The sequence below is a fragment of the Acinetobacter silvestris genome (assembly GCF_002135235.1).
Lineage (GTDB): Bacteria > Pseudomonadota > Gammaproteobacteria > Pseudomonadales > Moraxellaceae > Acinetobacter > Acinetobacter silvestris.
Genome location: NZ_NEGB01000012.1, coordinates 1 through 49,275 on the forward strand (window position 1 = coordinate 1; position 49,275 = coordinate 49,275).

Sequence of the window (49,275 nt, forward strand, 5' to 3'; positions counted from 1 at the left end):
AAGCTACTTTCATCCGCTCGACTTGCATGTGTTAAGCCTGCCGCCAGCGTTCAATCTGAGCCATGATCAAACTCTTCAGTTTAAAATCAGTAGTAGCTTAAAGGCTACCAATCTTGGCTCATCAATTTTCTGACAAATATTTCTCAAATAAACTTCGAGTAATTTCTACCATCAATCAATGAAAATAATTTCGATTAATCAACCAGTAAAAATCCACACAAGTTGTTCTTCATAAGCTCTTAATGATCTTCTTGCTCTTCGTCAGAGCCAAGATATCAACGCAATCAACTCAACATCAGCACTTCGTGCTTCGTTTATTTCGCTGTATCGCGTCGGGATGAGCACAGTATAGGGGAATTTCCCACACGTGCAAGCTCTTTTAACTGATTGTTTTGTTGAGTGTTGTATTTTTATGCACTATTTTGGTTCATTTATGCACTATTTATCATTAAACCTTTAATTATAAAGCAGAAATATGAATAAATTATTTCTGCTTTAATTTTTCATTATTTCTGCGTGTTTATTGCCACAGTTTGAATACTGAGTATTTTTACAGCTTGTTTAGGTACATTTTCAAACACTCCATAATTTGAAGTAGGTACTTTTACAATTTTGTCGACAATATCCATGCCTTTTGTGACTTTACCAAATACAGCATAACCAGGATTCATCGGTGCTTGATTCAGAAAATCATTATTCGCTACATTAATGAAGAATTGGCTGGTGGCTGAATTGGGATCATTAGTCCGCGCCATGGCTAATGTGCCACGTGTATTTTTCAAGCCATTACTTGCTTCATTTTTAATTGCCGCTTGTGTTGGCTTTTCTTTCATATTGCTATCGAAGCCGCCCCCCTGAATCATAAACCCAGGAATGACACGATGAAAAATGGTGCCATTATAAAAATTGCTTTTCACATAGGATTTGAAGTTCTTAGCCGAGATTGGAGCTTTATCATCATAAAGCTCAATTTCAATATTGCCCATATTGGTTTTAATTTGCATCTTGGTATTTGCAAAGATGCTCGAACTCATCAAAATTAAAGACAATGCCATACATATTTTTTTCAAGATCTTTTCCTCTAAGAATGTGACGATCAAAAGTTATCTCTATTTATATTCGTGATTCTGCATAATTAAAACTGTTATCTTTAATATTACAAAACCTTTATTTGTTGAATAGCATTTAGACTCAAATAATGAAGAAACAGCTTTAACGACTATTCCAACTTAAATCAGATCATGTCTTTATTTGGAAGTAATCGATTTGATTCAATCGATAAGGCTGCAACTTTTATCCTAAAATGAAAAAGCTGAATTTCAATTAAATAAAATTCAGCTCGTATACTCGTCTTATATAAGTACTACTGCTTATCCCAAAATTTTCTAAAGTCCTTGCTCATTTCGATAAGGTATTTTTTAGCTTTTTTAGATACTGGGGTCAGATTAATAAAGCCATGGGTTTGATCCTCATAATCATGATAATGAACTTTCACACCATTTTGACGAAGCTTATATGCGTAAATTTTGCCTTCATCATGCAACACATCATGTCCAGCAGTAATGACATAAGCAGGTGCGAGCTTTCTTAAACTGCCATAAGTCGGTGAAATAATACTATCATCCATCGCCACCTTATAACGATCTGCATAATAGTCAGTTACAAAATCAATATCAGTTCCTGTAAGCACCAGACCATCTTTATAGGCATAGAAGGATGGATGGCGACTTTTAAAGTCGACTGCAGGATAAATTAAAAACTGTGCTTGTGGCGCATACGCTGCATTTACTGTGCGCTGAGCAACCACAGCACTAATGTTTCCACCTGCACTATCTCCAGCCACAGCAATTCTATTTTTTAAAATTTTAAAATGACGACGATTTTGATAGACCCATGCCAATGCATCCTCACAGGACTGAATCACATCACGCGGCCCAGCCTCTGGTGCCAATGGATATTCAATACTTAATACTTGTACTTTGGCATGAATGGCAATTAAACGACAAACCTCATCATGGGTCTCCACACTGCCTACCACAAACCCACCACCATGATAGAATACAATCATTGGCAACTTTTTATTCGGTGCAGGATGATAGTGACGCGCGTAAATACTGCCACTTTGCAAAGGTAGACGGATATCTTCCACGAATGCGATAGAGGTCGGCTTATGGATGATGGATTGCATTTGCACTTCAAACTGTTTGCGCGAATGAATAACATCGTCGCCAATAAAACCGACTTTACCTTGCTTAAGCTGTGCGGCCATCAAACATTTAGTGAAACTATCCAGCTGAGGATATTGATACGGATAGCCTAAAACTTTGACCAATGATTCTTGCGCAAACCGAGGCAATCGATCGAGTGAACGACCTGCTGTGCCCTGTGCTTTTTCTATTAATTCTTGGAGATTCTTATTAAAAGCAACCATTCAACATCCCTTCCCATTTTAATATCTTCATACTTTCTACATGATCAGGCTTTGATTGACTATATTCTTATACAAGTCTAGCAATCAATATACAAATACGAATCTTGAATACGCTAATCTGAGTTTATATCGATGTCATTGACTATTTATTTATAAATCAGGAATTTTTTTGCTATGTCTAAATAGATAAAACTGAGATTACAGCTATGACGATTAAATCATTTTTGCTTTCACTAGGCATCGCCTTTAGCGTAGTGGGATGTGTTGCTTTCCCAAATGATCGACCATATTACAATAGTGGTTATTCATCTGGTGTGTATCGTACTTATGATGATCGCTATGATCGTCATTATGACAACCGTAATGATCGCTATGAACGGGCTCGATGGGAAAGAGAAAGAGCTTATCGCTTAGAACAAACCCATATTGAACAAAAGCGTCATCAACAACAATTGAATAATCAACGATGGCAACTTGAGCAAACCCAACGTGAACAAGCCAAAAAACAACAATGGCAACACGCTATAGAACAAAATCAGGATCATTACTGGGATCAGAATAAACATCGTGATCAAAAATGGAAGCAACGGGATAACCGAAAAGATGCAAATCATGATAAAAAATATGATCAGCATAATCGGAACAATCAGGATGAATAATTTTTATAAATGAATAGCAGCTTTTAACTGATTTAAGAGCATCCTCATCTGTTGTTCAAATTAAATAAGCTCCCTCCATTTACACACTATTCCTTGTAAAGCTTCAATCAGCACTGAACTCAGATTTAGAAAATAAGCATCACAAAATTAAGCTCATAAATCAGAGCATACGCCCCTCTAATTTAGAAAAAACCTGTATTTTTCAGCTAAAAAGTCCTTAAAAGCTGAATTATTTTAAATTATGTCGCTGAAAGCTTGAATTTTTGTCGCTCGCCCACACTTTACTTCATAGTGAATAAACAATCATGGCAGTTCAGGATTAATCCAGTGATTACTGAAGCCAAAGGACTGTACATGTTTAAGAACCCATTTAAACGGAGATCATCAATGGCTAATGAGCAAAATGAACAAGCTCAAGACATTCAACAAGAGCAAGCTGAACAGCAAAATGATCAAACTCAAGCTGAAGTTAGTGTTGAAGATTTACAAACTCAAATTCAAAAACTTGAAGAAAGCTTAAAACTTGAAAAAGCACGTACTGCAAATGCAGTTTACGAAGCACAAAAAAGTGTTGAACGTATTCAACGTGAGTCTGAAAAACACAAAGAGACTGTGCTTGAAAAATTCTCTAAAGAATTGCTTGAATCAGTCGACAATTTAGAACGTGCTATTCAAGCTGCGGGTGATGAAGAAGACGCAGTCGTTGAAGGGATCAAACTCACCTTAAAATCTTTACTCACCACTTTGGAAAAATTTGGTGTAGAAGAAGCAAATACAGCAAATGGCTTTAATGCTGAGCTTCATCAGGCAGTAGGTATCGACCCAACTGCAAAAGCCAATGAAATTGGTACTGTATTGCAAAAAGGTTATACCTTAAACCATCGCTTACTCCGCCCAGCAATGGTCTTGGTCGGTCAATAAAGCAATAAATTCGAGAGTTTATTAAATATTTTCAGCAATTTTACTTGAAAAATTTTGAAAGGCTCTCATATCGGATAACAAGCATAAACAATTGCAAAAAATTAAGAGGAAAAATATCAATGGCTAAAATTATCGGTATTGATTTAGGTACAACAAACTCATGCGTTTCTGTACTTGAAGGCGACAAAGTTAAAGTAATTGAAAACGCAGAAGGTACACGTACTACACCATCAATTGTTGCATACAAAGATGGTGAAATTCTTGTTGGTCAATCTGCAAAACGCCAAGCAGTAACCAATCCAAAAAATACATTGTATGCAATCAAACGTTTAATTGGTCGTAAGTATCAAGACCAAGCGGTTCAAAAAGACATCGGTCTTGTACCATACAAAATCATCAAAGCAGACAATGGCGATGCTTGGGTTGAAGTAAACGATAAAAAATTAGCACCGCAACAAGTTTCAGCTGAAATCTTGAAAAAGATGAAAAAAACAGCTGAAGACTATTTAGGTGAAACCGTTACTGAAGCGGTAATTACTGTTCCTGCTTACTTTAATGATGCACAACGTCAAGCAACTAAAGATGCGGGTAAAATTGCTGGTTTAGAAGTTAAACGTATCATTAACGAACCAACGGCTGCTGCACTTGCGTTCGGTATGGACAAAAAAGAAGGCGACCGTAAAATCGCAGTTTATGACTTAGGTGGTGGTACTTTTGACGTATCAATCATTGAAATCGCTGACTTAGATGGCGACCAACAAATCGAAGTATTGTCGACTAACGGTGATACATTCCTTGGTGGTGAAGACTTCGATAACGCGTTAATCGAGTTCTTGGTTGAAGAGTTCAAAAAAGAACAAAACTTCAACTTGAAACAAGATCCACTTGCATTACAACGTTTGAAAGAAGCGGCTGAAAAAGCAAAAATTGAGCTTTCTTCTTCTAACGCAACTGAAATTAACCTTCCGTACATCACAGCTGATGCAACTGGTCCTAAACACTTAGTGATCAACGTAACACGTGCAAAACTTGAAGGCTTAGTTGCTGACCTTATTGCTCGTACGATTGAACCTTGCCGTATTGCGCTTAAAGATGCTGGTCTTTCAACAAGCGACATCTCTGACGTAATCTTGGTCGGTGGTCAATCACGTATGCCAATGGTTCAGCAGAAAGTTCAAGAATTCTTCGGTAAAGAGCCACGTAAAGACGTGAACCCTGACGAAGCAGTTGCGATGGGTGCTGCGATTCAAGGTGCAGTATTGTCTGGTGACAAAACTGACGTACTTTTACTTGACGTTACACCACTTACACTTGGTATCGAAACCATGGGTGGCGTGTTAACAGCGATCATTGAGAAAAACACCACGATTCCTGCGAAGAAATCTCAAGTGTTCTCAACTGCTGCTGACAACCAACCTGCTGTAGACATTTCTGTGTTCCAAGGTGAACGTAAAATGGCACAGCAAAACAAATTGTTAGGTAACTTCCAATTAGGCGATATCCCACCTGCTCCACGTGGTGTGCCACAAATTGAAGTATCTTTCGATATCAATGCTGATGGTATCTTGAAAGTATCTGCGAAAGACAAGAGCACAGGTAAAGAACAATCAATTCAAATTAAAGCAAACTCTGGTTTGAGCGATGCTGAAATTGAAGCGATGATTAAAGATGCTGAAGCGAATGCTGAAGAAGATCGTAAATTTGAAGAACTTGCGAAAGCACGTAACGAAGCCGATGCTTTAGTTTCTAGCTCGCAAAAAGCAGTGAAAGATTTGGGTGAGCAAGTCACAGCTGACGAAAAAACTGCAATTGAAACTGCAGTTGCTGAGCTTGAAGCTTCTACCAAAGAAAATGATGTTGAAGACATTAAAGCGAAAACTGAAGCTTTACAAAACATCATCATGCCAATTAGCCAACGTGCTTATGAAGCTGCACAAGGCCAAGGCGGCGCGGAAGGTTTTGATCCAAATGCATTCCAAGGTGGTGAGGCGGGTCAACAACAAAAAGCGGATGATGGCGTTGTAGATGCTGAGTTCACTGAAGTTAAAGATGACAAAAAATAATTTGTCGCTTTAATTCAGTTAATAAAAAACCGCGCGAAAGCGCGGTTTTTTTTATGTTTAACAATGCGTGATTCACTATACAGATAAAAGCTCGAGCGATATAAGGATTAAAAAAGTTAAGATAAAATATCCCCATCAAATCTCTACTTGCCAATAATTCAGTTTTGTATAAATTAATCCTATTCACACTAAATTAAAATATCAAAAATGCGTACTTGGATGATTCTCGCTTTAATTGTAGTGACGGCTTATTTTACGATTCAACGCAAAATCCACCCTCAATTAACACATAACTCCACCCTAGATCGGATTCAACATCCCTTCGATACTCGGTTGCGTTATCGCATTGGAAGTATTGATCCTCGCTTTAATCTATCTCCTGAACAAGTACAGCAGTCAACTCAACAAGCCGCTGCGATTTGGCAACAAGGCAACATACAAAAGCAGTTTGTCTATGATCCTCATGCAAAACTCAGCATTAATTTAATTTACGATGAGCGCCAAGCTGAGTCCATTCAACGTCAGCAAGCAATTCGCATCATTGAAAATACTCGACAATATACTGATTCAGAACATCAAAAATTGACTCACTTGGATGCTCAACTTGAGCAAACTAAACATGAATTAGATATTCATCAATCTAATTATCAAACTCAGCTTGCACAATACAATCAGAGGGTTCAAGACTTTAATCAGGCACAACACACTTTGAGCGATACTACTCGCCAGCAATTGAATCTGCAAAAACAGCAACTGCAACAAGAACAATTGGAATTACAACAGCAGATCAATGAGTTCAATCTTAAAGTGAGTCAGCTGAACCAGAAAGCCTATCATGTGAATGCAATGAATCAACAATTTAACCAGTCAGTTGATCAATTCAAGCATCGCTTCCAAGCCCGTCAATTTGATAAAGGACTGTTTAATGGCCAAGAAATTAATATTTATGAGTTTGAGTCGGAGGATGATTTACGCCTCACCATTGCCCATGAACTGGGTCATGCATTAGGCTTATCACATAACCAAGATCCCAAAGCCTTGATGTACCCCGTGATGAAAGAACAAGATTTGAAAAACTTTAAATTAACGAATTCGGACTTAGAACTGTTAAACTCAAGACATTAACAATGTTTAAAATAGACAATAAAAACGCATAATTTTTATATGGATTTGTATCTATTTAAATCATTTATCTACCACATCATGTTATTGTCGAATGATGAATTTTAAAGGAGATTGCCGTGAGTTATTATCATATTATTCTTGAAGTAAATGATCATATCAGCACTATTGAACAAACTCGCGATATTGAAATATTTGATATTACCGAGATTCAACCCTATCTCCATGCAATTCTATTGCCTTTTTATAATGAACAAACGCTTGAGTTTGAAGATGAAAATATCGAATTTAAAGATGTTTTACATCTCTCGATTAAACAAACCTTACTCCCGATTCAACACTTAATTGAAGAAGAACAAAAACAATTACCAAGTGATACTGATATCACGATTAGCGCCTATGAAATTTTTAATGATCGAGATTTAACTCAAGATGTAACTGCGGTGATTTTGGATATTTTAGAAGCGGTAAAATTAGACCCATCTGAAATAGAATAAATGAACATGGTATTTGGCTAAGACAAACATGGTCAAATACCTGACTCATTCCAGCCCAATCTACTTTATACAATGTATTGCTCCACTCTTCAATCACCCGACTGATCACTGAAATAGCACAATATCACCACGATGAGCATGAGATTACAACTTGCACCAATGCGATGATTGTTTCACGTGGAACACTTTTTATTGCGTTGTTAATTTTGTTTCACCGTACACTATAGTTTGAGGATTAAATTCTGTAGTCCCATTTTAATCTGCTTCAATCTTTTCTGATTATTTTAAATTAAATACAAAAACTAAGCTGCAATTGATTGCCGTTGATTCCTAAAATTTAATGATTCCTCTAAACTTCTTTCAGAAAATAGAGACAAATAAAAAGGAGAAAAGATTTCTCCCAAAATCTCTTCTCCTTGGAGTTAATACAGTCATAAGACCGATTATATTGTTTCGATTTTATAATTTTATTTCACTTATTATTTTCATCTCGCACATCTGAAATGTGACACACACTACAGCTTAGAAAATTCAATATAAGCATTCCTGTTGTTTAAATCAATATAAATAGGAAAAATTAATACATGTTTTTATAGAAGTTTTTTTAATTTATATATTATATTTAATGCTAAAGAAAATGCTATTACAAAAAAAGAGCCATCAATCATGATGGCTCTTTTTATATATCAATACGTTATCATTAATCAGTGAAAGTAACTCGCGCAATCGCTTTTTTACCCGCTTGGATAATGTATGTTTTATTTTCATTTACAGAGAAACTAGCATCCACCACTTCCCAATCCACTTTCACAGCACCACGTGCCACCGCATCTTTGGCTTGAGCTGCATTTTTAGTTAAACCAGCAGAACGTAAAATAGATGCAATAAACATCTCCCCACCAAACTCACCACGAGAAATCGTCACCTCTGGCGTACCCTCAGGTAACTCACCTTCAGTAATGATATTGCCAGCACCTTTATGTGCATTGGCTGCAGCATCACTTCCATGGAAGCGCTCAACTAATTCTAACGCTAAAATTTTCTTAATCTCTTGAGGATTACACCCTGCTTCAATTTCTTTAAGCAGACTTGAAATTTCATCCAAAGATTTAAAGCTAAGCAAATCAAAATAACGCTCAATCAAACTATCTGGCATGGATAATACTTTTTGATACATTGCACCTGGTGCATCAAATACGCCAATATAATTGCCTAAAGATTTAGACATTTTATTCACGCCATCTAAACCTTCAAGAATAGGTACGGTAATACAGACTTGCGCTTCTTGATCATAACGACCTTGCAGCGTACGCCCCATCAACAGGTTAAAAGTTTGATCTGTCCCACCTAATTCAACATCGGCTTCCAATGCAATTGAGTCATAGCCTTGTACCAATGGATATAAAAACTCATGAATTGCAATTGGTTGATGGTTGTTATAACGCTTAGTAAAGTCATCACGCTCTAACATACGTGCCACAGTTTGCTGTGATGCCAATTGAATTAAATCAGCTGCAGTTTTTTCTGCAAACCATTCTGAGTTAAAACGTACTTTCGTTTTATTCGGATCAAGAATTTTAAAGACTTGCTCTTGATAGGTTTTGGCATTTTCTAAAATTTGTTCACGTGACAATGGTGGACGTGTGGCACTTTTACCCGTTGGGTCACCAATCATAGCGGTGTAATCACCAATCAAGAAAGTCACCTCATGACCCAAATCTTGAAAGGTTTTTAGTTTATTAATCAGTACAGTATGACCTAAATGTAAATCAGGTGCAGTCGGATCGAAACCGGCCTTAACCTTTAAAGGTCTATTCTCTTTGAGTTTCTTAAGTAGATCCTCTTTAGAGATAATTTCATGAGTGCCTCGTTGAATGAGGGCAAGTTGTTCTTCAGCCGGCAGGAAATTTGACATCACAAAACCCAAATACATCAGTTGTTCAATTTGTGCGATATACTAACACTTTTTCAGCATAATGCAGGCGAAGTATCTTCATGACAACAATCTATATTGGCGTAATGACTGGAACCAGCATGGACGGCGTCGATTTTGTTGCCGCTTCATTTGATCCATTACAAGTTCATGCCACCTTAACTGTTGCATTTGATCCTCATTTACGTGATGAACTCATGGCTTTAACCTTACCTGACGATAATGAAATTGATCGTATGGGCAAAGCCGATGTTGCGTTAGCAACCATGATTGGTCAGGGCATTAATCAACTAATACAAGACCATCATTTAGATAGAACTCAAATTAAAGCGATTGGTTCACATGGCCAAACTATTCGTCACCGTCCTGAACATGGTTTTACATTACAGATTGGTGATCCAAATATTATTACCGAAATCACTCAAATTCCTGTGATTTCAGATTTCCGTCGCCGTGATATGGCTGCCGGTGGTCAGGGCGCTCCACTTGTGCCTGCATTTCATCAAGCACTGTTTCAACATTCAAGCATTCATCGTGTGATTTTAAATTTGGGAGGCATTGCCAATGTCAGCATGCTTCCCGCAGGAAATGCTGATGGCGTTTATGGTTTTGACACAGGCCCCGCCAATATTCTTATGGATGCTTGGTGCCATCGTTATACTGGCCTACCCTATGATGATAATGGCAATTGGGCTGCCTATGGACAACCGATTCGCGCTTTATTAGATCGTCTACAAGCTCATGAGTATTTTTCCAAGGAACCCCCAAAAAGTACAGGTCGCGAAGACTTTAATTTAGAGTGGTTAGATGAACAACTCGCAGATTGGCGCAATAATTTGGAATATAACGAATTAGAAGATACACCAGAAAATGTTCAAGCAACTTTGTTAAAACTCACAACACGTGCCATTAAAAAAGCCATTTATCGTTCGGAATTAGACACGGGCGAAGTTTATGTCTGTGGAGGCGGTGCTTATAATTCACACTTACTTGAGCAATTACGCTGGCGCTTACGCAAACATCACTGGACGATTCAAACTACGCAAGTTCTAGGTTTATCACCAACATGGGTCGAAGCAACTGCTTTCGCATGGTTAGCCATGCGCTTTATGCATCAACTCAGTGGTAATTTACCAGCTGTGACAGGTGCACAAGGCTTTAGAGTCTTAGGCACCATAACCGCCGTTTGATTTTGATTTTTGGTCGAATACTGTTCTACAATATTCGACCTTTTAATCCCTAAAAGTGTCCCATTTTGCTGTTAAAAAATCAGACTAAAAACCACAATATAAAGAAAAATAGTCACCGAAATAACAATGAATTTAACCATACAACGATTAGAATACTATCAACACGATGGCTTAACTTTTGAGGTCATTGATTCTGGGCCATTAGTAGGTCAACCCTTTGTACTATTACATGGCTTTCCTGAAACCAATAAAAGCTGGCAACAAACCAGTAAAATTTTAAATGCACAAGGCTTTCGAACATTTGCCGTAAATCAACGTGGCTATAGCCTAAAAGCTCAGCCTAAAGCACGATCTGCCTATCGAAGCGCTGCATTAGTTGCAGATATAAATATCCTACTAGAAATCATCCAACAACCTGTTTATTTGGTTGGTCATGATTGGGGAGCTGTCATTGCGTGGGATATTGCACAAAAATACCCCGAAAAGATTAAACATTTAATTACTATTTCTGTTCCACATCAAGCCGCTTTTATCCACTCGATGCTCAGTAGCAATCAATTGCTCAAATCTTATTATATCGGTTTATTTCAACTACCGATTATTCCTGAATTATTATTTGAAAAATTTCCAAAAATTGGAGAGGCACTTTTAAAAAATTCAGGTATGACGGCGCGCGCAACAATTACAAGATTTCCGCCAAGATATAGTGCAGGACAAACGTTTAAGGAATGCCTTAAATTGGTATAGAGGCATTCCATTTAGTTCAAACAAGCATTTAACTCAGCCAATACAAGTTCCAACCTTATTTATTTGGGGGAAACGCGATTCAGCCATTGGAATTAAAAGTGTGGAACTCAACAAACAATATGTAAATGCACCCTATAAAGAAGTCATTATGGATGCGATGCACTGGATTCCAGTCCAAAATGCTCAACAACTGAGTCAAGCAATCTTGGAAACCATCCAATCATAAACCAATAAAAAAAGCCCTCTTATTTAAAGAAGGCTTTTAAAATCGATACAGATTAAATCGAAAATGATGAACCACAGCCACAAGTTGTGGTTGCATTTGGATTATCAACAATAAAGCGTGAGCCTTCTAATCCTTCAAGATAATCTACTTTAGAACCCACTAAATACTGATAACTAAGCGAATCTACTAACATGGTGACATCACCATTTTCAAATTTAGCATCATCTTCATTTACGCTTTCAGCAAAATTAAAACCATAAGAAAAACCAGAACAACCACCACCCGTCACATATACACGTAACATCAGGTCTTGATTTCCTTCACTGTCACGAAGCTGACGAACTTTTTTAGCAGCATTATCAGTCATCTCAAGCACTTGAGCATTCATGGCGGATTTTTCCTCAAACAAATTTGGTCGATTTTGAACATAAAAACCATATATTCAGTATAGCATACTCAATATATGGTCAGTTTGAGAACTTTAAAGTTTATTCTGAGTAATTTTCTCGGAATTAATTCATATTATTTATAATTCTCATCTTGAAGTGCACATTCAAAGTTTTGCGGTTCGTTCTTACAACGGAACTGCCACAACAGTTTCATCATACGGCGATCATAAACCCCTTGCTTGGTTAAGCTAATACGAGATTCACGCATAAGTTTCTGATAACCTGGTTTATCTCCTGCTGGAACTTGCATCCAATATTTCGCAGGAATATCAGCCTTCATTTTACCCAAAATTGAATTTGCGCGAGGTAATTGGCTCTTGACCCAATCACGAGATTTTTGGCCAAAGCCTGCTGGAAAACTTTCTGGGCGAATAATCAAATTACCAGTTACTTGTAACAACGGATAATTCACAATTGCACCTTTTGCCCCCAAACCTTTGTGTAATTCTAGTGGTTTAAAAACTGCTGCCGGCGCACCAATAATATCAACTTGGCCATTATTAAATTTACTACCAAAATTAGTCACATCCGCACTGACAGCTTGAGCACCAATTTGCTGCACCATAATTTTTTGCGCTTGGTCATAATCTAAAACCGCTATTTTTTTACCTGCCGCTTTTGCCACAGTATTGATATTTCGATCATTCACCATTAAAAAAGCATCACCCACCGGAATAACCCCTACGACTTCATATTTACCATGTGTCATAAACTTTGCAAAAGTAGGATTGGCTAAGCCTTGCATAATTTTAACCGCGAGACTGACATCTGGTATTGCACCAATGGCATCCAATGAACCCGTAAAGTTATTGAATTGACGACCACGCATACCGGTAATACTCACCGCATCACATTTCCCTGCTTTGAAATCCTCTGCAATCACCCCTTCATTCTGACCAACTTTCAGCTCAATATCGGCGCCCCAGTTTTTAGCAGCAAGCTGGTAATCTCGCATTAACGTAAATACGTCACCATTCTTACCGACTAAATCAAATACACACATCACTTGTTTGGCTTGGGCCGTTGAAGCTGCAACAATTAAGCCTACAGATAATAAAAACGGTTTAGAGAATTCCATGTTAATTTTCCTTCCATATGCAGAAACTTTGATATTCCATTGTTAAACTTAATTTTTTGTGCACACTTTTTATTTTTAAATAAGGTCTCAAAACTTAATTGTATTTAAATTGGAGAGTGCTTCTTTGAACAAGGATACGTGATTGAGTTTGTGATGCAATGGCACAAATGACATAGCATAAAACTCAAAAAGCCCAGAATTAATTCTGGGCTTTTTGAAATTTTAAATTATTCGCCGCCGAGTGAACACTCAAAGTTGGCTTTCTCGACAGAGCAACGCGCCTTTTTCAGTACTGACATCATGCTCGCATCATAAATACCCATTTTAGTGAGTTCTAAACGACCATCACGCATAAGTTTTTGATATTTAAGCTTATCATCTGCCGTTAAATTCATTTTATAATTTGCTGGAATACCCGCTTCTAAGCGATTAATCATTGAGAAGCTTTTTGGTAAATTTTTCACAAAATAATCACGTGATTTCTGACCAAAACCTGCTGGGAATTTTTCTGGACGAATAACTAAATCTGCGGTCACTTGCAACACAGGGAAATTAAACATCGCACCATTTTTACCTAAACCTTTATAAATTTCTAAAGGTTTATAAGCATATGCTGGTGCACCCACCATATCGACCTGACCGTTATTGAATTTAGCCACAAAGTTAGTCACGTCAGATGGAACCGCCTGAGCACCAACACGTTGTACCATGATCTTTTGTGCATCGTCATAACTCAGTACAGCAAACTTTTTACCTGCTGCTTTTTCTATCGAGTTAATCCCTTTATCACGAACAAAAATAAATGCTGAGCCCAATGGAGCAACACCAGCTACTTCATATTTTTTACCACCAAGATTAGTGGTCATTTTTGCAGCATTACGACCATCTAATGCAAAAGTAATCGCTTTTTGTGCAATAGCATTGCTTGGTGCACCACCAAGTGAATCAATTGATCCTACGAATTTATTATATTGACGTGCGCGCATTGCAGTCATAAATACGCCGTCACACTTGCCTGCTTTAAAATCATTATCCGCAACTGATTCATCTTGCTTAGGCAGTAAATTGACATCTGCACCCCAGCCTTTAGATGCTAATGCCCATTCTTGTGCCATTTGGAATGATTCACCTGATTTTCCTAACAAATCAAACACGCAAATATTCACTGCTGCTTGTGCAGTAGAAGATAAACCCACAATTGAAGTTGCGGCAATCGCTAAAGCCATTTTTTTCATCATTACATCCTTATCGTTTTATGATTAATAATAGGTATTTTTCCATGTATGCAATATTAATCAGCTTAATTGAAAAAAAATAGAGCTTTTACTCCACTTTTTTAATAATTATTTTTAACTTTATTTATTTCAAATATTTATGTTTTGAACTATTTATTCAACTTTGCATTTTTATGTAATTTTATCTATAAAATCACACTAACATAGCATATCAATTAACGATTTAAACCATAAGATGTATATCAAAAGATTCTATATGACTGAAACAACCCATTATTCACCGCTGATAGAACATTCAAAATTGGTTCTTTCTATTGCACAACGGGCTTTTTTTAACACAGACATCATAGTTGCATCATAGACACCTTGTTTCGTTAAATCGATACGTCCCTCTCTTAATAATTTTTGATACTTTTCTTTTTCGTCTTTAGATAAATTCATTCGATATTTCGCAGGAATACTATCTTCTAAACGTTTGACCATGGCAAATTGGCGAGGTAATTGCTTGATAAACCAATCTCTCGATTGCATGCCAAAATTATTCGGAAATTTATCAGTATTAAAAATTAAATCCGCGGTGACATTGAGCACTGGAAAATTAAATAGCGCGCCATTTGCACCTAAACCTTTGTCCATTTCCAACGGTTTAAATGCATAAGCCGGTGCACCGACCATCTCGACTTGCCCTTTATTAAACTTGCCCACAAAATCGGAAACATCTGACAGAACGGGAATCGCACCAACACGTTTAACCATGGCAATTTGTGCTTTATCATATTCTAAAACAGCAAATTTTTTCCCTGTACCTTTCTCAATGGTATTTATATTTCGATCTTTAACAAAAATATAGGCTGGCCCAATTTGTCCAATACCGCCCACCTCATACTCCACATTATCAATCGTTGTTTTTAATCGTTTAATATTTCTTTTATCTAAAACATAAACAATGGCTTTGTTGGCAATGGCATTACTCGGAACACCGCCCAAAGCATCAATAGAACCTGCAAATTTATTATATGCGCGCGCGCGCATTGTGGTCATATAAATCGCAGCACATTTTCCACTTTTAAAATCATTATCTGCTTTTTCTTCATTTTGATAAGCGATTAATCGCACATCTGCATTCCACACTTTTGCAGCAAGTGCCCACTCCTCCATCATTTTATAAGATTCACCAGCTTTACCCAGTAAATCAAACACACAGATATCTTGCTTCGCTTGAACTGACCCTGAACAAATACATACTGTTAGTGCAAGTAACTTTTTCATCATCGTAAATCCTTATACTCACGTACAACTTTGTATAATCTAATATAATTTGCTTTACCGAACAAAAATAGAGCTAAAACTCTAAATTCCGATAAAAATCATATTTTTTAATAATGCATTATTTTGTGTTATGCGCGTGTTTATCCTTTAAAATACGCCATCCTGTATTTCATAGTTAGATCATCAATGATTCAGTTAGAACAACTTTCTATACGTCGCGGTGGACGTGTTTTATTTCAAAAAGCATCCATGCAACTCCATCCCGGTTGGAAAATTGGCTTAACTGGCGTAAACGGCGCAGGTAAATCAACCTTATTCAATGCACTCCTAGGTGGCATAGAGTCAGATAGTGGCTCATTAACTCGTCCGGCAGTCTGGACTGTTGCGCATATGGCACAAGAAATCAAAGCATTGGATATGAAAGCGATTGATTTCGTACTTTCAGGTGATGAAGAGTTTTGGGATATTCAACATAAATTAGATCAACCTGATGCATTAAGCGATGATGAACTTGCGCATCTATACGGTCGTTTTGATGAAATTAATGGCTATTCAGCACCTTCAAAAGCATCGCAATTGATGGCAGGTTTGGGTTTCTTTGAACATCAGTCTCAACTCGATGTATCCAGCTTTTCAGGCGGTTGGCGTATGCGTCTGAACCTTGCACGTACGTTGATGAGCCGTTCAGATCTATTACTTCTCGATGAGCCAACCAACCATTTAGACTTAGATGCTATTCTTTGGTTAGAAGATTGGTTAAAAGCGTATGAAGGTACGCTCATTCTAATTTCGCATGACCGTGATTTCTTAGATGCAATTACCGATCATATTCTACACATCGAAAATCAAGAATTGATCATGTATACCGGTAACTATTCGACCTTCGAACGTACCCGTAGTGAACGTTTAGCACAACAACAACAAGCCTATGAAAAACAACTAGAAACACGTGCACATCTACAAAAATATATCGACCGTTTTAAAGCACAAGCCACCAAAGCGAAACAAGCACAGAGTCGTATTAAACAATTGGAACGGATGCAAGAGCTTTCTGCTGCCCATGTAGATACCCCTTTTACCTTTAGTTTCCGTGAACCAAGCAAAATGAGTTCACCGTTACTTGAACTTGAAAATGCAGATATCGGCTATGGTGACAAAATTATTGTGACCAATGTGAATCTACAAATTACCCCAACCAGTCGTATTGGTTTACTCGGCATGAATGGTGCAGGTAAATCGACCGTGATTAAATCATTGGTTGGTGATTTACAATTGCTCCAAGGTGAACGTAAAGATTCTGAACTACTCAATGTCGGTTACTTTGCACAGCACCAAATGGATGCTTTGGATGGCAATGCTAGCCCAATGTTGCAATTGGCGCGTATTGCAGATAAAAAAGTCAGTGAAGCAAGCTTACGTTCATTCTTAGGTAGCTTTGGTTTTTCTGGCGAACGTATGGATACACCAAGTGAAAGCTTTTCAGGTGGTGAACGTGCACGTTTAGCTTTGGCGTTAATTGTATGGCAACGTCCAAACGTATTGATTCTAGACGAACCAACCAACCATTTAGACTTAGATATGCGTCATGCATTGACTATGGCTTTGACTGATTTTGAAGGAGCTGTGGTTCTTGTTTCACATGAACGTCAATTGGTTGCCAGTGTTTGTGATGAACTGATCCTCGTTCATGGTGGTGAAAGTCGCGAATTTGATGGGGACTTGGTTGCTTATGCAGATTGGTTACGCCAAGCACGTATCGATATGATCAAAAATGGTGGGAAGCAACCTGCTGCACCCGTAAAATCAAAAGTTGAAGTGAAACCAAGCATTTCAAAACTTGATAAAGAAGGACAGCGTAAAGAAGCGGCTCGTCAACGTGAATTGAGTCGCCCTATCCGTAAAAATATTGAAAAAAATGAAGCTCAAATTGCCAAAATTCAGCCTCGTGTAGCAGAAATTGAAGTCTTATTGGGAGAGACTGCCCTATATGAAGCCAATCGTAAGGATGATTTACTCAAACTGATGAATGAGCAAACGGAACTCAAAGCAAAGTTGGCACAAGCTGAAGAACAAATCCTTGAACTGATGCTGGAATTAGAAGAATTAGAGAGTTAATTTATTAATTCATTGTTTTAGATAAAAAACTGCCTTTTCGAAGGCAGTTTTTTATTTTCTACAAGCGTATCCTTTGCAAAAATTCATCATTTAAAACCTGACTTCATCCTTCATCCTATTACCCCATACATAAACGAGTGCTTATGCTCGACCATCAAATAAATACAATAAACAACTGAAAAACATAAATTTCAATATATAACTTTTAGTTATGATTTGAATTTAGACACCGTGGAACATATTAAGAAGTATTAAACAATCATCACATTTACAGAATCAAAGCAGTTTCAATAACTCACATTATTCAGGTCAATTTTCAGATCTAACACAAACACTTATCCACAAGTATAGAAAAATTATTTTTTAAATTTAAATAAGCAAAATGTATTTTTCAGAAATCAATATTGTGGATAAATTACATCTGACTCATAATTTTATGCACTTATTTTTGTTAAAGCGAATTTTTGAAAGCTTATTTTTATAAATCAGCCCATTCCAATTTAATCTTTTCGTTGGGTTAAATAAGTTATCCACAAAAATTTATAATAATTTTAGCTTTATTTTTGTACAACACATAGTGAATTCTGACGAATGAAAAATGAAGACAACACATTTTCATCTTACTGTTTAACCATCAAAAGCAGCAAAAATTTGATTGATACTGAGTTCTAAATCAATCTTTTAGGATCATTATTTTTTAATTGGATGAAATATTTTTGTGTTTGAGGAAAAGATTGAAGGGCTATCCACGACTCTTTAAGGCTTTATTCTTCTTACACCGATCCATCTACCAGGCCATATTTTTGATGAAATAAAATTTATAATGATCGACACCACACATACGAGTGACCATAAAAACACAGTGCTCTTTACCTTTTTCAACTTCAATTTAAGTCAATTAAACATACTGAATCAATTTTTAGAATAGATATTACTCATTATCATTGAAACTAAGCTCATAAAAACAACAAACTGAATCAATTTAATATCTTTTATGATTAGATTATTATCACTTTAATGCATTATTATTTAAGATACTGAATAGATATAAGGTTGAAACTTGAATAATAATGCACAAAATCAATTAAATAAAAATAGATTTAATCCATTCTGATTCTATCCATTACTTTGCAGAATCTAAGTTCTGTAATTTTCCACGCTTCTTGGTAAACCCATAACTCTTGAATAACAGTAGCTTCATCTTCTAACTCTAAAGTCACAATGCATTGCGTGAGTTCACGATTAAACTCTAATTCTTCACTCAATACATTCGGCTTTTGTGGTTTCCAAACTCCATTTTTAACTGCATGCGCAATTTTTTCATAGCGCATTAAATTACTTTCAGTCATTCCTTTTTTTTCATTAATCACTTTAAAATTTTGATCTTCATGTTCTGCTAAAACAACACAATTTCCAGTAAAAAAAGCATTTATCCAACTATCACGTGTTTGTTCTAATTGCTTATCCATAACACTATCCTGTTTTATATAAAATAAGTGAATTGACCTAATTTTGGCATAGAAATAAGACATTTTTATAAAAACAATCAAAATAGATGCAAAATGAATAAACAACGCATCATTTTAAACAAAATTTTACCAAATAAAAAAAGCATCCTTCAGGATGCTTTTTTTTATTCGCATTGCTTTAATTAAGCATCAATATCGGCATTGAGCGCATTCTCTTCAATAAAGGCACGACGTGGTTCTACATCATCCCCCATTAAGCATGAGAACATACGATCTGCTTCAATAGCATCATCAATTGTCACCTGAAGCATATTGCGGTTTTCAGGATCCATTGTGGTTTCCCAAAGTTGATCCGCATTCATCTCACCCAAACCTTTATAACGTTGGATCATCATGCCACGACGTGAATCTGCTAAAATTTGTTGCCAAACTTGATGGAAATTAGCTACTTGAATTGTACGATCACCCTTTTGCAAAAATGCGCCATCTTCAAGTAAAGTAAACCAACTTTTCGAGTTTTGCAGCAAACGTTTATATTCATTTGACGCTAACAGACCCGAATCAAGCAAATAATGATGCGGCAAGTTATGCACATAAATCGTCACACGTGGCCAAAAATGCGTAATTATCTCACCGTTAGCATGTTCTTTTGCAAACGATTCAAGCGTAATTTCAGGACGCAGACTTGGTTGGAATTCGGTAATTGCTAAACGTAATTGTTCCGCCCATTGTTGCACATAATTTTCATTATGATTTTGATCCAGTTTAAATGCTTCGAGACCCAATAAACCATCAAGCAGACTCGCAGGATAACGTACTGTTAAACGCTTTAAACTCTTTTGAGATGTTTGATAATCAGAAATTACACGCGCCAATGATTCGCCACGAATAGCAGGTGAATCAGCACTAATATGTAAATTAAGATCATCAATCGCATTCGAAATTAAGAATGTTTCTAATGCATCATTGTCTTTCATATATTGCTCATGCTTACCTTTCTTCAACTTATACAAAGGCGGTTGAGCAATATAAATATAACCACGTTCGACCAATTCAGGCATTTGACGGAAGAAGAAGGTCAACAACAAAGTACGAATATGTGAACCATCTACGTCAGCATCGGTCATGATGATAATTTTGTGATAGCGTAATTTATCTGGATTGTATTCTTCACGACCAATACCACAACCCAATGCAGTAATCAGCGTACCAACTTCTTGCGAAGATATCATCTTGTCAAAACGAGCACGCTCGACGTTTAGGATTTTACCTTTCAGTGGCAGAATCGCTTGCATCTTACGGTTACGTCCCTGCTTAGCAGAACCGCCCGCCGAGTCACCTTCAACTAAATACAGCTCAGAAAGTGCAGGATCTTTTTCTTGGCAATCTGCCAATTTACCAGGTAGCCCCGCAATATCTAATACACTTTTACGTCGTGTTAATTCACGCGCTTTACGTGCAGCATCGCGCGCACGTGCAGCATCAATAATTTTACCAGCAATAGATTTTGCAGCTTGTGGATTTTCCAATAAATATTCAGAGAATGATTTATTCATTGCCTGCTCTACAGCAGTTTTCACTTCACTCGATACCAATTTTTCTTTGGTTTGCGAAGAGAATTTTGGATCAGGAACTTTCACTGAAACAATCGCAGTTAAACCTTCACGAGCATCATCACCCGTCACAGCCACTTTCTCTTTTTTGAGAATGTTTTCACTATCAAGGTATTGATTTAAACCACGTGTTAATGCTGCACGAAAACCCGCTAAATGCGTACCACCATCTTTTTGTGGAATATTGTTGGTAAAACAGCGTACATTTTCCTGATAACTATCATTCCATTGCAATGCCACTTCTACCGTAATACCAGTTTCAACTGACTCTGACGTGAAATGGAAAATATCATTTAGGTGGGTTTTACCTTGGTTGATATATTTCACAAATTCAGACAAGCCACCTTCATAATCAAACACATGTTCCGCAGCAACTCGATCATCACGCAGAACAATACGAACACCCGCATTTAGGAATGAAAGCTCGCGTAAACGACGCGCTAAGACATCCACACTAAAAATTGTTTGCGAGAATGTTAACTCACTCGGGTAGAAACGAACGGTCGTCCCCGACTCTGTAGTCTCACCAATTTCACGTAATTTATAGACAGGATCGCCATGGCAATATTCTTGTTCAAAAACCTTACCCGCACGACGAATATTCAGCAGTAATTTACTCGACAAAGCATTTACAACTGAAACACCAACACCGTGCAAACCACCAGAAACCTTATAACTATTGTCATCGAATTTACCACCAGCATGTAGAATCGTTAAGATTACTTCTGCTGCTGACACACCTTCTTCAGGATGAATATCAGTAGGAATACCACGACCATTATCAGAAACGCTCACTGACTCATCCTCATGGATGGTCACAAGAATCTCATCACAGTGTCCGGCTAATGCTTCATCAATCGCATTATCGACCACTTCGAATACCATATGGTGCAAACCTGAACCATCGTCAGTATCACCAATATACATGCCTGGGCGTTTGCGAACCGCATCTAGACCACGTAATACTTTGATACTAGAGGAGTCATAAGCTTTTTCATTGGTTGGTTCTACTTGAGAAGCTGCTTGATCTTCTGAACTCATGGTTTCTCCCTAGTGAAAAATAGCTCTATCCAAAGATGGGTAAAATCTAAAATCATGTCACAATAACTTGAACTTGACCGTGATCAACATTAAATAATTGGTAAGAAATAGACAAATCATGTAAATGTTTTTTTACTGATTCATGGTCTAAAGTAGTCATAAAAACTTGGCTACCAAGTTGGCTTAATCGCGCAATTAAACGGCGCTGTGCAGTTAAATCTAATTCTGCTGTCACATCATCTAATAATACCACAGTTTCCCTATTACAAGCATGTAACATGGCGATTTGTGATAGCTTTAGCGCCATAATCAATAACTTTTTCTGTCCTCTTGAGAGTACCACATCGGCGTCTCCCATAGCGGTTCTTAAGCGTAAATCTGCACGGTGTGGACCATACTCAGTATAACGTCTGTCTAGATCTTTTTGATGATAATGAATCAGATCGTGAGCTAAGCCATGCTCCACATGAAACCCTGCACTGTATTCCAATTCAACACTTAAATCTGGTAGCAATTGAGCTAAATCATTCTGCAAATAGGTTTTCCATTGCTCTACAATTTCAACTCGCTGCGAATGTAAAATCTCACCATAATCGCTGAGCATTTTGTTCCATGGTTCTAAATCGAGTAGCCTTAAATTTCGTTGTGACTTAAGCAAACTATTACGCTGTTTCAATGCCCGAGAATAATATTGCCATGCATGATAAAACTCAGGTTCCACGTGAAACATCAACCAATCTAAAAGTTGTCTGCGCGGTTTAGCACCATGATCAATAATATCGGTACTCAACGGATCAATGAGCTGCAACGGTAAAATTTTAGCAAGCTGCCCTTGCGTCGCCACCGTATCACCATTGACCTTGATCAATTGCTCACCCGATAAAAGCTTCTGCATGCCTATTTTTTCAGTCGCCGATTGCGCAAATACAATCGCATCTGTCGTTTCATTTTGAATATAGTTTTTAGGCATATGCGTTCGAAACGAACGCCCCGTCGCTAATAAATGAATTGCTTCTAAAATTGATGTTTTCCCTGAACCATTTTGCCCATAAAAAACATTAAACGGTTGCAAGCCATGCAGTGCAACCGTTTTTAAATTCCGAACACGTTGTATATTTAAACGCGTAATATGCATAGTTGATCTAAATAGATAGTCAATTAAACACGCATTGGCATGACAACGTAGGTTTGATCCTGTTGTGTAAGATCTTGAACCAACACAGATTGATTTGCCTCAGTCATAGTTATTGCAACATCATCACCATCTAAAACACTTAATACTTCTAGAAGATATTGTGCATTAAATGACATTTCCATTGGTGTATTTGCATACTGAATAGCTAAATCTTCAATCGCCTCATCTTGCTCCGGATTATTGGCACGAAGTTGTAAAGAATCAGCATTAAAGTTCAAAAACACGCCACGTAATTTTTCATTACTTAAAATAGCCACACGCTGCAATGATTGTTTAAACACATCATGCGCAATCGTCACAACCTTATCACCACCACGTGGAATAACACGACGATAATCAGGGAACTTACCATCAATCAACTTCGTGGTGAAACGAACAGTAATATCACCTTGTTCTTTATCACGACTTGGCGTTTGAATGGTTACATTTAATAATTCACGACCAATCAATAATGTCAATTGATCATCTTCGATGCTCAATAAACGCTGTAATTCAGCAACCGCTTTACGTGGCACAATCGCTTGAATGGCTTGTGTCGCTGATGAAGAAGCCATAGTTTCACACAATGCTAAACGGTGACCATCGGTGGTCACTGCACGTAAGCGATTGTCATCAATTTCTAACAAGGTTCCAGTCAGATAAAAACGCACATCCTGCACCGCCATAGCAAATGCAGTTTTTTCAAATAAGCGTTTTAATTCACGTTCAGTCACCTGAACTTGCGTACCTTGACTATTTTCAGTGGTCAACAATGGATAATCTTCAGCAGGTAAAGTCCCCAAAACAAAGCGACTATTGCCTGACTTTAAGATACAACGTTGATCTTCAGTAATTTGTAGATCAATCAGTGCTGCTGCAGGTAAAGACTTACAGATATCCATCAATTTACGTGCTGGAACAGTGGTCTCGCCTGCTTGAATACACGCACCTTCATTTAATGTGGTACTCGCCACCAATTCAACTTCTAAGTCAGAACCTGTAATGGTTAAAGCTTGATTTGTCGCTTGAATTTTTACGTTTGAAAGAATGTTCAAAGTGTGGCGACGTTCAACTGCTCCAACCACATGGGATAAAACATTGACTAAGCTCTCTTTAGCGATTTTCAAACGCACGGTGGATTCCTCTAAAACTGGATAATTGGGGACAGATAAATTTATTTTTTAGCTGTGTACTATGCGGTAGATTATACCGCATTGCAAGAGCAGAATTTGATCAAAAATTAGCTTTGAAGTAAGCGTAATAAGTTCTTGTAATCTTCATTAAAAATTGGATCTTCACCACGTAAGCTTTGCACTTTTTCACATGCATGCATCACAGTACTGTGATCACGCCCACCAAATGCCATGCCAATTTCAGGGAAACTATCTCCCGTTAATTCACGTGCTAAACCCATCGCCAATTGGCGTGGTCGTGCAAAAATACGGGTCCGTTTGGGACCTACCAACTCTTTCAATGGAATACGGAAATATTCACTCACCACACGCTGAATGTTCTCAGTACTAATAGTTCGTGCGCGAATTGCCAATACATCTTTAAGTGATTCACGAACCACGTCTAAATCAATTGAAGTGCCTTTAAAACGTGAAATTGCGACCACTTTATTCAGTGCACCCTCAAGTTCACGAACATTGGCAACCACTTGTTGTGCAATAAATAAAGCACAATTTCGTGGTAAATCGATCCCACTACTTTCTGCTTTTTTCAGCAAAATTTCGATTCGTGTTTCAATATCTGGTGGTTCAACACCAACTGATAATCCCCAAGAAAAACGCGACACTAAACGCGGATCTAGCTCAGTCAATTCCTTAGGATAACGGTCAGAGGTTAAAATAATTTGCTTAGATTCATCGAGTAATGCATTAAACGTATAAAAGAACTCAACCAAACTTGCTTCTTTACCAGCCAGAAGATGAATATCATCCACCAACAATAAATCTAATGAGCGGCAATTCCTCTTAAATTCTTCAACTTTACCTTTTTGCAAAGAACTCACAAAATCCTGAACAAAACTTTCAGCAGTCATATACATCACACGCGCATTTGGTTTTGCTTGTAATAAAGCATTTCCAACTGCTTGCATTAAATGAGTTTTACCTAAGCCCGTAGGTCCGTATAAAAACAGCGGATTATGTTGAGATTCACCCAATTGGGTTAAAACTTTTCGGCAGGTTTCCGCGGCCATTTGGTTCGAACGACCTTCAACAAATAGAGCAAAGCTAAATAATGGATTTAGTAACCGTTTTTTTGAGTTTTTAGGCGATACCGTTTCATGTTCTTTATCTTTTTTCGGTTTCGCAATAATAATCTGAGATGATGACGAATCCAATGCAGCAGTAGTCGTTGCAGGTTGTTCAGCTGCAGATAAAATTGCACCAGGTCGAGAATCAACTGTAATTTCAACTTTACGAACACGGCCTTCTGATAATTGTTCTGCCAAAATAGAAATTAATTCTAAGTGATGCTCTTGAATATAGCGTGTCCAATATGGATTAGGTGCATAAAGTCGTAATGTATCTCCAACCTCTTCTGCAACCAAAGGACGAATCCACATCGCATAGACATTATCAGAGAGCTCTTGTCGCAAGCGAGTTAAGCAGTCCGTCCAAAGCATGTGAAACCCCTTATTCAATTCCGTTTTAAATTTAAAACCAATAACCACCCTATATGGGGGGTCGCCATTCTAACTAAGTTACCCACATCTGTCATGGCTAATTTCAGCTAAATTAGCTTAAAAAAGAAACTTACTGCTTTTAAATTTAAATTTAAAGCAGATGTGGATAAACTCAACCACAACCTGTGGATAAAATACACCCTAGACTTATCCACAATCCATCAAACCATTTAAACCATGTTTATCCACAATCTAAAATGTTGGTTTTTAAATTTAAAACAGTGATTTCCACAGAAAAATGCAGCCCTAATAATAATAAATATAAATTTTAAATTTGAATTTATTTATAAGGAACTAACCTTTTGTGGATAACTATTCAATCTTGAATTTAAATTCAAACAATGACTAATTTTAAATTTAAACCACAGTTGTAAATTTAATTTAAATCGTGTTTATGGATAACTTTGTTGATATCTGTGTGAGTAACTTATATTAACATTATAAAATAAAGAGTTAACATGTGAACATATGTTTTATCGATTTTTACAAGTTCGTTATTGGATTTTGCATTTTTGTCTAAAATTGGAACTTATATGTAACTAAAGCGAGTTATACATTGACAGAACAAACAATGCGCAATAAAATCGCGAACCTTTATACAAAGATCATTTTTGGAGTTTCGATATGAAACGTACTTTCCAACCTTCTGAATTAAAGCGTAAGCGTGTTCATGGTTTCCGCGCTCGTATGGCTACTAAAGCTGGTCGTCAAGTTTTAGCTCGTCGTCGTGCAAAAGGTCGTCATAGCTTAACTGTATAAGTAAAGTTAATGACCGACTTGGGTGTTATGTCACTTTATAGTTTCAGTCCAGAGGTGAGACTCCGCTGTGCTGCAGACTACAAAGGTGTATTTGATGATGCGCTTTTTAAAGTGCATCAACCCCACTTTTTATTTCTTGCAAAATTTACCGAACAACCGAAAAGTCGTTTGGGTTTAGTCGTTGCTAAGAAAAAAGTGCGCCGTGCGCATGAAAGAAATCGAATAAAACGTATTGCACGTGAAAGCTTTCGCTTACACCAACAACAAATTGAATTATTAGATATTGTAGTGATGCCTAAAATGGGTGCAGATACAGTTTCTAATGCTGAGTTACATCAGCAATTACAATTTGCGTGGCAAAAATTGCAGCGCCTTGTTAAAAAGCACCATAAAACAGCTACTCCTTCCTCTCAAAATTAGAGATAACCAATGGTTCGTTTACTGCATTGGTTGATTCGTTTTTATCAAATTGCGATTAGTCCTTTAATTGGTCCTCGTTGTCGTTATATTCCAACTTGTTCTCAATATTCATTGGAAGCAATTCATGCTTATGGCGCATTAAAAGGTGGTTGGTTGGCAACTAAGCGATTATGTCGTTGTCATCCTTGGGGTGGACATGGTTATGATCCTGTGCCGAAGAAAACAATTCGTTTTATTTCATTTCAGCAAATAGATTCTCAAACGCTTCATGTTGTTGTACCCTTGCGTGAACGTTTTTTGAACCAAAATCACTCTAACCATTTGGGGTAATTGATATGCAACAATGGGCCAGGTTTGCAATTCTCGGGGCCATGTTTGTCACTGCTTATTTATTAATTTTAGCTTGGCAAAAAGACTACGGTCACTCCAGTAATGCTGCGCAGCAACCAGCTGCAGTCGTTTCGCAAAATACCTCACAAGCACATATTGCTTCTGATCCTGCTAAGGCAGGTGTTGCAGCCCAAACGGCGAATACTGTTGCTCAACAAAAACTGATTACTGTTAAGACAGATCTTTACAATATTTCTATTAATCCCAAAGGCGGTGATATAGAGCGTGTTGAATTACTGAATCATGATCAAAGCAAAAATAGTAGTCAATCTTTTGTAATGCTCGAAAATGATGCGACACGTAAATATATCGCGCAGACTGGTTTTAAAGGTGTAAATGGTACGGATAATGATCCGAATGCCCGACCCTTATATGAAGTAGAAAAAACGGTATATAACTTAGCTGATGCTAAATCAGTTAAGAATAAAGATGGTCAAGAAGAGAAAGTCATTTCAGTGCCATTAGTATATAAAACTAATGATAATGTTGAAGTGATTAAAACGTTTACCTTTAAACAAGGTGCGTATCCAATTTCGGTAAACCATCAAGTGATTAACCGTAGTCCACAACTATGGCAAGGTCAGTTGTATGGCAATATTGTTCGTGATAACTCAGAAGATCCAGGTAAATCTGATCAAGGTATTTTCACTTTAGGCACTTATTTAGGTGGTGCTTGGGGTACGCCTGATGAGCATTACAATAAATTGAAATTTACCAATTTTAGTGATGAAAAATTGCATAAAGAAGCTCAAGGTGGTTGGGTTGCAATTGTTCAGCATTATTTTGTCAGTGCTTGGATTCCAGGAGACTTTAATGGTCAACCATTTAAAGCAACGCTTGAATCCAATAAAGATAATAATTTGAATGTGATTGGTTTCACCTCTCCTGCGATTAATGTACCTGCTGGTACGTCAATGGCAATTGATGCAACCTTCTATTCAGGTCCAAAAGTTCAGTCTGAATTAAAAGATTTGGCTGTAGGTTTAAACCAAACTGTTGATTATGGTTGGTTATGGCCGATTGCTAAATTATTGTTCATGGGCTTACAGTTCTTCCATAACATTGTAGGCAACTGGGGTTGGTCAATCATCTTATTGACTATTCTGGTGAAATTGATTCTTTGGCCATTATCGTCTAAGAGCTATCGCTCTATGGCAAAAATGCGTGTGATTGCACCTGAAATGCAACGCATGAAAGAAGAATTCGGTGAAGACCGCATGCGTTTCTCTCAAGAAATGATGGCGCTTTATAAGCGTGAACAAGTTAATCCGCTTTCAGGTTGCTTACCATTGCTGATTCAAATGCCAATTTTCTTAGCATTGTATTGGGTGTTGATGGAATCGGTAGAACTTCGTCATGCACCTTGGATGCTGTGGATTCAAGATTTGTCTGCAATGGATCCGTGGTTTATTTTGCCGTTGATCATGGGTTTAACCATGTTTATTCAGCAATCGTTGAATCCGCAACCTGCTGATCCAATGCAAGCCAAAGTTTTCAAAATTATGCCAATTATGTTTACAGTATTTATGCTGTTCTTCCCTGCTGGCCTAGTTTTATACTGGATTGTGAACAACTCGATCACGATTTTGCAACAAAGCTTTATTAACAAAAGTGTTGAGAAAGCACGTTTGAAGAAAGATGTAACTTCGGCTGATTAGTCTTAACTGAATAGCTGAATAAATCCGCTTAAGATGGTAATCTTAGGCGGATTTTTTATTGTTTTGAAATAGAGAAATTTGAATGACCCGTTTAGCGACTCAAACCACGATTGCTGCAATTGCGACTCCACCTGGTCGTGGAGGTGTGGGCGTGATTCGTCTATCTGGACCTAAGGCTTATGCAATTGCAGAGGCTTTAACACAAAAAACTTTACCCAAAGCGCGCTTTGCCGGTTTTCGTCAATTTTATGATGAACATGGTGAAGTGATGGATGAGGGGGTGGTGATTTGCTTTCCTAATCCGCATTCCTTTACTGGTGAAGATGTGGTGGAGCTGCAAGGGCATGGTGGGCCTGTAATTCAAAATGCATTGTTAGGACGTTTATTAGAACTCGGAGCAATTGCTGCAAAAGCGGGCGAGTTTTCTATGCGTGCCTTTGAAAATGGCAAGATGGATTTGGTCCAAGCAGAAGCCATTGCCGATTTGATTGATGCAACCTCTCAAGCAGCAGCGCGTTCTGCAGTACGCTCATTACAAGGTGCTTTTTCAACGCGGGTTAATACTGTTTTAGAGAAACTCATTCATCTACGTTTACATGTCGAAGCCGCAATTGATTTTCCAGAAGAAGAAATTGACTTTTTAGCGGACGGGAAAATTTTAGCATTACTTGAAGATGTACAATCTTCTGTGACTTCAGTCCAGCAATCTGCACGTCAGGGACAGTTATTGCGTGAAGGTTTACAGGTGGTAATTGCAGGTAAACCCAATGCTGGAAAATCGAGCTTACTGAATGCGTTAGCTGGGGTTGACCGTGCCATTGTGACTGATATTGCGGGTACGACGCGTGATGTTTTACATGAAAAAATAACCTTAAATGGCTTGCCGATTACTTTAACGGATACAGCTGGTTTACGTGAAACAGGTGATATTGTTGAAAAAGAAGGGATCCGCCGTGCTATTCAAGAAATTGAACAAGCCGATTTGTTACTCTTAGTTTATGACTTAAGCCAAGGTGAAGATCCATTACAATTGGCGCAAAACTATTTTTCTGAGCATATTGAACCAAAACGTTTAATGTTGATTGGGAATAAATGTGATTTAACTGAATTACACACTGAGCTGAGTGATTTTCAAGGTTTTCGTCACGTCACTGTTTCAGCAAAGCAAGAAATGGGCGTACAAGCACTCATTGAGGCAATTACAGCGCATGCAGGCTTCCAGCCTGAAGAAGATACCTTTATTGCACGAACCCGCCATTTAGATGCAATGAAGCGTACCCAGCAGTATCTAGCTGAAGCACATGAGCAACTGACTGTTTATCATGCCGGTGAATTAGTCGCGGAATCGCTTCGTTTAGCGCAAAATGCTTTGGCTGAAATTACTGGTGATTTTAGCGCGGACGATTTGTTGGGTGAGATTTTTGGTTCATTCTGTATCGGAAAGTAATCTCAATTTAAGCGTATATTTTAATGAGTTCCAATAAGTTTTACTGATAATTAAAAAGCATTAAGTGGTTATTACTTAATGCTTTTATATATATTCCCTTATCCCTAAATACTCTATGTGGACTTGAGACTACTTATGTTATGCAACAAGAAATAATATTCCAAAAAATTAGAAATAAGTCGGTCAAAATTTTCATTCAAGTTGTTCTTGTTTTAAGTGTTTTTCATAAATAGTCTAAAAATGCTGACAAAATTCATCAATTCAAGCAAATAGCTCTATAATATTCACCATCATTACTTGCGTCAGTCGTTAGGCATAATCACTGAACTTATGGCGCTAGTCACTTTTTTAAGTCAATTCCTTATCCGTGATTCGGCTTATGTTTCAATATTTGGAATCTTATGTGTCCGTGGTGATACATAGGATGAGTTAGGTGCCAGCATGGAAATTAAGGTCAATTATCTCGACAACCTTCGACTTGAAGCCAAGTTCGATGACTTTACGGTAATCGCTGATCAACCGATCCGCTATAAAGGCGATGGTTCAGCGCCAGGGCCATTCGACTATTTTCTAGCTTCATCGGCGTTATGTGCGGCTTACTTTGTCAAGGTATATTGCCAAAGTCGCGATATTCCAACCGATAACATTCGTCTGTCTCAGAATAATATTGTTGATCCAGAGAACCGTTACAAGCAAATTTTTAAGATTCAGGTCGAGTTACCTACTGACATTTCCGACAAAGATCGCCAAGGTATTTTACGTTCGATTGAGCGTTGTACCGTAAAGAAAGTGGTACAAACTGGCCCAGAATTTGTAATTGAACACGTTGAAAGTATCGATGCTGATGCACAAGCGTTGTTGATGCCGAGCTTGGCTTCAGAAAACAATACTTATATTCCTGGTAAAGACCTGCCTTTGGAAGAAACCATTGCCAACATGTCTGGTATTTTGGCTAACTTAGGTATGAAGATTGAAATCGCTTCATGGCGTAATATTGTGCCAAATGTGTGGTCTTTACACATTCGTGATGCGCAAGCGCCGATGTGTTTTACCAACGGCAAAGGTTCAACCAAAGAAAGTGCATTGGCTTCGGCGTTGGGTGAATTCATTGAGCGCTTAAACTGTAACTTCTTCTATAACGACCAATTTTGGGGTGAAGAGATTGCTAATGCTGAATTTGTACATTATCCAGAAGAAAAATGGTTTAAGCCAGGTCCGAATGATGCGCTACCAGAAGAAATTCTCGATGAATACTGCCTAGAGATTTACAATCCTGACGATGAGCTGCTTGGTTCACATTTGTACGATACCAACTCTGGTAATGTACAGCGTGGTATTTGCTCCCTACCCTTTGTACGTCATTCTGATAGTGAGGTGGTGTATTTCCCATCGAATCTAATCGAAAACTTGTATTTAAGTAACGGCATGAGTGCGGGTAATACCTTGGCCGAAGCACAGGTGCAGTGTTTATCCGAAATATTTGAACGTGCCGTGAAGCGTGAAATTATTGAAGGTGAAATGACACTGCCAGATGTACCGCAAGAGGTGTTGGCTAAATACCCGAGTATTCTAGCGGGTATCCAAGCGCTAGAGGAGCAAGGCTTTCCTGTATTGGTGAAGGATGCCTCGTTAGGTGGGAAGTATCCAGTCATGTGCGTGACCTTAATGAATCCACGTACGGGTGGTGTATTTGCATCTTTTGGGGCACATCCAAAATTGGAAGTGGCATTAGAGCGTAGCTTGACGGAGTTACTACAAGGTCGTAGTTTTGAAGGCTTAAATGATTTGCCTCAACCTACCTTTAGTCGTAATGCGGTGACTGAGCCGAATAATTTTGTTGAACATTTTATTGATTCTAGCGGTGTGGTGTCGTGGCACTTTTTCAGTGCTAAAGCCGATCATGAATTTGTCGAGTGGGATTTTACTGCTCAGGGTAAGAACTCAAATGCCGAAGAGGCTGCTGCATTGTTCAGTATTCTTGAGGATATGGGCAAAGAAGTCTATATGGCGGTGTATGAGCATTTAGGCGCAACAGCCTGCCGTATTTTGGTACCTGATTATTCAGAAATTTATCTAGTCGAGGATTTAATCGAGGATAACACCAATAAAGCGCTGCTGTTCCGTGAAGATATTTTGAACTTACATCGCTTGGATGATGAAAGTCTTGAAGCACTGCTTGAACGTTTAGAAGACAGTGATTCAGATGATTATACCGAGATCAAAACTTTGATTGGTATTGAATTTGACGACAATACGGCTTGGGGGCAGCTCACAGTTTTAGAGTTAAAACTGCTGATTTATCTTGCCTTGCAGCAATTTGAAGAAGCTAAAGATTTAGTGGAAGCCTTCTTGCAATATAACACCAATACGGTTGAGCGCGGATTATTCTATCAGTGTCTGAATGTGGTGCTTGAGGTAATGTTGGATGACGAGCTGGAGCTAGATGATTATGTCGCTAATTTCCGTCGCATGTTTGGCAATGAGCGTATGGATACAGCGTTAGGCTCTGTGAATGGTAGCGTACGCTTCTATGGTTTAACTCCGACGAGTATGAAACTCGAAGGTCTTGATCGTCATTTACGTCTCGTCGATAGCTATAAAAAATTGCATGCAGCCCGAGCTAAAGTGGCAGCTTTATCCAGTTAAGGTAACGAGTTTAGGCAGTATTAGATACCAGTGTTACTCGGCTGGTATTTGATCTGGTCATATTGCACACCCTAAAATAATCTCAATCCTGAATAGGCCTAATGTAAAGATTAGGCTTATTTTTTTGCATAGCTGATACGTATATAAAAAACAGCATGAGAATGTTTTATGTAAAACTTTGATTTTAAATTAATAAATTTTTATACAGATATTCCGTATTAGAAAGTGATTATTTTATTCAATTTTATCGATATGAAAAGCTGACAATTGTTCGCTTTTTTTATAAAGAGTTGTAATTGAGTAAGTTCATTTTACTTCATGATCTAAATTGTCTATTGTCAGATTAATTTTATAAAAAAGTGAGCAATACATAATGAAAAAATTACCTTTGATCCTTTCTACACTTTTACTGGCAGTGACCGCAAATGTATGGGCTGGTCATGAGGATGACCAAAAGATTATGACCGCTGCTGCTAAACATCCAGTGACAGTAGCACAGGCTAAAAAATTAGGCGATGAAACAGCGGTAAGTGTTACAGGAACTATTGTTCGCCAAATTAAACATGAACATTACGAGCTAAAAGATGCATCGGGTACGATTGTTGTTGATATTGACGAAAAGTTAGCGACAGCTGAGCAGTTAAAGGCGGGTACGAAAGTTAAGGTTTTAGGTGAGGTTGATACCCATAAGCACAGACCAACCGATATTGATGCGGTGAAAGTCGAATTTATGAAGTAATTTATTCAATCAAACAGGTCAGTATTTTCACTGACCTGTTTGATTTGTACGCTTGAGATGGTTCAAGAGCAGATAAATACACAATAACCCCATACCTATACAAAAACTGAGTACACCCACAATCAATCCAAAATGATCAGATAAGTAACCCACAGCGATAATTGGGATAATCGTGCCTAAATACGCTAAGAATAAATATGTAGAAACAATAGCCGCTCTATTCTCTATTTGAGTCATGTGATGAACCAGTGCAAAAGCCGCCAGTAAGCCTAAACCATGCCCAATTCCTACACAAATAACGCTGATAAAAAACAGCCAACTCCATTGCATACTCATGCATATTGTCAGTAGCACATAACTAGTAATTAGTAATATTAATCCAATATTTAAGCTTTTATGCATGGGCATAGATTTGGCAAGAAATTGAGCTAGTGCTGAAACGAATAGAATACAGGCAATGGTACTTCCACTGACCAAAGGCCCATGCCAAGGGATCACATCTTTAATAAATGAGGGGGCAAGTGAAGCAAATAAACTGAATGAGCCAAAGGCAGCAAAAGCAGTAAAGCTAGCAATATAAAAGAGTCGTTTATACTGTGCTGCAGGAAATTCTAAATGCGGTGCAATGGAAAAAGGTTGCTTTTCAAAAGCCAAAAATTTTAAGTAAAATAAACTAATTAGACTCAGTATTGCACCTAAAATCACAGGTAAATAGGGGGTAACAAGGGGCTGGGCTGAGAATTGGGCAATGCTACCGCCTATAAAAGGCCCTAAACCAAAACCAATCACGGTAATAATAGAGCTTAACTGTGCAGCATGCTGTTTATGTGAGTCTGGAATGGTATAAATTAAGCCTAACATTGCAGACGTGCTAATTAAACCAGAAGCAATGCCAATAATAAAACGACCAAAACCAAGCATATAGGTGTTTTCTGCAAAAACAGAAATAATTAAACCTATCACTGCAAAGCATAAGCCGATTTGTAAGGTACGAATAAAACCAATGCTATTACTGGTACGACCTAAAAATAGTAAGGTCGTCATACATCCGAACATGTATGACACAAATATATAAGTAATATGGCTTGGGAGAAGGTGCCAAAGTTGCTGGTAGATTGGATAGAGTGGGCTGGCTAAAGCCGTCCCAATGGTACCAATACACAAAGCTAGGCTAACCATAATAAATGGTCGCCATGATTGTTGAGTCATAATAAAGGCTTTATCTGAAAATAAAAAATACCAATCTGAGATGTTGAATGGATTGGTATAGAAGAAGTGAAATCTTAAAACAGCTTAAAACTTAATCAATGCTGGGTCAATCTTATTCTTGAATAATTACGGGATATATCATCTATATCTTTTTATATTTTAGAAAGGGTAAATGGAGATCTAGAGTTTGATAAATTTTTTGAATTATTCTTTAGTTATAAAATCAGATGATATTCAAAGTAAACCAGTAGAGTGAGAACATGATGTTTGTTCCACGTGAAACGCGTTAGATTTTTATTTTTAAACAAACTTAAAACATTGCATTTAATTTTTAAGTTTAGAATCTCTGACTAGAAAATAGCGATTAGAAAATGAGTATTCTATGTTGAAAAAAATGGCAGCTTTGATATTAAGTTTAGCAATGATGAGTTCTAGTTTTGCCAGTGTTGAAACTGTGAAAGCCAAATTAATGCAGCAATATCCAAATGTAAAAATAAATGATTTGAAAACCACTGAAATGCAAGGTTTGTATAGTGGTACTTTGGACAACCAAATTGTGTATGTTGATGAAGATGTTCAACACATTTTTGTCGGTTCGATGATCCGTCTTAAAGATCAGAGAAACTTGACTAAAGATTTAGCTATTCAAAAAAATAGTATTGATTTTAGCAAGCTACCGTTTAATGATGCGATTAAAACAGTACGGGGTAATGGCAAGCGACAGTTGGCCATTTTTTCTGACCCCAATTGCCCATACTGCAAGACGCTTGAAGGGAATTTAACTCAACTGAATGATGTCACGATTTATACTTTTATTTATCCGATCAAAACACAGTCTATTCTACCGTCTAAGCAAGTATGGTGTTCAGCCAATAAAGAATTTGCATGGAAAAATTTAATTCAAAATGGTGTGAAACCCAGTGCAGCAGTTACGTGTGAAACACCGATTGAACGTAATTTAGAACTCGGTAAACATTTGGGTTTGCAAGGAACCCCTGCGATAATCTTCTCAACTGGTTATACCGTTATGGGGGCCTACCCTGCTGATAAAATTGAGCAAATTTGGACGAAGCAGGGCCTTTAAATAAAAAAAGCACCTGAATAAGGTGCTTTTTTTATTTATTTGTTTTTAAGTACGTTTTGCAATGAAGTTATAAATAAACAAGACAAGAACGGCACCTACGACAGATGCGATAAAGCCAGCAGATGCACCTTTAGGATAAAGTCCAAGGAGTTGTCCTCCATAGGTTGCAACCAATGAACCCACAATACCTAAGGCAACGGTCACGAGAAAGCCTGCTTTATCATCTCCAGGGTGAATTGCACGGGCAATTAAACCTGCAAAAAAACCAATAATAATTGCACCAATTAATGCCATCATCGGAGTTCTCCTTTTTTTATCTTTTCTAATATTAAGGAATTGAATATACAATTTATTTTTGATTATTTTAGTGAATCTTAAAAGTACAGCTTTGCTACAATATGTTGCTTTTTTGTTCCTGTAGTTTGAGTTTATAGGTACCTAAAAAAAGCGGCTTACGCCGCTTCATTATTTTCATACTGCAACATTAAAGACCAATTTCACCAATAAATGGAAGATGACGATATTTTTGATCGTAATCTAAACCATAACCGACAATGAATTTATCTTCGACTTCAAAGCCAAGGAATTGAACATTGAGGTCAATTTCACGGCGTGAAGGTTTGCTGACTAAAGTGCAGAGTTCAATCGAATTGGGTTGACGCGTTTCTAAAATTTCTAATACTTTGCTGAGGGTATTTCCTGAGTCAATAATATCTTCAACAACAAGCACATCTTTACCTCGAATTTCGCCGTCTAAATCTTTTAAGATTTTGACATCACGAGATGATGATGTTCCACCGCCGTAGCTAGATACCGTCATAAAATCGAGTTCGTGTTCTTTGTTGATTGAACGGCATAAATCTGCCATAAAAATAACTGAACCACGCAATAAACCGATTAAAACCAGCTCTTTGTCGCTAGTAGCATAATGAGCATCAATTTGTTTTCCAAGTTCTTTGACTTTCGCTTGAATTTCTTCAGTTGAAATCATCACTTTCATTTGGATGGTCATGGAGATAAATACCTAAACAAAAAAATAAAAAAAGGTGTTGACCTGCAACACCTGAAATATGTCTTAATTTTAAAACATATCAACTCAATATGCATCACTTTTGCTAATTGAAAATGTAAATAGGCGATTTTTAGTGTGCATCACGTTTTAAAAGTAATGTACAAACCACAAAAACCGTGGCTATTAAAAATACCTTTTTCTTCGTCAATTTTAAGCTCTTTCTATGTTCAGTTTTTTTGCTCATACGCTTTTTCACCAAAAATATAAGTCGCTTGAATACTCCGGTCATCACCCATGGTAAACAGTGCAAATAAAGCATCTTCAATATTTTTAGCACGTTGTTGGCGCAGTTGCTGTAAAGCTGTGGCTTTTAGATTGAGCACGACAAAGTCGGCTTCTTTACCGATATTGAAATTACCTAACTTATCATCTAAATGTAGCGCTTTCGCGGCACCCAGCGTGGCATGATACAGAGATTCAAAAGCAGATAATTTATTGCCTTGTAATTGCTGCACTTTGTAGGCTTCATTGATGGTTTGTAGCTGACAAAAAGATGTGCCAGCGCCGATATCTGTGCCTAAACCCACTTTCACTTGTTTTTCCCAAGTTTTATTTAATGGAAATAAACCACTGCCGAGAAATAAGTTTGAGGTTGGGCAGAATGCAATTGCAGAGTCGGTATCATGCATACAGTCCCATTCCGCATCTTCTAAATGTACGCAATGCGCAAAGACAGAACGCTCACCTGTTAAACCATAATGGTGATAAACATCTAAATAGCCTTTTTGTTCAGGGAATAGATCTTTAACCCAAGCAATCTCATTTTTATTTTCACTTAAATGCGTGTGTAAATAGACATCAGGATATTCAGCTTTGAGCTGCCCTGCTCTTTCTAGTTGTTCGGGTGTAGAGGTTGGTGCAAAACGTGGTGTGATGGCATATAAATTACGTCCTTTGCCGTGCCATTTTTCAATCAGTGCTTTGGAGTCGTGATACGCACTTTCTGGGGTGTCGGTTAGTTCCTCAGGTGCATGACGATCCATCATCACTTTACCTGCAATCAAACGCATTTGATGTTGTTCTGCAGCTTCAAATAAAGCATCTACAGATTCAGAATGCACCGTACAAAATACCAATGCTGTGGTGGTACCATTTTTGAGTAATTCATTTACGAAAAATTGTGCGATTTTATCGGCATAATGTTTATCTTTAAACTGCATTTCAGTCGGGAATGTATACGTATTTAACCATTCTAAAAGTTGTTCGCCATAAGCACCCACCATTTCAGTTTGTGGGAAATGAATATGGGTATCAATTAAACCTGGAACAATCAATTGCTCAGGATAATGCTCGATTTGTACATTATTATTCAGTTGTTGTTGACCTTCAGCCCATGGTCCAAACCAGATGATTTTTCCGTGTTGGGTAATGAGTAAGCCATCTTCTAAATAGCGAACTTGTTCGGCAATATCGGATGCCTGTACAACGATACTTTGAATATCTAAAAAGCGACCACGAATAGCGCGCTGAGTTTGAGTAGGAGACATGGAAACCTGCAAATTTTATTTTTCGATTGATTGTACCTGAAAAGCGTAGTTCCAGATGGTGTCTGCTTTATTTAAATAGTTTGAGTTAGTATCAAAGGTTGTGTCATTTAGCTTAATTTGATGAGGTTAAGTTGGTGAGATAGTTTAAACGTTCAGTTTTCCATAGCTTTAAGTTTAGTGATTAAAATGATGAATGAGAGATTTAAGGTATGCATCAACCTCAAAAAATAAACGAAAATCTAGAGCGCATTATTCGGAGTCATACTGAGTTATTAGAAATTTTAGAGTATCTGTCTGAAATACAACCACAGGCTTATGTGTGTGCTGGCATCATTCGTAATCTGGTTTGGTCTTATTTACATGGGCAAAATTATGTTCTTAAGCGGACTGAAGTTGATGTCATTTTTTATGATGCTGACGATTTGAATCAAGTTCATGCTCAGTATTTAAGTCAGCAACTTTCACAGAGATTTCCAAAAATAGAATGGGATGTGACCAATCAAGCTTTTGTGCATCAGTGGTATCGCTTAGAAAGTGGCGAGTGTATTGAACCCTTGCATTCGATTGTTGAAGCTTTGTCTTTATGGCCAGAAACCGCAACGGCCATTGCTGTTCACTTACTCAAAAATGGTCATTTGGATGTGATTGCACCATTTGGTTTAACTGATTTATTTGGGCTGAAATTACGTTGGAATAATGCTTTGGTCAGTCATGAGATTTTTATGCAACGTGTAAATTCTAAAAAATTTTTAGAGCGATGGTCTAATTTGAAGCTTATTGTGGATGAGTGATCTTTAGTTATATTTGAGGCGTATTCTAAAAAATAAAGAGCCCTCCGATGAGGAAGGCTGTTGAAACAATTGGTGATTAAGACTGTAATTCTTGCTTTTTGTTATAACGAATCGATAACCATGCGGTAATGGCTAACGTCACAATAATAAAGCCAAGAGAAATCCAAATCGGCATATGGAATACATCAAGCATCAACATTTTAGCACCAATGAATACCAAGATAATGCCTAGACCATACGGTAGATAATGCATCTTTGATGCAGCACCTGACAATAAGAAGAACATGGCACGTAAACCTAAAATCGCCATTAAGTTTGCAGTTAAAACAATAAAAGGATCACTGGTGACTGCAAATATCGCAGGGATAGAATCCACGGCAAAAATTACGTCAGATGCTTCAACTAAGATTAAAACCAAAAATAGTGGCGTTGCCCATAACACACCATTTTGACGAACAAAGAATTTATCCCCTTCCATCTTTGGTGTAATACGCATGTGTTTACGTAACCATTTTAGAATCGGCATATCTTCAATATTTGGATTTTCTTCCTGTCCTTTTAAAAATTTAAAGCCGGTATAAACCAGGAATGCACCAAAAATATACAGAACCCATGAAAACTCTTGTACGAACCATGCACCAATAAAGATAAAGATGGTTCTAAGAATAATCGCGCCAAGTACACCATAAAGTAGAATTTGACGCTGTAATGCCGGTGGAATAGCAAAAGCCGCGAAAATCATTAACCAAACAAAGACATTATCAATCGCCAGTGATTTTTCTAATAAATAACCTGCAAAGTATTCCATGACCTTGGTATTTGCGATGGTTATACCCGCGGTTTGCTGTAGGTAAAGCCATAAACCACCGCCAAATAAAGCGGCCACTGAAACCCATGCCATACTCCAGTACGCTGCGGTTTTTAGTTTGACCTCTTGACCTTGTTTTTGTCTAAAGCCTAAAAAGTCGATAAGAAGCATTGCGGCAACTAAACCGAAGAATGCTAAATATAGCCATAAATTGCCAATCGTTTCCATGTGGATCCTCCACATCTGACAATCGGGCATAAAAAAACCTTGACCCGTTGTCAGATGAAATAAAACATCTGTAACAACATGATCAAGGTCTTGCCTACATCTGAATACCAATATTTGGTAATTTTAGATGCTCAGATACCGACTTTTTGCAAAGTGTAATGACGATATTCTGACACGTCAGTCATTTAAAAATATCAAATGACTGACGTTTGGAGGAGGCTACTCCCCTTGTTCAACTTAATTTAGTTTTGGATTAAATCCAAATATGGCTGAAGAATCGCATATTTATTGGCATTGTGCAAATTTTATCTACATTTTTATGCTTTGATAAAGTCTTTGCGTTGTACCAATACGAAAGCCAAAATTGTTCCAATCACGGCAACTAAACCACCGATAATTCCAATATGACTTAAACCATAATGTCCTGTAACCCATCCACCTAATAATGCCCCACCGCCAATACCGACATTATATAAGCCTGAATATATGGCCATAGCCACATCCGTTGCATCTGAGGCTAGGTTTAGTGTTTTGGTTTGCAGAGCTAAACTAAAACAGATAATTGCCATACCCCAGAACAAACTTAAGCTGCTGAAGCTGCTGAAGCTGATTAAGTCTTGAGAAAGTGGTAGTAATAACAACATCGAAGTTGCTAATAAGCCACAACTTAAAGGAATCGCAAGTTTAGGATATTTACTCCCAAATTTTCCAAATAAATACGAACCAATGAAACCTGCTCCGCCATAAATCAGCAATAAAGTTGTGGTTTGTGAGGAACTGAAATGAGCCATTGTTAACGCAAAAGGTTCAATATAGCTATAAGCAGTAAATTGTGCGGTGATGATGATCATGGTGAGTGCAAATACGATCATCAAGCTTGGGCGTTTAAAGAAGATTTTAATACTACCCAATGAGCCTGAATTGACACTCGGTAATAACGGTAATGTTTTGGCCAGTGTGATACAGATGACTGTTGCACAAATCGCAATCAGTGCAAAAGTATTGCGCCATCCATAAGCTTCACCAATCATGCGACCAAATGGAATTCCCAAGACCATTGCTAGGGCTGTTCCTGTTGCAAGTAATCCTAAGGCTTGAAACTCTTTGCCTTTTGGTGCGACACGAACTGCCAATGAAGCGGTAATAGACCAAAATAAAGCATGTGCAAAGGCAATCCCGATTCGGCTGGCAAGTAAGATTTCAAAACTCCAAGCAAAATAAGACAGCACATGACTGATGATAAAAACTAAGAATAACGCCACCAATAAAAAGCGCCGTTCAATGTTTTTAGTCAGGAGCATCATGGGTAATGATACAGGGGCTACCACCCAAGCATAGATTGTGATCATGATGCCAACATCAGTTGCAGGCATGCTAAAGCTTTGACCGATATCACTGAGTAAAGCCACGGGAATAAATTCCGTGGTATTAAAAATAAAAGCCGAAAATGCCAAAGTAATCACACTGATCCATTGGCGAGTTGGATGGGTAGAGGTTTTGGAAGATTTAGATGACATAGTCAGTAATTTAGAAAAATATTTTTAAATTTTAAGCGCAAAGTTGCGTGATGTTAAGTTTTTATCTTTTGTGAATACGAGTAGTGACTTTAAGATATGAATTACAAGGTTCTGTTTTAAGGTTGTCCGTTTAAAGATATATTTGAGCTTTATGATTCGAGTTTTTAGGATATTAACCAGTTGATTCAAACGCATCTATTTATGACTTTTGAAATCTGAGAGTGAGTTTGATACAGTGCAAGTTATTAAAAAATTAAAAAGAGATGAAAATGCAATTTCAACATACAGATAATAAGCAACAAGGTGAATTCTTTTTAGATGATGCTCAAGGCCAGCGTATTGCTGAAATTAGCTATGTGTGGCGGGCGGATGACCAAATTATTGCGGATCATACGTGGGTAGACGATTCTTTACGTGGACAAGGTGTTGCACGTCAATTATTAGATGTTTTAGTAGTGTTTGCACGTGAACATAATTTAAAAATTATTCCGACTTGTTCTTATGTTGATGTCATGTTTAAGCGTGATCAGAGTTTGGCAGATGTTGCAGCTTGATTTTGTATAATTTTAAAAAGCTGAACTGAAATCCTAAAAAGCCCACAGTCGTGGGCTTTTGCATTTTAAAAATAAATTATTTTGTTTTTAAAGCAGCAATTAATTTTTGGTGTAAACCACCAAAGCCACCATTCGACATAATCACCACAGCATCGCCCTCACCTGCTTCATTGACCACCGTTTGAATAATATCGTCCAGTGAGCGAGCAACCACGGCTTTATTGGGTGCAGCTTCAATTACCGGTTGTAAATCCCAGTCCAGACCTTCAGGTTGATACCAAATTACTTCATCGGCTAAACGCGCCGAATGGGCTAAACCGTCTTTATGACTGCCCATCCGCATGGTGTTTGAGCGAGGTTCAATAATCGCCCATAGCTTACGTTCAGCAAGGCGTTTACGCGCGCCGTCTAAAGTGGTTTCAATGGCTGTCGGATGATGGGCAAAATCGTCATACACTTCAATGCCACGCACTGTGCCCAATAATTCCATACGGCGTTTTACACCGCCAAAATTCGATAAGGCTTCACAAGCAGTTTCAATCGAAACACCGACATGCTCAGCAGCGGCAATGGTCGCCAAAGCATTGGCAACGCTGTGCTGCCCTGTCATATTCCATGTAACGATGCCTTTGACAACACCATTTTCTAGCACTTTAAAATGTGAACCATCCGCAGAGAGTTGTTCCGCAGAAAGTGCCGCTTGAGCATTGGCTTCTAAACTGGTTCGAACCACAGGCGTCCAACAGCCCATTTCCAAAACTTCATCAATATTGCTTTCAGTAATCGGGGCAATAATGCGACCTTCACTTGGAATAGTACGGACTAAATGATGGAATTGTTTTTGAATGGCAGCCAAGTCATCAAAAATGTCGGCATGGTCAAATTCAAGGTTATTTAAAATTGCCGTTTTAGGATGGTAATGTACAAACTTAGAGCGTTTGTCGAAGAATGCAGAATCGTATTCATCTGCTTCGACACAGAAATATTTACCACCACCCAAACGTGCACTTTCGCTAAAACCTAAAGGAACACCACCAATCAAGAATCCCGGATTTAAACCGGCTTGATCCAGTACCCAAGCCAGCATAGTCGTGGTTGTGGTTTTACCGTGAGTTCCTGAAACCCCGAGAACGTGTTTGCCTTGTAGAACGTGATCGGCAAGGAATTGAGGGCCTGAAATATACGGTAAACCTTCATTGAGCATATATTCAATCGCATCAATGCCGCGTTTCATCGCATTGCCAACAATCACCAAATCAGGATGGGGTTGTAAATGGCTGCGGTCATAGCCTTGCATTAACGTAATGCCTGCATTTTCAAGTTGGGTCGACATCGGTGGATAGACATTCGCATCTGAACCCGTCACTTTATGACCTAAGTCACGTGCTAATAGCGCCAGTGAACCCATAAATGTGCCACAGATACCCAAAATATGCAGATGCATACACTTAACTCCGCTGTGTTTTAGACACATCACTTTTTTATTGTGCTGTTGTCGTAATTAATTTGATTTGAAAGCAACGATAGCAAGGGTTTCACTGAAAAGATAGTTTTTCTTGTATCTATTCATGGGATTGTAGGATGTGTTTTATCGTGTGGTTCGCTGCATATTGCGGGGAATAAAAATTAGCACTTAAATGACATGATTTTTCACTTAAAAAACGTAAAATATTTGTGAATGTTCTAGATAAATTCAGCATGTTATTTCCCCTGTTACTTTTAATGGTTTCGAATTGTTTTATGACTTTGGCTTGGTATGGTCATCTGAAATTTTTACATGATGCACCACTGTGGCAGGCGATTTTATTTGGTTGGCTGATTGCCCTACTCGAATACAGTTTTATGATTCCTGCAACGCGATTGTTGGCGCAGCAAGGTTGGTCATTGGGTGAGATGAAAATTACGCAGGAAGTGGTGACTTTGCTGGTTTTTGTGCCTTTTATGATTTTTCTATTTAAACAGCCTTTTAAATTAGATTATCTGTGGGCAGGATTGTGTCTTTTGGGTTGTGTATATTTTGTTTTTAGAAGTCAGTAAATAGAACGCATAAAAGAATGAATCTAAAATTTTTAGAATTTTGCACAGCCACATTTCATATTGAGAACTTATATATATTGTGTAGGCATTGTCTTACTTTTGACGGATGAGGAATATATTTCCGCAAGGTAACAAAAATCCTTTATTGAGCTGATGATACTTCCTTGTATCACAGCTCAATGGCGACATTCATGTCGCCTTTACGCGATGGCATCGTTGGGAATAAAAATTTAATACTTTTTTATAATTGATGATGATTTCTTTAAAAAATAGTGAAAATATCGCACTACAATCTCTGTTAAATTTTGGTGAGACGAATTTTCAGTCTATAATAGCGAGCTTCTAATTCATTTAAAGCTTGGCTATCGTCAAGATTTATCCTTCCTCACATTCGTTTATGGAATATTTGCAATGAATGCGGCCGCTGAACAAGATGCTCCTTTAGTTGGAATTATCATGGGTTCTCAATCGGATTGGGCAACTTTAGAACACACTGCCAATATGCTGAAACAGCTTGGTGTCCCTTTTGAGGCTGAAGTCGTTTCTGCACATCGTACGCCTGACCGTTTATTTGAATATGCTGAAACAGCACGTGAACGTGGTATTCAGGTGATTATCGCAGGTGCAGGTGGCGCAGCGCATTTACCAGGTATGTGTGCAGCGAAAACTGATTTACCTGTACTGGGTGTTCCTGTGAAATCGTCTATTTTAAATGGCGTCGATTCATTGCTTTCTATCGTACAAATGCCTGCGGGTATTGCGGTCGGTACATTGGCGATTGGCCCTGCTGGTGCAACCAATGCGGCAATTATGGCAGCGCAAATTTTAGGTCTGACACGTCCTGAAATTGCAAAAAATGTTGCCCAGTTCCGTACCGCGCAAACTGAAAAAGTGGCAAGCAAAAATATTCCTGGTCAAATCTAAAGCCAAGCTTAAATGGGATAAAGATTATGGATAAAACCATCGGTATTTTTGGTGGTGGTCAACTCGGCCGTATGATGGCGCAAGCTGCCTTACCACTGAATATTCAATGTACTTTTTTTGAAGCAAGCACAGATTGTCCATCAGCTGTATTGGGTCAAGTGATTTCAAGCAAAGCTGAAAATGGTTTACAGGATTTCATCAACAGTGCGGATGTATTCAGCTTAGAGTTTGAAAATACCCCACTTACAGATGTAGATGTACTCACTAAACAAAAAGAGTTGCACCCTCCTCGTCAAGCTTTAGCCATTGCACAACGCCGTCTTTCAGAAAAAGCATTATTTGATGAATTGGGCATTCCTGTGGCGCCGTATAGAGCGGTTGATTCATTGGAAAGTCTAACTCAAGTTGTTGCTGAACTGGGTTTGCCAATCGTTTTAAAAACGGTGATGGGGGGTTATGATGGCAAAGGTCAATTTGTTTTGCGTTCTGAAGATCAAATTGAACAAGCTTGGGCGGAATTGGCTCCAGCAGGTTCATTGATTGCTGAAAGCTTTGTGACGTTCTCTCGTGAAGTGTCGATTATAGCAGTGCGTGGTCAGAACGGTGATGTGAAAACTTGGCCATTGGCTGAGAACCATCATCATCATGGTATTTTGTCACACTCGATTGTTCCTGCACCCAACAGTGCTGATTTACAGCCTGTGGCGCAAGACTACATCACTCGCCTGCTGAATCATTTGAATTATGTGGGTGTGTTGACGCTGGAACTATTTGTGACTGACAAGGGCTTATATGCCAATGAAATGGCACCTCGTGTCCATAACTCAGGTCACTGGTCAATTGAAGGTGCGATCTGCTCTCAATTTGAAAACCATATACGTGCGGTTGCTGGTCTGCCCCTTGGTTCAACGGATGTGGTTCGCCCAACGGTGATGGTCAACATCATTGGTAAGCATCCAAAGTCTGAAGATGTATTGGCGCTCAATGGCGCACATTTACACCTGTATAATAAGACTGAACGTGAAGGTCGTAAGATTGGTCACATCACCTTAATGCCAAATGACAGTGCTGAATTGACTACTTTATGTCGCCAATTGGCGAAAATTTTGCCAGAGCCATTGGCACTGACTCAAGATATGAACATTTAATCCTCCGATTGAATGGAAAAAAAGCGGTCATGCCAATGACCGCTTTTTTTATGCCTGAAGTTCGGGCATGATTGCGCCTCTTTTGAACTAGCGCCGTGTTTATTGGAACAAAATAAAAATAACAGCCTGCCATTGATACAATAGTTCAGCAATATTCTGCATAAAAAACCAACATATAAACAATATACGGTATTTAAGTTTTACTGTGGTAGAACAGCGCAAACTTTTTAAATTCAAAAGATAAAAATGAATTTAAAATGCTCTGAATTTAAATTCAAAAAATATGAATTCAAAGTGATATTTGCAGTATGACTTTAAAGTTTTATTTGTGTAAAAACTTATAAATTATAAATAAATCAACTTATCCACAATGTGTTTGAATTTAAAAATTATGTTTTAAATTTAAATGTGCAAATTTGAATTTATATTTTGGCTGATTTTGAATTTAAAATTTTAAAAAGTGGGTTTTATGGATAACTTTTTAAATTCAAAGTGGTAAATATGAATTTAAAATAAAAGAATGAATTTAAATTTACGATTTGATTCAGAAGTTATGGATTGATGATGGTATGGTAAAAACATAATTCAAATACTATTAGGGATACTATGCGTCGCTTAGCTTTCATTTTAGCTTCAGTTTTTTTAGCCATGACTCAAGCCAAGGCTGAGTTGATTATTAATGGTCAAAGTCTTTCTTCTTCGCCATCTAGTTTTAATATAGCATCTGCATCACAAAATAGTTTTCAGCAATGTCTTGCGAATTTACGTGCCCAAGCGATGAGTTCAGGTGTAACGGGCTCGACCTATGATCGTTATACGCAAAATTTAACCCCTGATTATTCAGTGATTGAAAAACTGAACTATCAACCTGAATTTTCTACCCCGATTTGGGACTATTTATCAGGTTTAGTCGATGAAGAGCGCGTGCAAAAAGGTCGTCAAATGTTGCTACAACATCGTGATGTACTTAATCGTGTGCAAGCTGCTTATGGTGTTCCTGCAGAAACTGTAGTTGCGGTTTGGGGCGTAGAAAGTAATTTCGGTGATATTTCAGGAAAATATCCTTTATTACAGGCTTTAGGAACACTGAGTTGTGAAGGTCGTCGTCAAAGTTTTTTCCGCGGTGAGTTTTTTACCACCATGCGAATTTTACAGCGGGGTGATTTAACTGAGCAGCAAATGAAAGGCTCATGGGCGGGTGCATTTGGTCATACTCAATTTATGCCTTCAACCTATGAAGAGTTAGCGGTTGATTTTGATGGTGATGGTCGTCGTGATTTGGTTTCGAGTACCGCTGATGCCTTGGCTTCTACAGCCAACTTTTTGAAAAAACGTGGTTGGCAGACAGGTATGCCTTGGGGCTTTGAAGTGAAGGTTCCAGAAGGTATGTCTATAAGTGGTGAAAGCCGTCGTAATAAAAAATCACTGGATAGTTGGGTTAATCGTGGGCTGACCCGCGCTGATGGCTCAGCGATTATTCAAGGTAATCTTTCAGAAAGTAGTCAGGCTGGTTTAATGTCACCCGCAGGAGCAAATGGTCCATTATTTCTCGTCTTTAAAAACTTTGATGCTATATATAGTTATAACGCAGCAGAAAGTTACGCGCTTGCGATTGCACATCTATCCGATCGATTACAAGGTAACGGAGCTTTTGTTCAGGCTTGGCCAACGGATGATGCTGGAACTTCTCGAGCGGAACGTCGCGAAATTCAAAACTTTTTGTTAAAACGAGGTTATGACATTGGTGATGCTGATGGTCTGATAGGTGATAAAACTCGTCAAGCGATTCGCCAAGAACAAATAAAATTAGGTTTAAGTCCAACGGGACGGGCGGGACAGCAAATTTTACGTACCTTTCGGGATGCAAATGCAAAGAAAATATTGCAATAGTCTTTGCTAGCATTTTAAAAGTCTGCTTCGGTAGGCTTTTTTGTATTTAAGGTATAAAAATTTGGATTGAAATGGATAGTAATATTTTCATTTGAGCTATGTCTAAAGTTGGGATAGTAAATTTCTATTTAAAGTCTAAGAAAGTGCATAAAGATGATGCCCAAAGAGATGCATGGGTAGAAATGATCTGTAACTATTGCCTTTATGGGATATTAATGTGATTACATAACTAGTAAGTTGAGCAATGAAAGTAAAACAACATTTAGGTAGTGTTGTAGAAATGGTTTGAGCTTTTTTACTTTCAAGCTTTGGCTAAATGTTATGTAGATGCCATTTTGATGGTCTAGAAAGCTTATTCAGTAGATGTAGAAATTATTGAGTGCAATAAGAATCAAGAAAATGAGGGGATTTTCGATAGAGAGGTACAGTAATTGGTCATTTATATAGATAAAGCAAAATAATAAAATCTTAAGAAATGCAAAAAACGTAGAAATTTTTATTAAAAATGCTCAAAAAATAGGTGAAAAATCCAGTTTTTTATCA

At 37.9% G+C, this 49,275-nt stretch carries 40 protein-coding genes, 1 rRNA gene and 1 pseudogene; 22 read left to right on the forward strand and 20 right to left on the reverse strand.

Annotated elements, in window-relative coordinates:
- The 3 genes from B9T28_RS14090 to B9T28_RS14100 form a co-directional block, all read right to left on the reverse strand.
- Nucleotides 1–82 (reverse strand): 16S ribosomal RNA (locus B9T28_RS14090); the annotation flags it as partial.
- 424 nt (nt 83–506) lie between these two features.
- Nucleotides 507–1,070 carry a peptidylprolyl isomerase gene (locus B9T28_RS14095; protein WP_434057141.1) on the reverse strand — a complete coding sequence of 188 codons (564 nt, stop codon included), beginning with the start codon at nt 1,068–1,070 and terminating at the stop codon, nt 507–509.
- A gap of 293 nt (nt 1,071–1,363) precedes the next feature.
- Nucleotides 1,364–2,431: an alpha/beta hydrolase gene (locus B9T28_RS14100; protein ID WP_086204615.1), complete on the reverse strand. Its 1,068-nt coding sequence runs from the start codon at nt 2,429–2,431 to the stop codon at nt 1,364–1,366.
- A gap of 206 nt (nt 2,432–2,637) precedes the next feature.
- Between B9T28_RS14100 and B9T28_RS14105 the strand changes: the two genes are divergently transcribed.
- From B9T28_RS14105 to B9T28_RS14125, 5 genes are all read left to right on the forward strand, one after another.
- The gene (locus B9T28_RS14105; protein ID WP_086204616.1) at nt 2,638–3,090 is read left to right on the forward strand and encodes a hypothetical protein; all 453 of its coding nucleotides are present in this window, start codon (nt 2,638–2,640) and stop codon (nt 3,088–3,090) included.
- Between the two features lie 387 nt (nt 3,091–3,477).
- Nucleotides 3,478–4,011 (forward strand): nucleotide exchange factor GrpE, encoded by a 534-nt coding sequence (gene grpE / locus B9T28_RS14110; RefSeq protein WP_086204617.1) that lies wholly within the window; start codon nt 3,478–3,480, stop codon nt 4,009–4,011.
- A gap of 119 nt (nt 4,012–4,130) precedes the next feature.
- Complete coding sequence (dnaK, locus tag B9T28_RS14115) at nt 4,131–6,074, forward strand: molecular chaperone DnaK (RefSeq protein WP_086204618.1); 1,944 nt, start codon at nt 4,131–4,133, stop codon at nt 6,072–6,074.
- Nucleotides 6,075–6,293: 219 nt separating this feature from the next.
- Nucleotides 6,294–7,199, forward strand: coding sequence for a matrixin family metalloprotease (locus B9T28_RS14120; RefSeq protein ID WP_252053666.1), 906 nt, complete (start codon nt 6,294–6,296; stop codon nt 7,197–7,199).
- A 116-nt stretch (nt 7,200–7,315) separates the two neighbouring features.
- On the forward strand, nt 7,316–7,693 hold the full coding sequence (locus tag B9T28_RS14125; protein ID WP_086204620.1) for a hypothetical protein: 378 nt from the start codon (nt 7,316–7,318) through the stop codon (nt 7,691–7,693).
- A gap of 700 nt (nt 7,694–8,393) precedes the next feature.
- On the opposite strand, the gene tyrS is transcribed toward B9T28_RS14125, so the two are convergent.
- On the reverse strand, nt 8,394–9,626 hold the full coding sequence (gene tyrS, locus B9T28_RS14130; protein WP_086204621.1) for a tyrosine--tRNA ligase: 1,233 nt from the start codon (nt 9,624–9,626) through the stop codon (nt 8,394–8,396).
- A 62-nt stretch (nt 9,627–9,688) separates the two neighbouring features.
- On the opposite strand from tyrS, the gene B9T28_RS14135 reads away from it, so the two are divergent.
- Complete coding sequence (locus B9T28_RS14135) at nt 9,689–10,816, forward strand: anhydro-N-acetylmuramic acid kinase (RefSeq protein WP_086204622.1); 1,128 nt, start codon at nt 9,689–9,691, stop codon at nt 10,814–10,816.
- A 126-nt stretch (nt 10,817–10,942) separates the two neighbouring features.
- A pseudogene (locus tag B9T28_RS14140) lies at nt 10,943–11,789 on the forward strand (alpha/beta fold hydrolase).
- A gap of 52 nt (nt 11,790–11,841) precedes the next feature.
- Here B9T28_RS14140 and erpA read toward each other — a convergent pair.
- The 4 genes from erpA to B9T28_RS14160 form a co-directional block, all read right to left on the reverse strand.
- Complete coding sequence (erpA, locus tag B9T28_RS14145) at nt 11,842–12,177, reverse strand: iron-sulfur cluster insertion protein ErpA (RefSeq protein WP_086204623.1); 336 nt, start codon at nt 12,175–12,177, stop codon at nt 11,842–11,844.
- A 134-nt stretch (nt 12,178–12,311) separates the two neighbouring features.
- A complete protein-coding gene (locus tag B9T28_RS14150; RefSeq protein ID WP_086204624.1) occupies nt 12,312–13,316 on the reverse strand; it encodes a putative solute-binding protein in 1,005 nt (334 codons plus the stop codon).
- A 227-nt stretch (nt 13,317–13,543) separates the two neighbouring features.
- Nucleotides 13,544–14,551: a putative solute-binding protein gene (locus tag B9T28_RS14155; RefSeq protein ID WP_086204625.1), complete on the reverse strand. Its 1,008-nt coding sequence runs from the start codon at nt 14,549–14,551 to the stop codon at nt 13,544–13,546.
- Between the two features lie 273 nt (nt 14,552–14,824).
- On the reverse strand, nt 14,825–15,820 hold the full coding sequence (locus B9T28_RS14160) for a putative solute-binding protein (RefSeq protein ID WP_086204652.1): 996 nt from the start codon (nt 15,818–15,820) through the stop codon (nt 14,825–14,827).
- A 186-nt stretch (nt 15,821–16,006) separates the two neighbouring features.
- Between B9T28_RS14160 and B9T28_RS14165 the strand changes: the two genes are divergently transcribed.
- Entirely contained in the window at nt 16,007–17,935 is a 1,929-nt protein-coding gene (locus B9T28_RS14165) for an ATP-binding cassette domain-containing protein (RefSeq protein ID WP_086204626.1), read from the forward strand.
- A 1,100-nt stretch (nt 17,936–19,035) separates the two neighbouring features.
- On the opposite strand, the gene B9T28_RS14170 is transcribed toward B9T28_RS14165, so the two are convergent.
- The 5 genes from B9T28_RS14170 to dnaA all read right to left on the reverse strand — a co-directional run bounded on the left by B9T28_RS14170 (nt 19,036) and on the right by dnaA (nt 25,864).
- A complete protein-coding gene (locus tag B9T28_RS14170; RefSeq protein WP_086204627.1) occupies nt 19,036–19,404 on the reverse strand; it encodes a hypothetical protein in 369 nt (122 codons plus the stop codon).
- 182 nt (nt 19,405–19,586) lie between these two features.
- Complete coding sequence (gyrB, locus tag B9T28_RS14175) at nt 19,587–22,058, reverse strand: DNA topoisomerase (ATP-hydrolyzing) subunit B (protein ID WP_086204628.1); 2,472 nt, start codon at nt 22,056–22,058, stop codon at nt 19,587–19,589.
- A 52-nt stretch (nt 22,059–22,110) separates the two neighbouring features.
- The gene (gene recF / locus B9T28_RS14180; protein ID WP_086204629.1) at nt 22,111–23,193 is read right to left on the reverse strand and encodes a DNA replication/repair protein RecF; all 1,083 of its coding nucleotides are present in this window, start codon (nt 23,191–23,193) and stop codon (nt 22,111–22,113) included.
- 23 nt (nt 23,194–23,216) lie between these two features.
- Nucleotides 23,217–24,365 (reverse strand): DNA polymerase III subunit beta, encoded by a 1,149-nt coding sequence (gene dnaN, locus B9T28_RS14185; RefSeq protein ID WP_086204630.1) that lies wholly within the window; start codon nt 24,363–24,365, stop codon nt 23,217–23,219.
- 107 nt (nt 24,366–24,472) lie between these two features.
- The gene (gene dnaA, locus B9T28_RS14190) at nt 24,473–25,864 is read right to left on the reverse strand and encodes a chromosomal replication initiator protein DnaA (protein WP_086204631.1); all 1,392 of its coding nucleotides are present in this window, start codon (nt 25,862–25,864) and stop codon (nt 24,473–24,475) included.
- 684 nt (nt 25,865–26,548) lie between these two features.
- Between dnaA and rpmH the strand changes: the two genes are divergently transcribed.
- The 7 genes from rpmH to B9T28_RS14225 all read left to right on the forward strand — a co-directional run bounded on the left by rpmH (nt 26,549) and on the right by B9T28_RS14225 (nt 33,983).
- Nucleotides 26,549–26,683, forward strand: coding sequence for a 50S ribosomal protein L34 (rpmH, locus tag B9T28_RS14195; protein WP_000831329.1), 135 nt, complete (start codon nt 26,549–26,551; stop codon nt 26,681–26,683).
- A gap of 27 nt (nt 26,684–26,710) precedes the next feature.
- The gene (rnpA, locus tag B9T28_RS14200) at nt 26,711–27,103 is read left to right on the forward strand and encodes a ribonuclease P protein component (protein ID WP_086204653.1); all 393 of its coding nucleotides are present in this window, start codon (nt 26,711–26,713) and stop codon (nt 27,101–27,103) included.
- A gap of 9 nt (nt 27,104–27,112) precedes the next feature.
- The gene (gene yidD, locus B9T28_RS14205; RefSeq protein ID WP_086204632.1) at nt 27,113–27,433 is read left to right on the forward strand and encodes a membrane protein insertion efficiency factor YidD; all 321 of its coding nucleotides are present in this window, start codon (nt 27,113–27,115) and stop codon (nt 27,431–27,433) included.
- Between the two features lie 5 nt (nt 27,434–27,438).
- Entirely contained in the window at nt 27,439–29,151 is a 1,713-nt protein-coding gene (gene yidC, locus B9T28_RS14210; RefSeq protein ID WP_086204633.1) for a membrane protein insertase YidC, read from the forward strand.
- A gap of 82 nt (nt 29,152–29,233) precedes the next feature.
- On the forward strand, nt 29,234–30,598 hold the full coding sequence (gene mnmE, locus B9T28_RS14215; RefSeq protein ID WP_086204634.1) for a tRNA uridine-5-carboxymethylaminomethyl(34) synthesis GTPase MnmE: 1,365 nt from the start codon (nt 29,234–29,236) through the stop codon (nt 30,596–30,598).
- Nucleotides 30,599–31,039: 441 nt separating this feature from the next.
- Nucleotides 31,040–33,244, forward strand: coding sequence for an OsmC domain/YcaO domain-containing protein (locus B9T28_RS14220; protein WP_086204635.1), 2,205 nt, complete (start codon nt 31,040–31,042; stop codon nt 33,242–33,244).
- A 373-nt stretch (nt 33,245–33,617) separates the two neighbouring features.
- Entirely contained in the window at nt 33,618–33,983 is a 366-nt protein-coding gene (locus B9T28_RS14225; protein WP_086204636.1) for a NirD/YgiW/YdeI family stress tolerance protein, read from the forward strand.
- A 27-nt stretch (nt 33,984–34,010) separates the two neighbouring features.
- On the opposite strand, the gene B9T28_RS14230 is transcribed toward B9T28_RS14225, so the two are convergent.
- Nucleotides 34,011–35,192, reverse strand: coding sequence for an MFS transporter (locus B9T28_RS14230; RefSeq protein ID WP_086204637.1), 1,182 nt, complete (start codon nt 35,190–35,192; stop codon nt 34,011–34,013).
- A gap of 382 nt (nt 35,193–35,574) precedes the next feature.
- Here B9T28_RS14230 and B9T28_RS14235 point away from each other — a divergent pair, with 382 nt between their 5' ends.
- Nucleotides 35,575–36,276 carry a DsbC family protein gene (locus tag B9T28_RS14235; RefSeq protein ID WP_086204638.1) on the forward strand — a complete coding sequence of 234 codons (702 nt, stop codon included), beginning with the start codon at nt 35,575–35,577 and terminating at the stop codon, nt 36,274–36,276.
- Nucleotides 36,277–36,321: 45 nt separating this feature from the next.
- Here the strand turns inward: B9T28_RS14235 and B9T28_RS14240 are convergent, their stop codons facing one another.
- The 3 genes from B9T28_RS14240 to guaD form a co-directional block, all read right to left on the reverse strand.
- Complete coding sequence (locus tag B9T28_RS14240; protein WP_086204639.1) at nt 36,322–36,573, reverse strand: GlsB/YeaQ/YmgE family stress response membrane protein; 252 nt, start codon at nt 36,571–36,573, stop codon at nt 36,322–36,324.
- 187 nt (nt 36,574–36,760) lie between these two features.
- Nucleotides 36,761–37,288 carry a hypoxanthine phosphoribosyltransferase gene (hpt, locus tag B9T28_RS14245; RefSeq protein ID WP_086204640.1) on the reverse strand — a complete coding sequence of 176 codons (528 nt, stop codon included), beginning with the start codon at nt 37,286–37,288 and terminating at the stop codon, nt 36,761–36,763.
- Nucleotides 37,289–37,515: 227 nt separating this feature from the next.
- A complete protein-coding gene (gene guaD / locus B9T28_RS14250; RefSeq protein ID WP_086204641.1) occupies nt 37,516–38,835 on the reverse strand; it encodes a guanine deaminase in 1,320 nt (439 codons plus the stop codon).
- A 209-nt stretch (nt 38,836–39,044) separates the two neighbouring features.
- Between guaD and B9T28_RS14255 the strand changes: the two genes are divergently transcribed.
- A complete protein-coding gene (locus B9T28_RS14255) occupies nt 39,045–39,626 on the forward strand; it encodes a nucleotidyltransferase family protein (protein ID WP_086204642.1) in 582 nt (193 codons plus the stop codon).
- Nucleotides 39,627–39,702: 76 nt separating this feature from the next.
- Here the strand turns inward: B9T28_RS14255 and B9T28_RS14260 are convergent, their stop codons facing one another.
- A complete protein-coding gene (locus B9T28_RS14260; protein WP_086204643.1) occupies nt 39,703–40,662 on the reverse strand; it encodes a TerC family protein in 960 nt (319 codons plus the stop codon).
- A 317-nt stretch (nt 40,663–40,979) separates the two neighbouring features.
- Complete coding sequence (locus tag B9T28_RS14265; RefSeq protein ID WP_086204644.1) at nt 40,980–42,179, reverse strand: sugar transporter; 1,200 nt, start codon at nt 42,177–42,179, stop codon at nt 40,980–40,982.
- Between the two features lie 269 nt (nt 42,180–42,448).
- Here B9T28_RS14265 and B9T28_RS14270 point away from each other — a divergent pair, with 269 nt between their 5' ends.
- Nucleotides 42,449–42,733 (forward strand): GNAT family N-acetyltransferase, encoded by a 285-nt coding sequence (locus B9T28_RS14270; protein WP_086204645.1) that lies wholly within the window; start codon nt 42,449–42,451, stop codon nt 42,731–42,733.
- A 76-nt stretch (nt 42,734–42,809) separates the two neighbouring features.
- Here B9T28_RS14270 and mpl read toward each other — a convergent pair whose 3' ends face one another.
- The gene (gene mpl / locus B9T28_RS14275; protein WP_086204646.1) at nt 42,810–44,177 is read right to left on the reverse strand and encodes a UDP-N-acetylmuramate:L-alanyl-gamma-D-glutamyl-meso-diaminopimelate ligase; all 1,368 of its coding nucleotides are present in this window, start codon (nt 44,175–44,177) and stop codon (nt 42,810–42,812) included.
- Between the two features lie 254 nt (nt 44,178–44,431).
- Here mpl and B9T28_RS14280 point away from each other — a divergent pair, with 254 nt between their 5' ends.
- The 4 genes from B9T28_RS14280 (at nt 44,432) to B9T28_RS14295 (ending at nt 48,732) form a co-directional block, all read left to right on the forward strand.
- The gene (locus tag B9T28_RS14280; RefSeq protein ID WP_086204647.1) at nt 44,432–44,770 is read left to right on the forward strand and encodes a DMT family protein; all 339 of its coding nucleotides are present in this window, start codon (nt 44,432–44,434) and stop codon (nt 44,768–44,770) included.
- 411 nt (nt 44,771–45,181) lie between these two features.
- Nucleotides 45,182–45,694 (forward strand): 5-(carboxyamino)imidazole ribonucleotide mutase, encoded by a 513-nt coding sequence (purE, locus tag B9T28_RS14285; protein ID WP_086204648.1) that lies wholly within the window; start codon nt 45,182–45,184, stop codon nt 45,692–45,694.
- Nucleotides 45,695–45,720: 26 nt separating this feature from the next.
- Nucleotides 45,721–46,842, forward strand: coding sequence for a 5-(carboxyamino)imidazole ribonucleotide synthase (locus B9T28_RS14290; RefSeq protein ID WP_086204649.1), 1,122 nt, complete (start codon nt 45,721–45,723; stop codon nt 46,840–46,842).
- Nucleotides 46,843–47,448: 606 nt separating this feature from the next.
- Entirely contained in the window at nt 47,449–48,732 is a 1,284-nt protein-coding gene (locus B9T28_RS14295) for a lytic murein transglycosylase (RefSeq protein WP_086204650.1), read from the forward strand.
- Nucleotides 48,733–49,275 lie beyond the last annotated feature (543 nt).

Coding starts and splice junctions, on each gene's coding strand:
- B9T28_RS14100 (WP_086204615.1), bottom strand. CDS start 2,431: ATGGTTGCTTTTAATAAGAATCTCCAAGAATTAATAGAAAAAGCACAG.
- B9T28_RS14105 (WP_086204616.1), top strand. CDS start 2,638: ATGACGATTAAATCATTTTTGCTTTCACTAGGCATCGCCTTTAGCGTA.
- grpE (WP_086204617.1), top strand. CDS start 3,478: ATGGCTAATGAGCAAAATGAACAAGCTCAAGACATTCAACAAGAGCAA.
- dnaK (WP_086204618.1), top strand. CDS start 4,131: ATGGCTAAAATTATCGGTATTGATTTAGGTACAACAAACTCATGCGTT.
- B9T28_RS14120 (WP_252053666.1), top strand. CDS start 6,294: ATGATTCTCGCTTTAATTGTAGTGACGGCTTATTTTACGATTCAACGC.
- tyrS (WP_086204621.1), bottom strand. CDS start 9,626: ATGTATTTGGGTTTTGTGATGTCAAATTTCCTGCCGGCTGAAGAACAA.
- B9T28_RS14135 (WP_086204622.1), top strand. CDS start 9,689: ATGACAACAATCTATATTGGCGTAATGACTGGAACCAGCATGGACGGC.
- erpA (WP_086204623.1), bottom strand. CDS start 12,177: ATGAATGCTCAAGTGCTTGAGATGACTGATAATGCTGCTAAAAAAGTT.
- B9T28_RS14150 (WP_086204624.1), bottom strand. CDS start 13,316: ATGGAATTCTCTAAACCGTTTTTATTATCTGTAGGCTTAATTGTTGCA.
- B9T28_RS14155 (WP_086204625.1), bottom strand. CDS start 14,551: ATGAAAAAAATGGCTTTAGCGATTGCCGCAACTTCAATTGTGGGTTTA.
- B9T28_RS14160 (WP_086204652.1), bottom strand. CDS start 15,820: ATGAAAAAGTTACTTGCACTAACAGTATGTATTTGTTCAGGGTCAGTT.
- B9T28_RS14165 (WP_086204626.1), top strand. CDS start 16,007: ATGATTCAGTTAGAACAACTTTCTATACGTCGCGGTGGACGTGTTTTA.
- B9T28_RS14170 (WP_086204627.1), bottom strand. CDS start 19,404: ATGGATAAGCAATTAGAACAAACACGTGATAGTTGGATAAATGCTTTT.
- gyrB (WP_086204628.1), bottom strand. CDS start 22,058: ATGAGTTCAGAAGATCAAGCAGCTTCTCAAGTAGAACCAACCAATGAA.
- recF (WP_086204629.1), bottom strand. CDS start 23,193: ATGCATATTACGCGTTTAAATATACAACGTGTTCGGAATTTAAAAACG.
- dnaA (WP_086204631.1), bottom strand. CDS start 25,864: ATGCTTTGGACGGACTGCTTAACTCGCTTGCGACAAGAGCTCTCTGAT.
- rpmH (WP_000831329.1), top strand. CDS start 26,549: ATGAAACGTACTTTCCAACCTTCTGAATTAAAGCGTAAGCGTGTTCAT.
- rnpA (WP_086204653.1), top strand. CDS start 26,711: ATGTCACTTTATAGTTTCAGTCCAGAGGTGAGACTCCGCTGTGCTGCA.
- yidD (WP_086204632.1), top strand. CDS start 27,113: ATGGTTCGTTTACTGCATTGGTTGATTCGTTTTTATCAAATTGCGATT.
- yidC (WP_086204633.1), top strand. CDS start 27,439: ATGCAACAATGGGCCAGGTTTGCAATTCTCGGGGCCATGTTTGTCACT.
- mnmE (WP_086204634.1), top strand. CDS start 29,234: ATGACCCGTTTAGCGACTCAAACCACGATTGCTGCAATTGCGACTCCA.
- B9T28_RS14220 (WP_086204635.1), top strand. CDS start 31,040: ATGGAAATTAAGGTCAATTATCTCGACAACCTTCGACTTGAAGCCAAG.
- B9T28_RS14225 (WP_086204636.1), top strand. CDS start 33,618: ATGAAAAAATTACCTTTGATCCTTTCTACACTTTTACTGGCAGTGACC.
- B9T28_RS14230 (WP_086204637.1), bottom strand. CDS start 35,192: ATGACTCAACAATCATGGCGACCATTTATTATGGTTAGCCTAGCTTTG.
- B9T28_RS14235 (WP_086204638.1), top strand. CDS start 35,575: ATGTTGAAAAAAATGGCAGCTTTGATATTAAGTTTAGCAATGATGAGT.
- B9T28_RS14240 (WP_086204639.1), bottom strand. CDS start 36,573: ATGATGGCATTAATTGGTGCAATTATTATTGGTTTTTTTGCAGGTTTA.
- hpt (WP_086204640.1), bottom strand. CDS start 37,288: ATGACCATCCAAATGAAAGTGATGATTTCAACTGAAGAAATTCAAGCG.
- guaD (WP_086204641.1), bottom strand. CDS start 38,835: ATGTCTCCTACTCAAACTCAGCGCGCTATTCGTGGTCGCTTTTTAGAT.
- B9T28_RS14255 (WP_086204642.1), top strand. CDS start 39,045: ATGCATCAACCTCAAAAAATAAACGAAAATCTAGAGCGCATTATTCGG.
- B9T28_RS14260 (WP_086204643.1), bottom strand. CDS start 40,662: ATGGAAACGATTGGCAATTTATGGCTATATTTAGCATTCTTCGGTTTA.
- B9T28_RS14265 (WP_086204644.1), bottom strand. CDS start 42,179: ATGTCATCTAAATCTTCCAAAACCTCTACCCATCCAACTCGCCAATGG.
- B9T28_RS14270 (WP_086204645.1), top strand. CDS start 42,449: ATGCAATTTCAACATACAGATAATAAGCAACAAGGTGAATTCTTTTTA.
- mpl (WP_086204646.1), bottom strand. CDS start 44,177: ATGCATCTGCATATTTTGGGTATCTGTGGCACATTTATGGGTTCACTG.
- B9T28_RS14280 (WP_086204647.1), top strand. CDS start 44,432: ATGTTATTTCCCCTGTTACTTTTAATGGTTTCGAATTGTTTTATGACT.
- purE (WP_086204648.1), top strand. CDS start 45,182: ATGAATGCGGCCGCTGAACAAGATGCTCCTTTAGTTGGAATTATCATG.
- B9T28_RS14290 (WP_086204649.1), top strand. CDS start 45,721: ATGGATAAAACCATCGGTATTTTTGGTGGTGGTCAACTCGGCCGTATG.
- B9T28_RS14295 (WP_086204650.1), top strand. CDS start 47,449: ATGCGTCGCTTAGCTTTCATTTTAGCTTCAGTTTTTTTAGCCATGACT.